This is a genomic window from Micromonospora sp. NPDC005163 (assembly GCF_053599835.1).
The window spans coordinates 1-56284 of the sequence record NZ_JBSFYP010000039.1 but is presented as its reverse complement, the minus strand read 5'-3'; the positions used below and the strand labels follow the sequence as shown (position 1 = coordinate 56284).

The following is a 56284-nucleotide window of genomic DNA, read 5'->3' as shown; positions in this document are numbered from 1 at the left end:
GCCAGCACCCGATCAGCGATCATGTTCATCGCCGTGTCGAGGTCGAGATCCTCCCACTCGGTGCCGTACGGCCGGCGGTAGCGGATCGTCGTCTGGCGCAACGGGCTGGTCACCAGGCTCTTGCTGGCTGAACCCTTCGGACAGAGCCGACCCTGGGAGATCGGGCTGTCCGGGTCGCCTTCGATCTGGGTGACCTGCCCGTCCTTGACGTACACCCGCTGCGCGCAGCCGACGGCGCAGTAGGGACAGACGGACTTGGCCACCGAGTCGGCGGTGTCGGTGCGGGCGGTGAGCGACAGGGAGCGGGCGGACTTGGCCGCGGCGCCCCGGCCCAGCGGGTCGGTGCCGGTGAGCTGACGGTAGAGCGGCCAGCTTTCGACCCAGCGGCGCACTCCCATCACTGCACCTTTCCGACGAAAGCGATAAAAAGTGAACAGACTGACAATAGATGAGCGGCCGACCGGCGCGCAGGGGATCCCGCAGCTGGGTCAGGGGCGGTGGATCGGGGTCTCAAGGTCGGTGAGCGGGCGACCCGAGCCACCCCAGGCCTGAGCGATGATCTCGGCGGCGATCGCCACGGCCGTCTCCTCCGGCGTGCGCGCGCCGAGGTCCAGCCCGATCGGCGAGGAGAGCCGGGCCAGGGCGGCGTCGCTCACGCTCGCCTCGCGCAGCCGTCGCAGCCGGTCCGAGTGCGTACGGCGGCTGCCCATCGCACCGATGTAGCGGGCTGGGGTGTGCAGGGCGACCTCGAGCAGCGGCACGTCGAACTTCGGGTCGTGGGTCAGGACGCAGAGCACCGTGCGGTCGTCGACCGTCGTCGACTCCAGGTACTTGTGCGGCCACTGGACGACGAGGTCGTCGACGTCCGGGAAGCGTGTGCGAGTGGCGAACACCGGGCGGGCGTCGCAGACCGTGACGTGGTAGCCGAGGAACCCGCCGATCCGGGCCATCGCGGCGGCGAAGTCGATCGCGCCGAAAATGATCATCCGGGGTGGGGGCACGTACGACTGGACGAACACGGACACGTCGTCGAGCCGCTCCTCCCCCCGCCGGCCCAGGTGGACCATGCCCGTTGCGCCCAGGGCAAGCATGCCGGCGGCGTGGCGGGCCGCCGCGTCGTCCAGCTCGGACGCGCCGAGGCTGCCCGCGACCCGGTCGGGCCAGACCACCAGCTGCGCGTTCTCGACCGATGCCGTGGCGACCGGCCGGCCGTCCCGGACCGCCGCGAACACCTCGTCGGGCTCGGTCATCGCGACATCCGGCTGGACCAGGATCTCGATCGTGCCGCCGCAGGTCAGGCCGACGTCGAACGCGTCGTCGTCGCTGACGCCATAGGTCTGGGTGCGGGCCTTGCCGGTCTCGACCGCAGCCCGGCAGAGCTCGTAGACGGCGCCCTCGACACACCCGCCCGAGATGCTGCCCAGGACCTCGCCGCCGGCGGAGACGGCCATGGCCGCGCCGGGCTGCCGGGGCGCCGACTGCCAGGTTCGGACGACGGTCGCGACGGCGAACGGAACACCAGCGGCGCGCCAGCCGGTCAGTCCGTCGACGATGTCCCTCATGACCGCACGATCCGCGAGCGTCGGCGGCACCGTCAACGGCGACCTAAGCAACTGCTTAGGTCGCCGTTGACTTCGGCCGGCGCCGGGATGAGATTCTCCGCAACCACGGAGGTGCGACATGCAGGTGCCGGCACCGTTCGAGTACGAGCGAGCCACCAGTGTGGACCATGCCATCGGCCTGCTGGAGCGGCTGGGCAGCACCGCACGGCTGATCGCCGGAGGGCACAGCCTGCTGCCGATGATGAAGCTCCGGCTGGCCAACTTCGACTATCTCATCGACATCAACGACCTGCACCCCGAGCTCGGCTACATCGAAACGGGCCCGAACGAGGTACGGATCGGCGCGCTCACCCGACATCGGGAGCTGCTCGAGTCCGCCCAACTGGCCGCGGCGTTCCCCATCTTCGCCGACGCCGAACGGGTGATCGCGGACCCGGTGGTGCGCAACCGGGGCACGCTGGGCGGCTCGCTCTGCCAGGCCGACCCGTCCGAGGACCTCTCGGCGGTCTGCACGACCCTGGACGCGCGGTGCGTGATCCGCGGCCCGGGTGGCGCAGAACGGGTCGTGTCCATGGAGGAGTTCCACGTCGGGCCGTACGAGACAGCAGTCGGGGACGACGAGATGCTGGTCGAGGTGCGGCTGCCGGTGCGGCCCGGATGCGGCAGCGCGTACCAGAAGGTTGAGCGCCGGGCCGGCGACTGGGCTGTCGTGTCGGCCGGCGCGGCGGTGTGGCTCGACGGCGGCGCGATCGTGGACGCCCGGGTCGGGCTCGCGGCGGTCGGCCCGAACACGACGGGCATCCCGGAGATCTCGGCGGCGCTGCGTGGGCGGGAGCCCTCCGAGAGCCTGTACGAGCAGGCCGGGGCGATCGCCGCGGCCAGCTGCGAGCCGGCGACCGACCAGCGCGGCAGCGCCGACTACAAGCGGCATCTGGCCGCCGAGCTGACCAGACGGACCCTGCGCCGGGCCGTCGAACGGGCGAGGAGTTGAGCATGCAGGTCACGATGACCGTCAACGACGTCGAGGTCACCCGGGAGATCGAGGCCCGGCTGCTGCTGGTGCACTTCCTGCGGGACGTGCTGGGCCTGACCGGCACGCACTGGGGCTGCGACACCAGCAACTGCGGCACCTGCGTGGTCTGGTTGGACGGCGAGCCGGTGAAGTCGTGCACGGTGCTCGCCGCGATGGCCGGCGGCCACCAGGTGCGTACCGTCGAGGGCCTCGCCAAGGGCGCCCAGCTCGACCCGATCCAAGAGGGTTTCATGCAGTGCCACGGCCTGCAGTGCGGCTTCTGCACACCAGGGATGATGATGACCGCCCGAGCGCTGCTCGACCGCAACCCCGACCCGAGCGAGTCGGAGATCCGGGAGGCGATCTCGGGTCAGATCTGCCGGTGCACGGGTTACGCGACCATCGTCCGCTCGGTCCGCTGGGCCGCCGTGGCCGAGGCGCAGGCCGCCGCCCAGGTCGCCGAGACCACCGAATCGAGTGCGGCCGGCGAGATCGCCGACGCCGGCCAGACCGCGGAGGCCGCCGCATGACCACCGTGCACGAGCGCGTGGACACGTTCCACGACAACGACCAGAAACCCGTCGGGTACGGCCGGATGCTGCGCAAGGAGGACCCCCGGTTCCTCCGCGGTCGCGGCCGGTACGTCGACGACGTCCAACTGCCCGGCATGCTGCACCTGGCGATTCTCCGGTCGCCGGTGGCGCACGCCCGGATCCTCAGCATCGACACGAGCGCCGCCGAGGCGTCGCCCGGGGTGATGGCGGTGGTGACCGGGGCGATGCTGGCACAGCAGGGCCTGGCCTGGATGCCGACCCTCTCCAACGACGTGCAGGCCGTGCTCGCCACCGACAAGGTGCGCTTCCAGGGCCAGGAGGTCGCGTTCGTCGTCGCCGAGGACCGCTACGCGGCGCGCGACGCTTTGGAGTTGATCGACGTCGAGTACGACGTCCTCGACCCGGTGATCGACGCCCGCCGGGCGTTGGAGCCGGACGCCCCGCTGATCCGCGACGACCTGGAAGGCAAGACGAACAACCACTGCTTCGACTGGGAGACCGGCGACGCGGCGGCCACCGAGGCGGTGTTCGCACGCGCGGACGTCGTGGTCAGCCAGGATCTCGTCTACCCCCGGGTGCACCCGGCGCCGATGGAGACGTGTGGGGCGGTCGCCGACTTCGACGCCGTCGAGGGCAAGCTGCGGCTCTGGTCCACCACCCAGGCGCCGCACGCGCACCGCACCCTCTACGCCATCGTCGCGGGCCTGCCCGAGCACAAGATCCAGGTGATCGCGCCGGACATCGGCGGCGGATTCGGCAACAAGGTCCCCATCTACCCCGGGTACGTCTGCGCGATCGTCGCCTCGATCGTCACGGGCAAACCGGTGAAGTGGATGGAGGACCGGTCGGAGAACCTGATCAGTACCGGCTTCGCCCGCGACTACATCATGCGCGGTGAGATCGCGGCGACCCGGGACGGCCGGATCCTCGGCATCCGGACCAACGTGCTGGCCGACCACGGCGCGTTCAACGGCACCGCCGCGCCGGTGAAGTACCCGGCCGGCTTCTTCGGAGTCTTCACCGGCAGCTACGACATCGAGGCCGCCTACTGCAGCATGACGGCGGTCTACACCAACAAGGCGCCCGGCGGCGTCGCGTACGCCTGCTCGTTCCGGATCACCGAGGCGGTCTACCTGGTCGAGCGGATCGTCGACTGTCTCGCCGACGAACTGGGCATGGACCCGGCCGAACTGCGGCTGAAGAACTTCATCCAGCCGGAGCAGTTCCCGTACACGACGAAGACCGGCTGGGTGTACGACTCCGGCAACTACGAGCCGACCATGCGGCTCGCGATGGACATGGCCGGCTACGCCGAGCTGCGCCGTGAGCAGGAGGAGAAGCGCGCCCGGGGCGAGCTGATGGGCATCGGCATCGCGTTCTTCACCGAGGCGGTCGGCGCCGGCCCCCGCAAGAACATGGACATTCTCGGGCTGGGCATGGCCGACGGCTGCGAGCTGCGCGTCCACCCGACCGGCAAGGCCGTGGTACGCCTGAGCGTGCAGTCCCAGGGCCAGGGGCACGAGACCACGTTCGCGCAGATCGTCGCCGAGGAGATCGGGATCCCGCCGGCCGACATCGAGGTGCTGCACGGCGACACCGACAACACCCCGTTCGGCCTCGGCACGTACGGCAGCCGCTCGACGCCCGTGTCCGGCGCGGCGGCCGCCCTGGTGGCGCGCAAGGTCCGCGACAAGGCCCGGATCATCGCCTCGGGCATGCTCGAGGTCTCGGTGGCGGACCTGGAGTGGGAGAAGGGCGCGTTCCACGTCAAGGGCGACCCGGGCACGTCCGTCACAATCCAGGACATCGCCATGCGCGCGCACGGCGCGGGTGACCTGCCCGAGGGCATCGAGGGCGGGCTGGAGGCGCAGATCTGCTACAACCCGTCGAACCTGACGTACCCGCACGGCGCGTACATCTGCGTGGTGGACATCGATCCCGGCACCGCGCAGGTGAAGGTGCGACGGTTCATCGCGGTGGACGACTGTGGCACCCGGATCAACCCGATGATCACCGAGGGGCAGGTGCACGGCGGGCTGACCGACGGGGTCGGCATGGCGCTGATGGAGATGATCGCGTTCGACGAGGACGGCAACTGCCTCGGCGCGTCGCTGATGGACTACCTGATCCCGACGTCACTGGAGGTGCCCGACTGGGAGACCGGCTTCACCGTCACCCCGTCGCCGCACCACCCGATCGGCGCGAAGGGCGTCGGCGAGTCGGCGACGGTCGGTTCTCCCCCGGCGATCGTCAACGCGGTCGTGGACGCCCTCAAGCCCTTCGGCGTACGGCACGCCGACATGCCGCTGACGCCGTCGCGGGTCTGGGACGCGATGCGCGGCCAGGCCCGGCCGCCGGTCTGAGGGGCCAGGATGACCACGATCGGGGACCGCGCCCGGGAGCTGACCACCTCCCGCGAGCCGTTCGTGCACGCCACCGTGGTCCGCGCGCAGGAGCCGACGTCGGCCCGGCCGGGCGACGCCGCGGTGATCCGGGCGGACGGCTCGATCGAGGGCTTCGTGGGCGGGGTGTGCGCCGAGAGTTCGGTGCGGGCCGCCGCGCTCGACGCCCTGCGCGACGGCGACGCCCTGCTGCTGCGGGTGCTGCCGGACGGCGCGGCCCCGTTCCCCGAGGCGCCGGGAGCGCGGGTGGTGGTGAACCCGTGCCACTCCGGTGGCGCCGTCGAGATCTTCCTTCGGCCGATGCTGCCGGCCCCAACGCTGCGGGTGGTCGGTGACACGCCGATCGCCGCCGCGGTGGCGACGTTGGCGGCGTTCCTGGACTTCGACGTCGTCACCTCCGACGACCACGCCGGCTGCACCGCCGTCGTGGTTGCCGGGCTGGGCAGGGGCGAGCAGGACGCGATCCGGGCCGCGCTGGACGCCGGCGTGCGGTTCATCGCGCTGGTCGCCAGCCACACACGCGGCGAGGTCGTGCTCGACGAGCTGGGGTTGACCGACCCCGAGCGGGCCCGCGTCCACTCGCCGGCCGGGCTGGACATCGGCGCGCGTACGCCGCCGGAGATCGCGCTGGCCATCATGTCCGAGGTGGTCCGGGCGATCCGGGTGCAGGGTCTGAGCCCGTCCTCCGGTACGCCGGCGGCGAGGCCACAGCAGGCCGTCGACCCGGTGTGCGGGATGACCGTGCTGGTCGGGCCGGAAACGCCGTACGCGCGAGTCGACGGGCAGGACGTCTGGTTCTGCTGCCCCGGCTGCCTCGCGCGTTACACGGCGGCGTAGCCCGTGTTCACGACCGGCCTGGTGCTCGCCGCCGGGGCGTCGGTCCGCCTGGGCGAGGCGAAGCAACTGCTCCCGTACCGGGGGCGAACGCTGCTCGACGCGACCCTTGACCTGGCCCGCTCGTGCGGCTTCGACCAACTGCTCGTGACCCTCGGCGGCGCGGCGAGCGGAATCCGCGACCGGGTGGACCTCACCGGGTGCCAGGTCGTCGAGAACCCGGCGTTCGGCAGCGGCTGCGGGTCGTCGGTCAGCACGGCCGCCCGCGCGGTGGACCCGCGCGCCGACGCGCTCGTGCTGCTCCTCGGCGACCAGCCCGGGGTACGCGCCGCCGACGTCCGTCGGGTCGCCGCGGCGGCCACCCCGCTAGCCGTGAGCCGGTACGCCGACGGGCTGGGCCATCCGTTCCGCTTCGACCGCGAGGTCCTTCCCGAGCTGTACGACCTGCACGGCGACCGGGCCGTGTGGAAGCTGCTGCAGTCCGGTCGCCACCCGGTGACCGAGGTACCCGTCGACGGGCCGGTGCCGATCGACGTGGACACCCGCGCGGACTACGAGCGGCTGCTGGCGGGAGAGCCGTGAAGGACGCGCTGACCGTCCGGCACCGCCTCGACGCCGTCGACTACCTGGTCGACGACGGCATGGCGATGGCCCTGTTCCTGGCGTTGCGGCTCGGCCGGCCGCTGCTGCTGGAGGGCGAACCCGGTGTCGGCAAGACCGCCGCCGCGAAGGCGCTGGCCCGGGCGCTGGAGACACCACTGATCCGGCTGCAGTGCTACGAGGGGCTGACCGCCGGCGAGGCGCTCTACGAGTGGAACTACCAGCGGCAACTGCTGGCGATCCGGCTCGCCGAGGCGCAGCACGCCCGGCTCACCGACGCGGACCTGTTCAGCGCCGAGTTCCTCCAGGAACGGCCGATCCTGCGGGCCGTACGCCATCAGGGACCGGTCCCGCCGGTCCTGCTGATCGACGAGATCGATCGCGCCGACGACGAGTTCGAGGCGCTGCTGTTCGAGTTCCTCGGCGAGGCCGGGGTGACGATCCCCGAACTCGGCACGTTCACCGCTCGTACGCCGCCCGTCGTGGTGCTCACCTCCAACCGCAGCCGGGAACTGCACGACGCGCTGCGTCGCCGCTGCCTGTACCACTGGATCGACTTCCCCGAACCGGACCGGGCCGTGGAGATCGTCCGCCGGGCCGTGCCGGGCGCGACCGAACCGCTGATCCGTACAGCGGTGCAGTTCATCGGCGACGTGCGGGGCCTGGGGTTGGAGAAGGCGCCAGGGATGGCGGAGACCATCGACTGGGTGTCCGCGCTGTCCGTGCTGGGCGCCGCCGACCTGGCCACCGCCGAGGTTTCCCGGACCATCGGCGCCATCGCCAAGACCGCTGACGACCGTGCCGTCGTCGCCGCCGCGCTCGGCCCCCACCAGGAGAGTCAGGTATGAAGATCACCAATGAGTTCGCGGTCGCCGTTCCAATCGAGCGGGCCTGGGCCGTGCTCACCGACCTCGAAGGGATCGCGCCGTGCCTGCCGGGCGCCCAACTGACCGGCGTCGACGGTGACATCTACCGCGGCAGGGTGAAGGTCAAGGTCGGGCCGGTCGTCTCGGAGTTCGCGGGCACCGCGCGGTTCGTCGAGAAGGACGAGGCGGCGTACCGCGGGGTGATCGACGCGAAGGGCCGCGACGCCCGGTCGACGGGGAACGCCTCAGCTCTGGTCACCGCCCACCTCCGGCCGGAGGGCGACCGGACGCTGGTCAGCGTGGACACCGACCTGAAGATCTCGGGGAAGCTGGCCCAGTTCGGCAGCGGCATGATCAAGGAGGTGTCCGGCAAGCTACTGGCCCAGTTCGTCAGCAACCTGGAAGCCACGCTGGCGGCCGAGGAGACGCCGACGGCCGCCGACGGCGCAGCGACCGTGCCGGCACCCCGACCCGAGTCCGAGCACGCCACGTCGACCGCGCAGCCCGAACCCGGCCCCCTCCCGGCCGCGTCCGCCGCAGCGGTCGCGGCCACACCCGTCACCGCCGCCGTCGCGCCCTCGCCGGTCGAGCCGTCGCCGGTCGAGCCGCCACCGCTGGAGCCGTCGGCTGCCGAGCCTTCGACCGGCACCCTGCGCGCCACGCCGGCCGCCGAACCGGAGGCACTCGACCTGCTCAGCATCGCGGGCGGTTCGATCACCAAGCGGCTCGTACCGGTGCTCGTCGGTCTCGTCGCGGTCGGCGCGGTGATCGCCTGGCTGGTCGCGCGCCGGTGAGTCCGGCCCTGCTGCGCGGGATCGACCGGGCCGCGTTCGCGGTGGCGTTCGCCGGCCGGCTGCGGCACGCCGGCGTCCCCGCCGGGCTCACCGACATCGACGACTTCGTCCGGGCGCTCGACGCCAGCCCACCCGACTCGATGTCCACGCTCTACTGGACCGCCCGAATCAGCCTGGTCCGGCGGCACGCCGACCTGGCCGCGTTCGACAGCGTCTTCGCAGCCGTCTTCGCGGACGCGCCACCGCTGCCACCACCGAACCGATCCGCCACGCCGGCGGGCGACCGCGACGACGTACACGTGCCGGTGCCCACCGGCGCTGCCGACGATGGTCCGGGCGGCGGACTGCCGTGGGCGACGCTGCCGCCGGCCGTCGCCGAGTCGGCGGAATGCGACACCGCGCTGCGGCTGCCCGAGCGACGCCCCAGCGCCCTCGCCGGGCTCGCCGACCGGCCGTTCGACGAACTCGACGCCGCGCAGGTCACGCAGCTCGGTGACGCCCTCCGCGCGGCCGTCGACGGCTGGCCGACCCGCCGCGCCCGGCGGCACGCCGTCAGCCCGACCGGACGGCGGATCGCGCTGCGGCCCACGATCACCCGGGCCCGCCGCACCGGGTGGGAACCCGTCCAGGTCGTCCGCGAGCGGCCGGTCCGGCGACCACGCCGGGTCGTGCTGCTCTGCGACGTCAGCGAGTCGATGCGGGCGCAGGCGACCGCGTACCTGCACCTGATGCGGGCGTTCGCGGTCGTCGCCGAGGCGGAGACGTTCGCGTTCGCGACGACGCTGACCCGGCTCACGGTGGTGCTGCGACACACCTCGGCCGCCGAGGCGGTCGCGCGAGCCAGCGCGGCCGTGACCGACCGGTACGGCGGCACCCGGATCGCCACGAACCTGCGCGCCCTGCTCAGCTCCCGGCACGCGGACGCCGTCCGCGGGGCCGTGCTGGTGATCGGCTCGGATGGCTGGGACAGCGACCCGCCCGACGAACTCGCCGCCGTGATGGCCCGACTGCGCCGCCGCGCATACCGGATCGTCTGGTTGAATCCGCGCGCCGGCGCCCCCGGCTTCGCTCCCCGGGCCGGCGGCATGGCCGCCGCGCTCCCCTACTGCGACCGGCTGCTGCCGGCCGGCACGTTCGGGGACCTGCTGCTCGCCGCCCGTCAGCTCCAGAGCGTCACGTGCACCGACGGCTTGAAGTGACCGATGCTGACGCCCGCGCCGCGCATCATCGCCTGAATCGCCCGAGGAGTCGACGAGAACCGCGACAGCTCGGCGGCCGCCGACAGGGGGCCCGGACCGGCCAGCACCTGCGAATGCCACACCGCCTCGACGGTGGCGTGTGGCCCCACCACCTGCTGGAGCTGGCCCTCGCGCACGTCCGGCGCGACGGTGAACGAGAGCGCCGGCGAGACGCCCCTGCCCCGCTTGGCCTCCCCCAGTGCCGCGGCGTGGCTCTGGAAGATCTGCTGCCGGTCGTCGGGCACGGCCAGCCGGCGCAGCATCATGGGGACCGCGCCCAGGTCGGCGGCCGCCGACGGGCCGAGCAGCCAGGTCTGCTCCCGCAACTGCCCCGGGGACGCCGGCACACCGGCCAGCGGATGATCCGGGCCGACCACAAGCACGAGCCGGTAGTTCATCATCGGCCGGCAGGCGATCGCCCCGTCGACGACCGGCGGCTGCGGCCCGACCGCGATGTCCGCGGCCCGGGTCAGCAACAGCGACTCGAACGAGCCCGGGTTGCGCACGCTCAGCTCCACATCGAGGTCGGCGGCCCGCTTCGCGAACAGCTCGATCAGCCCCGGCGCGGCGAACTCGGCGAACAGGCTGGACGCGGCCACCCGCAGCAACCGTCGACCGCGTTTCGCGGCGCTCACCTCGAGCATCGTCCGATCCTGCAGACCCAACAGCTCCGCCGCCCGACTGGCCAGCCGGAGCCCACCCGGGGTGAACGCGAGGCCCGCCGCCGTCTTGCTGAACAGCTTGTCCCCGAACTCCCTGCGCAACTGTGCGACGTGGAGCGACACGGCCGACTCGGACACCTCAAGCTCGGCGGCGGCCTGCTTGACGGACCCCAACCGGACCACGGCGACGTACGCGCGCAGCTGCGTCGGGGTCATCGGCGCCCCACCTCCCCGCCCGATCGCGTGGTTCGGCTCTCCGTCGAGACGAACCACGATCATCCCCCGCCGATGCACCTCGCCACCAGCTCCAGTTCACTTGGCCGCAGCCACGCCCGTGCCGGAGATGCATCAAACGAGACGCTGGATGCGCGCCTTCGGCCGCTCGTTTCTCCGGTGGGCGTGCTTGTGCTGGCGGACCTGCTCGTTCCAGACCTCCTGGTCGTAGTCCGGGTCGGGCGGGATCCACTTGTGCGACCCGTCGCTGTAGTGGAACTTCTCATCGCCTGCCCGCAGGATGCTCACCGCACCCATCCAAGAAACAGCCGGTGCAGCGCGCCGGCCGGTACCCAGGTCAGGTCCGCCGACGCGCGGACCAGTTGAGCACCCAGGTAGAGGGCAAGCGACACCGGCGCCTCCTCGAACTCCGCGCTCAGCTCCCGCCGTCGGATCCGGCACGGCCACGGCGCGTCGCACCCGCCACAGCTCCAGATCGGCAACACCGGGCCGTGCCTGGTCACCGCGAGCCTCCGAGCAGCGACGCTGTGAGCGACCGCGCCTGCCGCCTGATCGCCCACTCCACCTGCCAGAACGGGGACGGAGCCAACAGCGAGCACCACGTCCGGCATCTCGTGCACATCCCGTCGAGCCCGCGAAGATGCACGCTCTTGATGCGCTGTACCCGGTCGTCGTTCACTGCTCCTCCTCTCCCGCCAATGCCCCCGCCTGATCGGGATCCGGTGCCGGACTCGGCAGGGAAGGTCTCCGCCGCACCGGCAGACCCAGCGCCACTTACGCCACGACCACCCGGGCCGGTGCCGCCGTGCCAGGGTCATCGCGACTGCGATCAGGTACTGGTCGTAGGAGACTCGTCGCCACGGCGGTGAGCTGTCCCCCATCGCTGTCTCCCTTCGGCGGGCAGCACGACATGGCCGACACCCTCGGACGGGACCGGTTACGGAACGTTCGGTAACTACGACGCTACGATCACGACGGCGGCCGTTGAACTCACCACCAGTACGAGTGACCAGGCCAGACCCTGCTCACCGACGGTCGGTCGGAGGCAGAACGTCGACCACCGGTCAACGTAGGGGTGTCGGATGGCCAGTCAGGGGCGCTCGCGCTGTCATCGAGGTGGCGTGACCGGGTACCTGCTGAAACTGCTCCGTGAGTTCATCCCGCTGACTCAGGAGCAACTTGCGATCGAGCTGGGCGTAGACCGGGCCACGGTCCAGAGTTGGGAATCGGGACGCCGGCCCTTCACTGCGGTCGCATTCGGCCAAGCGATCGCTACCCGACAGAAGCTGGCGATGCTCGGCGCGAATGCCCTTCTGCTGGCCGCTCTCGACGACGCCGCAGAGGCGGACGTCACCCTCGCTGCGGTACTTGACGCAAAGGTCGAACGGACCGATGTCACCGAGCAGCCGTTGGGCTGGTCAGTGCTCACCCATCGTCTGACCGACCTGATCCTCTGGGCCGTCCTCGGACAACCACCCACGTTCCTGAAAAGGCTCGCGATCTACGGCCCCCGCCGCGGACCCGTGTCCTCCGGCCCGCTGCTACTCGCCGACGAGCGGGCCGCGTTCTTCACACAACTCCACGTGCTCGCTGACCGCGCTGCCAGTCGACGGAACCCGGACGTCCTTCTGCACCGGCAAGCCTGCATCCTCGCCGGCACGGACCCCACCGGAGCATCCGCCCAATGGCTTGCACAGAACAGTGTCAGAAGCACCCATCGCGCAGCCGTCTTCCACACCTGGTCACCGCTGTGGACCGACGCCCGCTCCGTAGCGACCTCCCTCGCCAACCAGGGCGACCCGGAACCGCTCCGAGACTTCATCGCACGCGCCCACCCGGACGACGCCTGCGAGCGGGCCGCTCTCAACTACTCGGCCTACTGGGTCGGCGAAATCCCATACCGCCAGCGCGACGACTCCTTCATGCCCGCCGCCCACTCCGACTGGCGGGGCTCCCGCCTCCTCCGACACCCGTTCGAACGCCTCGACGGAGGGCATCCCTTCGTGGACCTCAACATCCACAACACGTGGGCCCTACTCACCGCACGACGCGGCCTCGCCCTCGACGACCCAACCATCGGAAACGCACTCGCCGACCGTAGCGCCAGTCTTCTCGACGGTGACGCGGTCTCAGAGCAGTCCCGGAGGAAACTGGCGTCTATCGTCTACAGCCTGCGCACCGACGGACTCACCGGCACAGGGACGGGCAGATGACTGACGACCACGACGCCGCAGGCGCGATGAGCTTCATCTTCGAAGCGGGCGTCCTCAAACGCGCCGCACGCACCGGATGGTGGTTCGCCGGCGTCAAGGACCCCGAGTCGATCGCCGACCACTCGTTCCGGACCGCTCTGATCGGGATCATGCTCGCTGCCATGGAAGGCGCCGACCCCGCCCGGGTGTCGATGATGTGCGTCCTGCATGACACCCAGGAGTCCCGGATCACCGACATCCCGCATATCGCCAAGCGCTACCTCACCGCCGTACCCAACACCGCCGTGACCGCCGACCAAGTCGCCGCCTGCCCACCAGCCGTCGCCGACGCCATCACCACTGCCGTCACCGAGTACGAGGCCGGCGAGAGCTTGGAAGCCGTCGTCGCCCGCGACGCCGACAAACTGGAATGCCTCGTGCAAGCCGTCGAGTACCGCCACCAAGGCATCGACAACGTCCAGCGCTGGATCGACAGTTCACGAGCGGCCCTCAAGACCGCCTCCGCGCACCGCCTCGCCGACGCCGCCCTCGCGGGACAGCCACTCGCCTGGCTCACCCCGCCGCCGTCGACAACTTAGGACATCGGCCGTACGGAATCGGCTTGCCTGCTCCGGGATGCTTGCCTACCGTCGTGGGGCACCTCCCGGTGCGCAGGCAACGGCTACTTCCTCTCTAAGAGGGGAGACGTGGGTTCGAATCCCACCGCCACTTTGGGTGGCGTCGACCAGCGGCCCAGGTCACCTTGGCCCGCAAGGGCCGGTCGCCGTCGCCGCTCCGATCTCGGGAGGTGCGCTCACGCCGCACGCCCGGTGCGACGGACACGGCTACTTCTGGTGAAGGCCCTGCAAGGGCCTCGCGGTTCGAACCCGCAAACGCCGTGTCCACTTATGATCTCAGGCGTGTGGCGTGACCACATCCCATCGCCTAAAGATCGCAAACTCCGTTGCCCGGCCAGCGCCGCCGCCGCTACGGTCGTGACCGCACTTCCCGGTGCATAGGCGACGGTTACATCTGGTGGGGGTTCACGCCCCGGCGAAGGACCGCCCGTCGTCGACCTCGATCTCGGGGGCGCGCGACCACGCCACACACCCGGTGCGCAGGCAACGGTTACTTCAGGGTTCCGCAGATGGGGGTTCGAGTCCCTCGCCGCCTTCGGGTGGATGGTTCAACGGACAGAACGGCGGACTAGTCCGTGGCCGATTCTGATCTCGGGTGTGCAGTGCGGTCGTGCCTTCCCGGCCGACCGACGTGGGGGACGTCATGGCCAAGTTCAACATCAAGCTGCGCAAGAGCCGACACCAGCCGACGACCGCCGAGGGCGCGCGGGGCTTCACCCGTGAGCCGCGCACCGAGCTGTTCCTGCTCGGTGTGTCGAACATGGTCGGCGAGGACACGTTCTACGAGGGCGCCACGGACCGGGACGCTCGCTTCCGGGACCTGGTCGCCGCCGTGGCCGTCGCCGATCCCGACTGGTTCTCCCGTTTCGTGCCGTGGCTCCGGTCCGGCGCGATGATGCGCTCGGCGTCCGTGGTGGCGGCTCTGGAGGGCGCTCGCGCCCAAGTTGCCGCAGAGATTCCGGGTTCGCGGGCGGTCGTGGACGCCGCGTTGCAGCGTGCGGACGAGCCGGGAGAGGCTCTAGCGTACTGGCTGGCTCGCCATGGCCGGGCTCTGCCGAAGCCGGTGAAGCGGGGCATCGCCGACGCGGCGGTCCGGCTGTACACCGAGCGGAGTCTGCTCAAGTACGACTCCGTCGGGAGCCAGGTGCGCTTCGGTGACGTCATCGACCTGACCCACCCCACCGCGAAGGACGAGCGGCAGGGTGACCTGTTCCGGCACGCGCTGGATCGACGTCACCGGCGTAACAACCCGCTGCCGGCGTCGCTGCGGATGCTGGCGGCGCGGGACGCGCTCATGGCGTTGCCGGTCGAGCAGCGCCGGGAGGTCACCGATCCAGCGGTGCTGGGCGCGGCCGGTATGACGTGGGAGGCCCTGGCCGGCTGGCGACAGGGCGCGATGGACGCCGCGGCGTGGGAGTCCGTCATCCCGACCATGGGCTACCTGGCGTTGCTGCGCAACCTGCGCAACTTCGACCAGGCCGGAGTCGGCGACGCCGTCGCGGAGACGGTGGCGGCCAAGCTCTCCGACCCGGGCGAGGTCGCCAGCTCGCAGGTGTTGCCGATGCGTTTCCTGTCGGCGTACAACGCGGCACCGAGCCTGCGGTGGGCGTACCCGCTGGAGAAGGCGTTGCAGCACGCCCTGGTGAACGTGCCGGCTCTGGACGGGCGGACCCTGATCCTCATCGACACGTCCGGTTCGATGCAGAGTTCGTTCAGCAAGGACGGCGCGCTGCGCTGCTGGGACGCCGCCACGGTGTTCGGCCTCGCGCTGGCCGCCCGGGGGCGGGCGGCGACGGTGGTGTCGTTCTCCAATGCCAGCCGGGTGTTCCCGGTGGTGGCGGGCGAGTCGGTACTGGCGGCGGTGCGCCGGTTCAAGGACGGCGGCTACTTCTACGGCATGGGAACGGACACCGAGAAGGCGGTACGCGGGCACTACGACGGGCACGACCGGGTGGTCATCCTCACCGACGAGCAGGCCCACTGGCACGGTGCGGCGGACGTCACCGCGGCGGTGCCCGCAGCGGTGCCGGTGTACACCTGGAACCTGGCTGGTTACCGGGTCGGGCACACGCCGACCGTTGGCAACCGACACACGTTCGGCGGTCTGTCCGACGCCGCGTTCGCGATGATCCCGCTCATCGAGGCCGGCTCCCGCAACCGGTGGCCCTTCTGATCCCCGCTGCGGGGCTGGAACTGCCCCGCGGCGGGGTCGGCCGCCGCTCGCCCCGTCGACCGTTCAGCGGCGGGATCGGCCTCGACGCACCGCCCAGATTCCAGCGACGATCGCCGCCGCCGTCGGCAGGAGGCAGCAGAGGGTCAGGATGGACAGGTGCCACGGCTTGATCGCTCCCACGGCTGTGAGGGTAGGCATCGTTGACCACCACCGCTGCCCCGGCAGGGCCGAGCATGCTGTCACCGGAGCCGGCAGGCCGCGAGCAGGGCTGCTCAGATGGTGTGCACCAGCCGGAAGCGCTGGGTCACCACCAGGGTGTCGTCGTCGACCGTGAAGCCCGGGTCGCCCAACTCCTCGCGCACCTCCGCGCTGTGCCAGAACGTCTCGTGCCCCGCTCGCCACTGCGCCACCGACTCGTCGCCCTCGCCCTCGTCCAAGGCGTGTTGCAGGTCGACGTCGGCGAGCCGGAGCACCCGCACCTCGGTCAGCTCGATCACCGCGACCCGTCGGTCGTCGGAGTCCACCACCGCAGATCGCTGGCCAGCCTCGGGCAGCGGCTCATTCGCGCGCTCGTATCCGACCAACAGGGCCGACGTCGAGGTCTTCGCGCCGGACAGGATCGCGGCCACCAGCTTGTCCCTCAGCGGCCCGGGGAACGCGAACTCGGCACGCGGCAGATCATCGACGACGCCCATGCGGGGAGGGTACGCGGAACAACGAGCCGCGAGTGACTCTCGCTTCATGCACACGCGCACGGCGGCGATCACCTACGATCTAGCCCCATGCGTCGAGTCGCGCCGATACTGGCATTTGTGCTTCTGCTGGCTCTGACCGCCTGCACCTCGGAGCCGGAGGAGATCGGACGCAGCACGTTGGCCGTCTTCCTGGACAACGACGTGACGGCAGCGAAGAAGGATGCTGTGGAGCAGCGTCTACGGTCGATGCCCAGTGTCGAGGACGTCGCCCTCGAAACCCGCGAGCAGGCGTACGAGAGCTTGAAGGAGTCGCTGAAGGACAGCCCTGACCTGCTGGCGGATCTGAGGCCGGAGATTTTGCCGGAGTCGTTTCGCGCCATCGTCACCGATGCCTCGCTCGCCGAGGCGGTCGAGCTGGTGATGGCTGAGGTTGACGGCGTCGAGGACGTGGCGCTCAGGATCGCAGAGACCGACGACCCTCTTCCGTCGCACATCGGGGTCATCGTCCGGCTGGAGTCGGGGGTGACCGGCGAGCAACGAGCCGCCGTGGAGAAAGCCGTCCGTGCGCTGCCGCACGCGGAGTCGGTTGCGTTCGAGGACCGCGACGCCGCGTACGAGCGCCTGCGCAAGCAATGCCGGGGCAAGGATGAGTTGGCCGCGCAGCTCGACCCACAGATGACGCGCGCGTCGTTACGCTTCCGGGCGCCCCTGGAACCGAAGGGACCGGGGCTGTCCGAGCTTCTGAAGCTCGACGGGGTCGATGTTGTGCGGCTGGTCCCGGTGACGATGGTGTAGGTGCGTTCTTCCCGCCGAATCGGGCCGGCCCTGCCGATCCTGTCGAGGGCTACCGCTGCCAGGTGTCGATGGTCTGGACGCTGTCGCGCACGACCCGGTTCATGATGGCGGGGTTGCCACTGGTGCCTTCCCAGCCCTGATCGTTGAGCACGGTCACGGTGCCGTCGACGCGTGCCACGGCGATCTGGCTGGACGCGGTGCCGCCGGTGCGTTCTCCGTTCATGCTCGTCTCGGCCCACGTTCTGGTCAGCAGCAACGCCTCGTCCCCGACGCCGGGCAGAGCTCGCCCCTCGACGTCGACGGCGTTTCCGGCCTCCTTGTAGGAGGGACACGCCTGCACGGCACTGCGGAGCCGTCGCATGTAGTCCGCGGAGCCGTCGCCGTCGAAGGTGAAGATCGTTTGATGGATCATGCCTTGCGGCACGTTACTGGCTGGTTCGTCGGGCGTCATGTAGGTGACGGTCATCGAGGCACTCGCGGTGACCTGTCGGCCTCCGGTGCCGAACTCGTTGCCGCACATCGTCGGCAGGGCGTCCGCGACGGGCGTCGCCCGTCGGGGGGACTTGCGCAGTTCGGGTGGCAGTTCGACGAAGGCCGACGTCGGGATCGTCACCCGGGTGCTCGCGCTCGGAGATGGTTGGTCGACCTGGTTCGTCGGTGCCGACGCGGTCGTCGGCGGTGCGGTCGACGAAGCCGGGTCGGGCTGGTCCTCGCGAACGGTGCAGGCGGTGGTGAGCGCGACGGCGCCGAGTATCGGCAGGGTCAGCGCGAGCATCCTTCGTGCTCGGGCGGTCGCCAGCGGTGTGTAGTGGCTCATTTTTCACCTCGTCGTCTCTGCTCGGGCATTCCCCGTGGTGAAGCCATCTTCAGGGGCAGCGCCCGACATGCCCGTCGTGCCACGCTGTTGCGGTGACCGCCTACTCGCGTGGGGCTGGGCGCGTCGCCGTGGCCGCGCTCGTCGCGGTGCTGCTCAGCTCCTGCGGAACAGGTCAGCGAGACGCTGGTGCCGTGCCGGCGCACGACGCGACCGCCGCAGCCGGGCCAGACGCCAGCGACGCACGGCAGGACGCGAACGACGCGCGCATCACCGTCAAGGCCTCCTACAAGGGGGCGGGGCAGAGGCTTCACAACGTCGGCCCGGACACCGTTCACGTTCTCAGCACCACAGGCAGCGCAGGGATCTGCCTCGACCGGCCGGGTCGAGTGACCATCAACGAGGTCGAGGCCGAGCCGTCCAAGGGCGAAATCCGGGTTGAAGCCTTCGCGCTCTCACCGTTGCGCAGTTCCGTCGACCGCAGTGCCACTCCTCTGTCTGGCGGTCCGGTTGTCCTCGACAGAGCCGCAGCTTGCGTCGCTGACGACCCGCAGGTCAGGAACGACCCCGAGGCCATGGCCGGGCTGTCGCTGCGGGTGCGAAAGGTCGGTCACCAGACGGCCATCGCCGACCAACTGGTCCTGCGCTACACGTCCGGGGGCCACCCCTACGAGTTCTCGCTGCGCTACAGCATCGCGCTCTGCGCACCGGATGACCCGACGACCCGCGAGTGCCAGCCCGTCGGCTGAATAGGCCGAGTGGTTCGCTGACCCGCCGACAAGGTCAGCTCGCGTCGGGCATCCACGGTCCGAGCACCGCGGGGTCGGCGACGGCCTTGTCCACCAGCGCACGCTCCTCGGTGGTCAGCGACAGCGCCCGGAGCCGGGTCCCCCAGTCCGGCACGCGCTCCGGCTCCCCCAGCGCCACCGACAGTTCGATCAGCCCAGCGAGCGCCAACCCCTGTTCGACGGCCGACGCGCTGTCGCCGTGCCGGCGCAGCCCCGAGTTGAGCGCCCGGTACGCCGCCCGGTCGTCGGACTTGAACTCGCGCAGGATCCGCGCGTTGTCGAGCACCCGGGACAACCCCTGCAACGTCTTCGACCCGCCGTACTCCAACTCCACGGGCTCGTCCCGCTGGATGAAGACGATGGTGTTGCCCGACGGGTCGACGATGCTGAACCGCGACGCGCCGGGCCGGTAGCGGGTCATCCGGGGCAGTCCCTTGGCGAGCACCTTGCCGTAGGTGCGGCGCATCGCCTCGGTGAACGACGCGTGGTACGGAGCGACCGCGTCGACCATCACCAGGCAGCCGCCGGTGTTCTCCGCCGACGGGTCCAACCCAAGTGGCGCGCGGCCGTAGTGCAGCTCGAACCCGCTCCACCGCAAGGCCAGGTAGACGTACGGCTTCGTCTGCTCGTAGGTCACCTCGAACCCCAGGGCACGCCAGAACGCCCGGGTCTCCTCGGGTGACACGCAGTGCAGCAGCGGCACCGTGGTCTCGTTCGGCTGGACACGGTCCTCGTTCGTCGTCATCGCCACTCCCGGTCCGGTCGACAGGCCGGCCATTCTGCCAGCGTCGGCGAAGGACCCCGACCAGGTTTCGTCTCCTACCCAGGGAGGAGGCGCCGCTCCGACCGGCGGCCGCAACCGGGGCTCGCGGTCGGACGCGATGGGCGGACGCGGTCGGAAGTATCTACAGGCATGACTACCGCGCTGCGCCGGGCGGCACACTGGCACCGCCCCCTGATGGTTTTCGTCTACGCGATGGCGGTGCTCACCGTCATCTCCGCGGTCGGCATCCTCGTCGACTCGCGCGTCCTCACCGGGTCGCCGATCTGGCTCAAGCCGTTCAAGTTCGCCGTGTCCTTCGTGGTGTACGGCACGACCCTCGCCTGGATGCTCTCCCTGCTGCCGCGCCGCAGCCGGGTCGCGGAGTGGGCGGGCACGGTCATCGTCTCGATGGCGGTGATCGAGATGGTGGTGATCGTCGGGCAGGTGCTCCGCGGCACGACCAGCCACTTCAACGGAACCAGCCCACTGAACGCCGCCCTCTTCACGGCGATGGGTGCGGCGATCATGGTCCTGTTCGCCGCACACTTCGTCATCGGGCTCGTGGTGCTGATCCGGCGGATCACCGATCGGGCCGCCGCCCGCGCCGTCGGGTGGGGGCTCGGCCTGTCGCTGCTGGGCATGCTCGCGGCGGTGCCGATGGTGCTGCCGATGCAGGATCCGGGGATCGACGGGGTCTCCGGGGCGCACGCGGTCGGCGTACTCGACGGCGGGCAGGGGCTGCCGCTGGTCGGGTGGAGCACCACCGGCGGGGATCTGCGGATAGGGCACTTCGTGGGGCTGCACGCGCTGCAGGCACTGCCGATCCTGGCGATCCTGCTGAGCCGGTTCCTCGGGACACGGTTGGACGAGCGCACCCGGGCACGGCTGGTGGTCGTGGCGGGCGCGGCGTACGGCGTACTCACGGTGTTGTTGACCTGGCAGGCCCTGCGCGGGCAGCCGCTGCTGCGCCCGGACGCGCTCACGCTGGCCGCCGTCGCGGCCCTGGTGGTCGCGACCGCGACCGCCACCGGCCTGGTGCTGGCTCGCCGGCGCAGCCCGGAACTGGCGCTGGCCGCATGACCGGGACCCTGTTCACCCTGACGTTCGCGGTGGCCGCGCCGTTCTGGGCGCTGATGATCCTGCTGCCCCGCTGGTCGTGGACCGTCCGGATCATCTCCTCGCCGCTGATCGTGCTGCCGGTCGTGGTGATCTACGCGCTGCTGGTGATCCCGGCGTTCGGTGACGTGCTGCCGGCCGTGGCGTCACCGACCCTGGACGGCGTGCGCGACCTGCTCGGCACCTCCGACGGCGCGGCGGCGGGGTGGGCGCACATGATCGCGTTTGATCTGTTCGTCGGGCGGTGGGCGTGGCTGGACAGCCGGGAACGGGGGGTACCGGCGCTGGTCATGGCTCCGGTGCTGGTGCTGACCATTCTGCTCGGACCGCTCGGCCTGGCCGCCTATCTCGCGGTTCGTACCCGGTGGGGGCGGACGGCGGACGTTCGTGCCCCCGAGCCGCAGCGCCTAGGCTGACCACCGTGAGGTGGGCGGGACGACTGTTTGGCACGCGCGACACGCTCGTGCGGATGGTGCTGCTCAACCTCAGCGGTGTGGGCTACCTGGTCGTCGGCACGCACGCCGCCCGGCCGCCGACGGCCACGCAGTGGGTCCTCGCGGTGGTCGCGTTCGCCCTCGGGCTGGTGTTCCACCGTCGGCCGCTGGTCAACCTGGTGGTGCAGGCCGGGCTGCTGGCGGTCGCGATCCCCCTGATCGACGACACCACGATCAACCAGGTGGGCGCCAGCTGGGCGTTGCTCGAGGTGACGATGCGGGCGCGTCGAGCGCGCCGCATCTGGCTCGCCGCCGTGCTGCTGGCCGTAGTCGATCTGACCGACTCGATCGGTGATCCGATCGGCCGGTTCGCCTCCGGTGTCTTCGGGCTGACTCTGGAGGTCGGCGTGCCGGTGCTGCTCGGCCTGGTCATCCGGACCAACCGGGAGCTCGGTCGGCAGGCCGTGGAGCGGGCGACGGCGGAGCAGCGCCGGCACGAGTCGGAGAGTCGCGCCGCGCGCGCCGACGAACGCAGCGCCATCGCCCGCGAGCTGCACGACGTCGTCGCGCATCACGTGGCGTCGATGGTCCTGCGGGTCGGTGTGGCCCGGCACGTGCTCACGGACCTGGATCCCCTGGTGGGCGAGGTGTTCGACGACGTGCACGGCACGGGGACCGCCGCGCTGGCCGAGATGCGCCGGCTGGTCACGGTCCTGCGCGACCCCGACGGGGTACGCGGTGACGCGGCGCTGACCGCGATCGAGCCGTCCGCGCTCCCGGCGGCACTCGGTGCTACGGTCGACCGGGCTCGCCAGGCGGGAATCACCGTGGAGGCCGACATCGACCCGGCGGTCGGCTCACTCGACGCGGTACGCGGCCTGGCCGTGCTGCGCCTGACCCAGGAGGCGCTGACCAACGTGGCCAGGCACGTCGGGACGTCCGCGTTGGCGCACCTCGTGGTCGCCGTCCGCGACGGGGCGGTGCACTGGGAGGTCTCGGACAACGGGCGCGGCGCGGTGCCGGTGGCGGTGCCGTCCGGAGGCGGGCACGGCATCACCGGCATGCGCGAGCGCGTCGAGGTCCTCGGCGGTCGGCTGGAGGCGGGCCGGACCGGCGCCGGATGGCGGGTGCGCACCGTCCTCCCGGCCGTGGCCTCCGCACCCGCCGCCGGGACGCCGGCCGTGTCGGTGCCCCGTGACCGCGAGGCACCCGCCGGGTCACCCGCGCCGGAGCCGGCGTGATCCGCGTCCTGCTGGTCGACGACCAGCACCTCATCCGGGCGGGTCTGCGCATGCTCTGCGACGCCCAACCCGACATCGAGGTGGTCGGCGAGGCCGACAACGGCCGCGACGCGATCCCGCTGGCCGCGCGGCTGATCCCCGACGTCGTCGTCATGGACCTGCGCATGCCCGGCGTCGACGGAATCACGGCGACCAGCCGCATCCTCGCCGAGCGCCCCGCCACCCGCGTCCTGGTGCTGACCACCTTCGGCGACGACGACCACCTCTATCCCGCCCTGACCGCCGGCGCCTGCGGATTCCTGCTCAAGGACGCACCACCCGCCGAGCTGGTGGACGGCATCCGCCGGGCCGCCGTGGGTGACAGCCCGTTCAGCCCCGAGGTGCTGCAACGCCTCGTCCAGCGCGCGGTGCACGCCCGCGCCGAGACGCCCCGGCCGGTGCAGGGCCTGACCGCCCGCGAGCAGGACGTGCTGAACCTGGTCGCCGAGGGTCTGTCCAACACCGAGATCGCCGACCGGCTGCACATCGGCGTGACCACGGTCAAGACGCACATCACCAACCTGATGACGAAGACCGACAGCCCCAACCGGGTACGCCTGGCCCTGTTCGCCCGCGGCGCCTGAGGGCGGGAAGAGACGCGACATCGGCGTGGTCGTGCCCCTTGACGTACCGCTGGGAGCGCTCCAAGATCGACTACAGCGGACCCGCGCGCACGGTGGGCCGCCCTAGTCGGGTCTGGTGGACAGTTGCTGAGCGCATTCGGTCTGACCGAGCTGGAGGAGACGGTCTACCTGGAGCTGGTTCGCGGCCGGGCGGGTACCGCGACCGAGCTGGCCCAACGCGTCGCGGTCACCGTGGCCGAGGCGGAGCAGGCGCTCGACGCGCTCGCCCGGGCCGGCCTGGTACGCCTGGTCGCCGGCCGCGCCGGCGCCGCTCCCCCCGATTTGGCCATCGAGTCGCTGCTCAATCAGCGGATGCGCGAACTTCAGGAGGCGCGCGTCGGCCTGTCGGAGTGGCTGCGGGAGCAACGCGCCGCGGACCCGATGGACCAGGGCGTCCAACTGGTGGTCGGCGTGCCCGCGATCATGCAGGCGTTCGACCAGTTCCTGCGCGGCGCCCAGGACGAGGTGCTCGGCTTCGACCGCCCGCCGTACGCAGCTGTGCTGCACGACAACCCGACCGAGGTGGAACTGCTCGACCGGGGCGTCCGCTTCCGCGTCGTCTACGACCGACACGGGCTGGAACGGCCGGGCGCCGCGGCCCACATCGGCCGGTTCGTCGCGGCCGGGGAGCAGGCACGGGTCGCCACGAACGTGCCGGCGAAGCTCGCCGTCGCCGACCGTCGGGTGGCGCTGCTCTCCTTCCCGACCCAGGACCAGAGCGTCGAACCCTGGGCGCTGGTGGTCCGCGGTGTCACCTGGGTCGAGGTGCTCGTGGCGCTGTTCACCGAGGTGTGGGACCGGGCCACGCCGCTGCGGCTCGCCCCCGCCACGGCCCTGATCGACGACGTCGACCGGCAGGGCGCACCCACCCCGACCGACCGGCAGATCCTGTCGTTGCTGATGACCGGCCTGCCCGACAAGGCGGTCGCCTCCCAGCTGGGCATCTCCCTGCGTACCGTGCAGCGGCGGCTGCGACAGTTGATGGACGCGACCGGCAGCGCCACCCGGATGCAGCTCGGGTGGTTCGTCGCCCGCAACGGCTGGCTCTGAGCCCGAGGCGGGGCCTGCCGACCCTGGAGGTGTCGGCAGGCCCCGGTCCTCACTTCGTGACCGTGACCGACACGGTGATCGGGGTCGCCGCCCCCTTCGCACCGTTGTTGGTCACCAGCAGCGTGGCGACGTGCGTACCCGGAGCCAGGCCGGTGGTGTCGACGGTGACGGTCAGGCCGACCTTCGCCCCCGGCTCCACCTGACCGGACCCGGCCGCGGACAGCCACGGCACGTCGCTGTACGCCGGAAGCGAACCGTCGACGTGGTAGACCTTGCTGCCGTACGGCCGGCCGGTCGCGTTACCGAGCACCCACAGGTCACCCCGCTCGTCCAGGTCGAGCCCGGCGCCGCTGAGCGGGTTCGGGTCCGGGTCGGGCAGCGAGGCGAGCGGCTGGCAGGTGGCCGGGTCGAGTGCCCAGATCGACTCCTTGGAATCCTGGTTGATGCCCCACAACACGTTGTGTTCCTCGTTGAGGGCCAGCCCGGTCATCCATGGGATGGGCGGGGTGCACTCGCCCAGCACCGACCCGGGCTGCGGGTGGGACAGGCCGGCGAGGTGCCGGATGACCCCGTCGCCGCTGAGGTAGAAGGTGTCGTCCGACGCGCGGTGGGCCAGCCCGTAGTAGAGCTTGCCGGCCCACGGCCCGGTGATGGTCTCCTTCACCTCCAAGGTGTCCGGGTCGAAGCACACGATCGGCAGGTCCCCGACGAACGACATCTTCGGCGCGCACATCAGGTCCCGGTTCGGCACGTACGCCATGTCCGACGGCCAGCCGCCGATCGGCAGCACGCCCTTGCCCAGCGAGCGGCCGTCGGTGGTGAAGCGCTGCAGCTGCCCGAACAGGTACGAGTTGGAGACGATCAACTCGCCGTTGCGGTACCCGACGCCGAACGCGTTGTAGAGCTCCTTCACCGGGAACGAGCTGAGCACTCGACCGGGGATGCCGGACGGCGGGGTGGGCGAGTTGATTTCCCGGGCCAACCAGGTGGCCGGCAGGTCACCCTGGTTGTTCAGGGTCACCGTCGCGGTCCGGGTCACCCCGGCCCGCGCGGTCAGCGCGACCGCGTTCCGGTTGGTCAGCAGCAGCGGCGTACGCAGTGCCAGGTCGCGCTTGACCACCTTGGCCTCCGCCACGGCGACCGACGTGCTCGGCAGGTCGTAGCCCGGTTGCAGGGCGGTCACGGTGACCGGTCCGACCGGCGCCTCCAACTGGTAGAAGCCGTCCGGGTCGGTGGTCGCGGTGATCGGCTGCGGCGCGTCCGGTGACTCGACCCGTACCGTCGCGCCGGCCAGCGGCTGGCGGTCGTTGGCGTCGCTCACCGTGCCCCGCAGCAGACCGCGGCCGGGAAGCCGGAAGGTGACCGCGCGTGCGGCGTCGAGCACCTGCTCGTCACGGGAGTACGTCAGCGCGTCCCGGCCGGTGGCGTCCTCGATGCCGACGGTCGCCGAACCGCCGGTCGCCGCCCCGGTGGCGCCGAGCTTGCGGTACTCGATGGTGACGTTGCCGTTCTCACCGAGACGCACCTGCACGTCGACCCGGGTCTTCGGCGCGCTCTTGAGCGCGGCCCGGGTCCAGCTGACCACGAACTGCCGGTTCATACCGGCCCCGGAGACCCGGGTGCGCACGGTCGAGGCGTGGTCCAGGACCAGGTCGTCCCAGAACGCGTAGACGGCCGGGGCGGAGACCGCCGGCGCGGGCAGCGGCCCGTTGTCGCCGACCGAGGTGGTCGCGTCCGCGCCGAAGGTCAGGTAGCCGTCGGTGTGCACGGTGATCCGGCGGTAGGTGCTGCCGTAGAACGTCATCGGGAACGGCAGGTCGAGGCCCCGGCTCGCGGTGTCGCCGGTGAGGGCGAGCACGCTGCCGCCATCGGTCCAACCGGCGGCGGCGGTCCCGGCCCGGTAACCGTGCCGGTCGGCCTTCGCGGCGAGCGCCACGTCCACCGTCTCCGGCCCGTCCACGGTCAACGCCACCGTCTTCGGTGCCAGCCACCGGCCGTACTCGACCAGCACGTCGTAGTCGGCCTCGGGCAGCAGCCCGCTGTAGCGGCCCTTGGCGTCGGTGACGAACGCCGGGAACGTCTCCCCGACGAGCGCCAGCCGGGCACCCACGACCGGCTCACCGGCCGGGTCGGTGACCCGGCCCTGGATGGGCTGCCAGGCGGCGGGCTCGGACAGGTCCAGCGTCGTGTTGGTCGTGCCGCTGGCCGGCACGGTGATCGTCTGCCGCACGGTCTTGCGCGCGAAGAACGACGCGGTCAGCGTGTACTCGCCGGCCGGGACACGACCCAGCTGGACGGTGCCGTGTGCGTCGGTGCGGGCGCCGCGGGTGACCAGCGCGGAGGTGAGGGTGATCCGCGCCCCGGACAGGGCGACCCCGCCCACCCTCGCGTGCACCACGACACCGCCGAGCTGCTCGGTCGAGGCCTGGGTCACCAGGTCGTACGCGTCGAGCCGGCCCTCGCCGTAGACGTTGTTGTCGGCGGGGGTTCCGCCGCACTGCAGGTCGTTGACGTCGTGTGCGGTGCGGTCCAGCAGCTCGCGGGTGGTCACCAGGTCACGGCGCAGGTTGGGCACCGCCGACCAGGCCAACGCGACCGCTCCCGCGACGTGCGGGGCGGCCATCGAGCTGCCGTCGCTCAGGCCCCAGTCGTTGCCCGGGATCGTGGAGAGGATGCCGACGCCGGGGGCGGTGATGTCGGGCCGGACCATGCCGTCCGGGCCCGGCCCACGGCTGGAGAACGGGGCGATCGTGCCGCCGGCGTCGGTCGCGCCGACCGCGTACGCCAAGGGGTTGATCGCCGGATGGCCGGCCGTGCCGCACGGCTCGGGCATCTCTTCGGCCTCGTTGCCGACCGCGAACACCGGGAAGATGCCGGCGGCGACCCAGGAGTCGATGATCGTGTCGTAGAAGCTGGGGTCACCGTCGTGGCCGCCCCAGGAGTTGTTGATGATGTCCGGCGCGAGGTCGGGGCGGGGGTTCTCGCCGTTGTGGTCGGTGGGCGCGAGCATCCACTGGCCGGCGGCGAGCAGCGAGCTGTTGCTGCAGTAGTTGGCCTCGCAGCCCTTGGCCGCGATCCAGGTGGCGCCCGGGGCCACCCCCGTGATCCGGCCCTCGCCGTCGTCGCCGAGCATCGACCCGACGGTGTGGGTGCCGTGCCCGTAGTTGTCGCAGGGCGTCGAGGGCAGGCAGATCCCGGTCGGATCGAACCAGTTGTAGTCGGAGGTGAAGGTGCCGTCGTCGTTGTTGCCGCGGTACTGCCGGACCAGCGCCGGGTGGTCGTACTGCACGCCGGAGTCGATGCTGCCGACGACGACGCCCTCGCCGCGCGTGCCGTACTCGCGCCAGACCTTGTCGGCGCCGACCGCGCCCAGGTTCCACGGCAGTTGGGTGGTGTCGGCGGACGCTCCGGCGGTGCGGACCGGCTCCTCCAGTCGGGTCCCGCCGATCGCGGTGATCCGCTCGACGTCCGCCCGGCGGGCCACCTCGGTCAGCAGGTTCAGGTCACCGCTGACCTCGATGACGTTCGCGATCCAGTACGGGGTGAAGTCGGCGTGCCGGTCCCGCAGCAGTGAGCGGAGCCCGCGTTGGGTCTTCTCGGCGTGCGCCACCTTGGTCTCGTAGACCCGCTTGGTGCGAGCGACACGTCCGGCGCGGCCGCCGACGGACCGCTCGACACGGTCCAGGTCGCCCTGGTCCAGTTTGGCCTCGTCGGTCAGCTCGACGAAGAAGCTGGTGCTGGCGCCGGTGCGGGCCGGCCCGAGCACGCGCGGGTCCACCTTGCGCAGCGGGTCGACCGCGCCACCGGTGGGCGCGGGCGTGGGTGCGGCCACGGCGACGCCGGTGGGCAGGGTCAGCACGACGGCCAGAGCGGCGCCGATGGCGCTCATGGCCCGGGGTGCCCGGTGTCTGGATCTGAGCATGAAGACGTTCCTCCCTCGGGCGGTCGCCCGGGAAGGCCGACACCGCCGTCGCCGATTCTCAGCCGCGGAGCGCCCGGTGTAGCGGCATGATCGCTGGCGAAGCACGGACATGGCGGGTCTCCGCCATCGGGCGTTGGCCCCACCGACACCGGCGCGCCACTGCGAAGGGGTGGACGTTCAGTCCCGCAGCCGCGTGGACACGACGATGACGAGCACGAGCGGCACGATCAGCAGCGCCGGCGCGACCACCGGCAGGTGCAGGGCGACCAGGGCTCCGACCGCCGCGCCGGTGATCAGGGCCAGCAGGACCTGGGCCTTGGGCCGCAGGCTGTCCCACGGGCTGCGCGCCGCCACGCCGGCGATCAGGCTCGTCAGGGTCCCGGTCAGGTACGTGGAGGACAGGCCCGGCACGCCGAAGCGCTGAATCGCACTGCTCTGCACGCCCAGCGCCGCTGCCGACAGCAACAGGAGCGCGAGGTCCACGTGGTCGTCGTGGTGCGGGAGGTTGACCTCCCAGACGATGAGGAACACGACGAACACCAGGAGTTCCAGGACGAGCGCCCAGGTGACCCGCCGTGGCCAGACGGGGTCGTCCGGCTGGGCCGAGCCGACGAGGCGGGCGCCCGCGAGGACACCGACGATGAAGGCGACGATGGCGCACCCCGAGGTCAGGGCGAGCTCGGCGTCACCTCTACCGGCCGAGAGTCCGAGCAGGACCATGTTGCCGGTCATGACGCTGGAGAAGGCTCCGCCCAGGGAGAGGAAGCCGATGGCGTCGGCACTCCCGGTGAGGAAGGTGAGGACGACGACGAGGGCCTGCCGTCGCCGCAGGAGGCGCTGCCGTCCGTACGGGGTGCTGGAGGGGCGGGTGACGTGGGGCGCTGTGCTCGACACTGTCGGCTACCTCCAAAGATTGTTCTTCGTATACACTTTGCCCCGGATGATTCACGGAGAGGCGATCCAGGTGGCTGAAGATCTGCGGGACAAGCTCGGCACTCAACACCTGCCGCTACGCGACCAGGTCCTCACCGCCCTGCGGACCGCCATCATCGACGGCGACTACCTGCCCGGGGAGCGGCTGACCGAGGACCGGCTGGCCGAGGACTTCGGCGTCTCCCGCAACCCGGTCCGCGAGGCGCTGCGCGTCGCGGAGGCGGAGGGCTTCGTCGTGATCCTCCCCCGCCGCGGCGCGGTCGTCGCCTCCCCGAGCAGCGGCACCATCTCGGACATGTTCGTCGTCCGCGAGCGCCTGGAGGCACTGGCCGCCCGGCTGGCGGCCGAGCGGGCGACCAAGGCGGACGTGGCCGCCCTGCGGCTGCTGCTGGAGCAGGGCCGGGAGGCGACGGAGCGCCAGGACCTGCGCCGGGTCGCCGAGTTGAACAGCGCCCTGCACCTGCGGATCCTCCAGATCAGCGGCAACCCCTGGCTGTCGTCGATCGCCAAGGCGCTGTACCTCCATGTCCAGTGGGTCTTTCGGCTGGGGGCCGCGGAACGCGCACCACACTCGTGGGCCGAGCACATCCAGTTGGTCGACGCCATCGAGTCAGGCGACGGCGACCGCGCCGAGCGGGCCGCCCTCGCCCATCTCGACGCGGCGTCCGCGGCCGCCTACGAGAACGCCGAGGGCGGCTACGGCACCGGCACCCGCTAACGCCCGCACGCGTAGCCCTGCATGCCCCGCGGGTTCGCGCCGGCAGCGAGCACGCCGGTGGCCGGGTCGCGGGTCACCGCGCAGAGCCGACCGAGGCTCCACGCGTCGGAGAGCCGCACCTCGTGCCCGTACGCCCGCAGCGCCGCCAGCACGTCCTCGTCGACGCGGTCCTCCACCACCAGGACACCGGGCTCCATCGCGCGCGGGTAGAACGACCCCGGCAGGCTGACGGTGTGCCACGCGGGCGCGTCGATGGCCTCCTGAAGGGACTGACCGCCGGCGAGGTGACGCAGCAGGAACGGCAACTGCCACTGGTCCTGCTGATCGCCGCCGGGTGTGCCACAGGCCAGCACCGGCTCCCCGTCGCGGTGCACCATCGTCGGGCTCAACGTGGTACGCGGGCGCCGGCCCGGAGCGAGCGAGGAGGCGAGACCCTCCTCAAGCCAGAACATCTGCAACCGGCTGCCCAGCGGGAAGCCGAGGTCCGGAATGGTGGGCGAACTCTGCAACCAGCCACCACTCGGGGTAGCGGAGATCATGTTGCCCCAGCGGTCGACCACGTCCACGTGGCAGGTGTCGCCGCGGGTCACCCCGTCCGCCTGCACCGTCGGCTCCCCCGTCGTCGGGTCCGTCGAGTCGGCCCGGCGGACGACACCGGGTCGGACGTGCGCCGGGAGGTGCGGTTCCGCCCCGTCCGGCCGCCCCGGTCGCAGCTCCGCCGACGCTCGGGCGCCGATCAGGGCTGCCCGCTCACGCGCGTACTCCCGGGAGAGCAGCGCCTTGGCGGGCACGTCGGCGTCGTCGCCGTACCAGGCCTCGCGGTCGGCGAAGGCGAGCTTGAGCGCTTCGACCTGGGCGTGGATGCCGGCCGCGGTCGACGGGTCGTACGCGCCGGGGTCGTCGAGCGCGTCGAGGACGGACAGCGTCTCCAGCAGCACCGGGCCCTGACCCCAGAACCCGGTCTTCGCCACCGAGTAGCCGTGCCAGTCCAGGGTGGCCGGTTCCTCCCAGGTCGCCGAGAAGGCGGCCAGGTCGGCGCCGGTGACGAGCCCGGCGTGCGGGCTCCCGCTGGAGTCCTGGAACGGCTCCCTGCTGAACCGGTCGATCGCCTCGGCGACGAAACCCGTACTCCAGGCCCGCCGTGCGGCCTCGATCTGCGCCTCCCGGTCCGCGCCGGCGGCCTGCCCGGCCTGAACCAGTTTCTGCAGGGTGCGCGCGTAGGCCGGGTTGGCGAACAGCTCCCCCGCCGCCGGAGGTCGGCCATCGCGCAGCCAGAGCTGGGCGGAGGTGGGCCAGTGCTCCTCGAACAGTGACCGGACGGTGGCCACGGTGTCCCCGACCCGACCCAGCAGTGGGTGGCCCGCCCCGGCGTAGCCGATCGCCGGCTCCAGCACCTCGTCGAGGGAGAGCGTGCCGTGGTCGCGCAGCAGGAGGAGCCAGGCGTCCACGGCGCCGGGCACGGCCGCCGCGAGCGGGCCGGATCCGGGGATGAGGTCCATCCCGAGGTTCCGGAAGTGCGCGATGGTGGCCCCGGCCGGCGCCGGACCCTGCCCGCACAGCACCTTCGGGGTCGGGTCCTGGGCGGTCGCCACGATGGCCGGCACCTCGCCACCCGGCCCGTTGAGGTGTGGTTCGACGACGTGCAGGACGAACCCGGCGGTGACCGCGGCGTCGAAGGCGTTCCCGCCGCGTTCGAGGATCCCCATGGCCGCCTGGCTGGCGAGCCAGTGCGTCGAGGACACCATGCCGAAGGTTCCCTGCAGCGTCGGTCTGGTGGTGAACGTCATGACAACACCTCACTCGTATCTGCGGCCCGGACGTCGGGCCCACTGCCGTCCGGTTGGACCAGGTGGCACGCGGCCATGCCGTCGCCGATCCCCACCTGCGCCGGCACCTCCGTCGCGCACCGGTCGAACGCGAGCGGGCACCGGGTGCGGAACCGGCAGCCGGACGGCGGATCCAGGGCGGACGGAAGGTCGTCGCCGAGCAGCACCGGCTGGCGCTGCCGTTGACGGACCGGGTCGGCCACCGGCGCGGCCGACAGCAGCGCCTGCGTGTAGGGGTGGGCGGGCCGAGCGAAGATCCGCTCGCGCGAACCCTTCTCGACAAGCTGGCCCAGGTACATGACGGCGATGTCGTCCGCCAGGTACTCGACGGCGGACAGGTCGTGGGTGATGAAGAGGCAGGCGAACCCGATGTCGCGTTGCAGGTCGGCGAGGAGGTTGAGCACCGACGCCTGCACGGACACGTCGAGCGCGCTCGTCGGTTCGTCCGCGATGAGCAACCGGGGCTCGGAGATCAGGGCCCGCGCGATGCTGACCCGCTGGCGCTGCCCGCCGGAGAGCTCATGCGGATAGCGGCGCGCGACCTCGGCACGCAGACCCACCCGCTCGAGCTCCGTGGCGACCCGGGCCTCCCGGTCACGCCGCGGGATCCGCTTCCCGGACAGTCGCAACGGCTCCGCCACGACCTCGCCCACCAGCATGCGCGGGTCCAGTGAGGCGGCGGGGTCCTGGAAGACGATCGACACCTCACTGCGGTGCGGGCGTAGCTGTCCCCGGGACAGGTGCGTGACGTCCGTACCGGCGATCCGGACCACACCCGCGGTCGGTTCCACGAGCCGCACCACGCAGCGACCCACCGTCGATTTTCCGGAGCCGCTCTCCCCCACCAGGGCCGTGACCCGGCCCCTCGGAATCGTGAGGGACACGCCGTCCACGGCGCGTACCGGGCCGAAGTGCATCACCAGGTCCTCGATGACCAGGGCGTCCGGCTGGGCCGTCATCGGTTCGCCTCCTCGCGCTCGCGGGGCGTCGGGCAGGGGTGCCAGCAGGCCGCGAGGTGGTCCGTGCCGCCGGCCCCCGCCACCTCCAGGGGCGGCGCGGATTCGCGGCACCGCTCGTCGGCGGCGGGGCACCGGTCCGCGAAGGTACACGCGTCCGGCTGGACCGACAGGACGGGCACCAGACCGGGGATCTCCTGCAACCGGTCGGTGCCCGCGTGCCTCCCCGGCGTCGGTGACGCCGACAGGAGCCCGGCGGTGTACCGGTGGTACGGGTGCGCGAACAGGTCGGTGACCGGTGCCCGCTCCACCACCCGCCCGGCGTACATGACGACGACGCGGTCCGCGATGTCGGCGATCACGCCGAGGTCGTGCGTGATGACCAGGATGCTCGTGCCGAGCCGGTCGCGCAGGTCCCGGAGCACCTGCAGGATGCCGGCCTGGACCGTGACGTCCAGCGCGGTGGTCGGTTCGTCGGCCACCAGCACCTTGGGGCCGCAGGCCACCGCCATCGCGATCATCACGCGCTGGCGCATGCCTCCCGAGAGCTGATGCGGATAGTTGTCGACGCGTTTCGCGGCGGACGGGATCCCGACGAGCGTCAACAGCTCGACCGCGCGAGCCCGGGCGGCTCGTCGGGACATCCGTTCGTGGATCTGGAGCACCTCGCCGATCTGCCGCCCGACGGTGAGCACGGGATTGAGCGACGTCATGGGCTCCTGGAAGATGTAGGCGATCTCCTTGCCGCGTACGCGGCGGAGCGCCGACTCCCGGGTGCCGACGAGCTCGGTGCCGTTCAGCCGCACCGACCCGGAGATCCGGGCGCTGCCGGGGAGCAGTCCCGCGATGCTCATCGCGGTGACGCTCTTTCCGCATCCCGACTCGCCCACCATCCCGACGATCTCTCCGGGTGCGAGATCCAGGCTGACCCCGTCGACCGCCGAGACGGTCCCGGTCTCGGTGGGGAACGAGACCGAGAGGTCGCGTACCGCCAGGACGGGTGTGGCGACCGCGGCGGCGGGTCCCGCCCGTTCGGCTGTGGTCATCCCCGGTCTCCCTTCGGGTCGAGGGCGTCCCGGAGGGCGTCGCCGAAGACGTTGAACGCGAGCGCCAGCCCCATGATGACGACTCCGGGAAGGACCGCCGCCCACGGGGCTCGGGCGGCGAACTGCTGGGCGGTGGCCAGCATCGTGCCCAGGCTGGGGGCCGGGGGTTGGATGCCGAGGCCGAGGAACGAGAGCACCGCCTCGCCGAGGATCGCGGCCGGGATCGCGACCGTCGCCTGCACCAGGATCACCGATGTCGCGTTCGGCAGGATGTGCCGGGCCAGCACCCACAGGTCGCTCGCGCCGTCCACGACGGCGGCGGCGACGAAGTCCAGCGACTTGAGCCGCAACGTGTCCGAGCGCACCACCCGGATCACGCCGGGGATCTGGGCGATGCCGATGGCCACGGCGGCGTTGCCGAGGCTGGCGCCCCGGATGGCCGCCAACCCGACCGCCATGATCAGGAACGGGAACGCGAGCAGCAGGTCGGTGAAGCGCGAGATGACGGCGTCCCAGGCCCGGAAGTAGCCGGCCGCTAGCCCGAGCGGAACACCGATGACCAGGGAGGTGGCCACCGCCAGGAGCCCCACCTGGAGCGACGCCCGCGCCCCGAGCATGATCCGGGACAGCACGTCCCGCCCGAGGTCGTCGGTGCCGAGCAGGTGGCCGGGGCTGCCGGGGGGTGCGAACGTGCGGGCGAAGTCGGTCTGGTCGACGGAGTACGGCGCGATCCAGGGCGAGAGCAGCGCGATGACGGCTGCCAGCGCGAGCACGACGAAACTCACGACGGCGAGCGGGTTGCGTCGCAACCGCCGCAGAACGCGCGTACGTCGGCTGATGCTGACGGAACCGGTCTCCGCCATGGGAACGGTGAGGACGGTCATGCCGGATCTCCCGTCACCCTGATTCGTGGGTCGATGACCGAGTACAGCAGGTCAACGAAGAAGTTGATCACGATGTACGCCGTCGCGGTCAGCAGGACGACGGCCTGGATCACCGGGTAGTCCCGCTGGAACACCGCGTCGATGGTCATCTTGCCGAAGCCCGGCAGCCCGAAGATCTGTTCGGTGACCACCGCGCCCGAGATCAGGCCCCCGAGTTGGAGGCCCACCACGGTCACCACCACGATGAGGCTGTTCCGCAGGGCGTGCTGGGTGATGACGGCTCGCGGCCGCAGGCCCTTCGCCTTCGCTGTCCGTACGTAGTCGGAGGAGAGCGAGTCCAGCATCGCCGACCGGGTCTGCCGCATGATGATGGCGGCGAGGCCGGTCCCGAGGATCACCGCCGGCAGGACGATGTGGTGCAGGTTGTCCAGCGGGTCCTCCAGGATCGGCACGAAGCCGGAGGCGGGGAACAGCCCCGTCGCCACGGAGAGGTACAGGATCGCGAGCAGCCCGAGCCAGAAGTGCGGCACCGACAGGCCGATCAGGGCCATGCCGTTGGCCACCCACTCCGCCGGGCGCCCGCGGCGTACCGCCGCGAGCACCCCGGCGCCGACGCCGAGCGCCGTGGCGAGAAGAATCGCCAGGACGGAGAGTTCAACGGTCACCGGCAGGGCGGTCGTGAGCATCGACGAGACCGGCGTACCGGTCCGGATCGACACCCCGAAGTCGCCCTGCACCATGCGTTCCACGTACTGCGCGAACTGCAGTGGCAGCGGCTGATCGAGCCCGTAGTGCCGACGGATGGCCTCCAGCGCCTCCGGCGAACGGTCCTCCCCGGCCAACGCGAGGGCCGGATCACCGGGGAGCGCCCGTACGCCGAAGAACACCACGATCGTCGACAACAGCAGGGTCAGCGCCGACTGCCAGGCGCGGGTGAGGAGATACCGGGCCACGGAGACCTACTTGGCGAAACCGGCGAAGGCCGCGCGGATCACGCCGTCCGGGAAGACCTGCAGGCCCTGGATCTGCTTGCTGACGGCGGTGAGGTTCCGCTGCCGGTAGAGGTAGATCAGCGCGTCGTCCTGCTGGAGCAGCGTGACCACCTGCCCGTACAGCTTCTTGCGCTCCTCGATGTCACCGGACTGGCGGGCCTGGGTCAGCAGGGCGTCGAGCTGGGGGTTGCTGTAGCCGGCGACGTTCTGGCTCGCGCCGGTGCCGACGAAGTTCGTGATGTTGGCGTCCGGGTCGATCCGCCCGCTCCAGCCGAGCTGCAGCAGCTCGAAGTTGCCGCGGTCCTGCTCGTCGAGGAGCGAGGAGTACTCCACCGGGTTGATCTTCAGATCGAACCCGCCGTCCTTGAGCATGGACTGGAGCGCCTGCGCGAGCCGCAGCGTGTCGGGCGTGTTCGACGCGAGGAGCGTGACGGTGTACGGGGTCTGCACGCCCGCCTCGGCGAGGAGCTGCTTGGCCTTGGCGGGGTCGTGCGCCGGGCAGGTCTGCGCCTCGGGCGACGAGAACGGGCTGGCGGGAGAGATGGGTGAGCAGGCGGCGGTGTGGATGCCGTTGAAGACCGCGTCGACCAGGGCCTTGCGGTCGATCGCGTGCTCGAAGGCCTGCCGGACCTTGGCGTTCTGGGCGATAGGACGGTTGATCGGCTTGGGCGGGGTGCGGACCCCGTCGACGTTGCCGATGTTGATGGTGAGGCCCTGGTAGCCGAGGGACTGCGACTGCAGGACGGAGACCGCCGAGTCCTGCCGCAGGGAGGCGACGTCCTGGGTGGAGACGCTGTCGGCGACCTGGGCGTCGCCGGAGCGCAGGTTGGCCGCGCGGATGCTGGCGTCGCTGAGGATGCGCCACGAGATGGCGTCGAGGTGGACCTTGTCGGCCTCGTAGTAGTTCGGGTCCTTCACGACGTCGATGGAGTTCTGCGGCACCCGCTTGGCGAACTTGAACGGGCCGACGCAGACCGGCGCCGAGGCGAAGTCGTCTCCGAGGCCCTGCAACGCCTTGGCGCTCATGATCATGCCGGCGCGGTCGGCGAGGGCGCCGAGCAGGGGCGCGAACGGCTGCTTGAGCCGGAGGACGACGGTCTGCGCGTCGGGGGTGTCGACGCCGTCGATGGGACCGAGTTCGCTCTTGCGCGCCGACCGGTCGTGGGTCAGGTGTCGCTGGATGGTGGCCTTGACCGCGGCGGAGTCGAACGGCGTCCCGTCCGCGAAGCGGGCGCCCTGGCGCAGCGGGATGGTGACCGTCTTGCCGTCGCTGCTCGTGGTGGGCAGGGCGGTCGCGAGCTGCGGTACGACCTGCGCCTGTTCGTTCACGTCGTAGAGCTTCTGGCACATCGCCTGGAAGACGTAGCGGGAGTAGAGGCTGCGCGACAGTGTCGGGTCCAGCGCGTCGGGTTCTGCCGAGAGGGCGATGACCAGCTTGCCGCCCTGCTTCACGGCAGCGGGGTCTGCCGGCGTACCGAAGGAATCCTGGCCTGCCGACTGGTTGTCGCCGGACTGGTTGTCATCCCCGCCGTTCGACACCGGTGAGCAGGCAACGACCGCGCAGGCAACAGCGACCGCCGCCACCGCGGCGCGGAGTGAACGGCGCCGGGGCAGGCTTGTTTCGCTGAGGGAGAGGTTCGTCATGGGGAGCTCCTCGAGTGGACGATTCGGGGAGCGTATGTTGTATACGATGTTCCACGCAAGACCTCCGGGGATGCCTCTCGCCGGGGTTCACGGCTGGCGGGGTCGGCCATGCAGGGCGGCCCGCAGCGCCGGCCCGAAGACGCGCCGGACGTCGGCCGGGGACAGCACACCGATCGAACGGATCGGGTTCAGGTACCGCGTGAAGATCAGCCCACCCAGCACGCCGACCGCCGCGGTGGCGCGTCGCGTCGCGTCGGGCCCGCCGAGAAATTCAGCGACGCGGAGGCGCAGCTCACCGTCCAGGTAGTCGCGCAGGGCGCGCATCGTGTCGTCGTCCTGCACCGCCATCCGGTTCTCGTCGGGCGATGCGGCGTCCCACAGGCCGGTGACCGAGTCGAGCAGGCGGTCGGCCAGGCCGGCCCGGTCACCCCGCAGAGCCTGGTCGAGCGCGGTGGGATCGACGCACAGCAGGGTCAGCGACTGGCTGAAGAGGCCCTGCTTGGAGCCGAAGTGGTAGCTGATGAGCGCCGAGTCGACGCCCGCCGCGGCGGCGACCGCCCGGACCGTCGTACCCGGATAGCCGTGCTTCAGGAACAGCTCGCGGGCGACCTCGGCGATGCGGGCCTTGGTATCCGGGTTGCCGCGGGGTCGACCCCGGGTTTTATTCAACACAGTTGAATAATGCTCCTCCCCGCTGGCACGGTCAACGCCATCAACCCCGCAACGAGGAGCGAGCACATGCGCACCGTCGTCTTCGGCGCCACCGGACCCACCGGCCGCCACATCACCGAGCAGGCCCTGGCCGCGGGCCACGAGGTCGTCGCCGTCACCCGCCGCCCACACACCGTCCAGCCGCGCACCGGCCTCACCGTGGTCGGCGCCGACGTCGCGGACCCGGACGCCGTCCACCGGGCCGTCGCCGGCAGCGACGCGGTCCTGTCCAGCCTGGGTGTCCCGCTCACCCCGAAGCCGATCACCGTGTACTCGCGGGGCAACGCGAACATCCTGGCCGCGATGCACCGACACGGTGTGAAGCGCCTTGTCACGGTCAGCTCCAGCGTCATGGATCCAACCTGGCGGCCGACCGGCGAGTTCTTCTTCAACAACGTGCTGGATCCGCTGTTCAACCGCAGGGTGGGCCGCACCGCGCACGACGACATGCGCCGCATGGAGTCCCTCGTACGCGACAGCGACCTGGACTGGACCATCGCCCGGCCTTCCGGGCTGTTCGACCACCCGGCCGTCACGCGTTACCAGGTGGCGGAGAACGTCGCGGACGGCCTGTTCACGGCACGCGCCGATCTGGCGGCGAGCATGGTGGCGCAGTTGACCGACGACCGGTTCGTCCGCCGGGCGATGGCGGTGATCACCACCGAGACCCGGCCGAGTATCGCCGGTCTGATCTGGCGCGAGGCCGTGCTGAGGAAGAAGTGACGCGCCGGTCCGTTCGTCCGTGCGGTGGACGCGCGACGATCTCGCCAACGTGCGCTATACCGCACAGGTAGATCTATGCCTGTGCGGTATAGCGCCCACAACACCGACCGGGCTGGCCGCGGCCCGCTTTCAATGCGGCACGAGTCGGCCAAGTCGCGGTGGGAAGCGGGCCCCCGGGCCGCCTCCCACCGCGTACTCCTAGTGGCCGGCCGAGTTGTACGCCTGAGCCGTCACCTTGACCTGACGGGCGAGACCGGACCGCGCGGGCCAGGAGATCTGCACCTGACGGGTCTCTCCCGGCAGGAGCCAGAAGTAGTTGTCGTCGTAGCGGGCCGGAAGAACCCGCTTGCCGTGCTGGTCACGCACGGCGAGCCGGACCAGGGCGGCGACCGTGCGGCCCTGGTTGCGGACCGTCGTGGTGACGGTGGACCGGCCGTCGACGACGCGTACGACGCCGGTCGACGTCGACAGTCGGGCCGTGGGCAGATCGTTGAGCGCCCGCATCTGCTCGGCCTCGTCGTACCGCCAGTAGGTGTTCTCCGCGAGCAGCCGGTCGCGGCCGTCCCGCAGCTCCAGCCGGACCAGGTGCAGCCCGCCACCGTCCGGCGTGGCGAGCGGGAAGACCGCCGACGTGGACGACCGGGCGACGTCCACCCGTTGACGCTGGGGCGTGCCCAGTGACCGGCCGTTCAGGTCGTAGCGCCGGGCGGTGACGGTGGCATCGTTGACCGCGGTGGTGGTGTGGTTGACCACCCGCACCTGCCAGGTGCCGGGGTCGGCCTGGACGTGCAGCGGCTCGCAGCCCTTGCGGGCTCCGTAGTAGGCGCCGTTCACGTCGAGGTCGTAGTCGTAGGTCTGCCAGACCGTGCTGTGCCACGCCGGGTGCGACATCCACAGCAGCAGGCCGGTGGCGTCCTGCCAGAGGTTGGCGTTCCACGTCCGCGGCGTCCGGCGTGAGTGGGAGCGATCCCAACTCAGGGGCAGATGCCACGCCGGGAGGCTCGGTCCGCATGCCCAAGATCGTAGAGCGCGTGGGGGCGGCGGTCCACAAGGCCGAACGGGACGAGCCGCCGTGCGCAGGTGTCGGTCAGCTCGCTGATCCGCCCTCGCTGCGGCGCCGGCGATCCCGCCGGCGGTACTCGGGGCGAAGCTTGGCGCTCGCGAACGCCGCCTCCACCGCCGCGGAGAGCGCGGTGATGTCGTACGCGCCGTGGTGGCGCCGGCCGTTGATGAAGAAGGTCGGGGTGCCGGTGACGCCGCTGATGTCGGCGGACTCGATGTCGGCGGCAATTCGGTCGACGCTCTTCAACTTGACCATGTGCTCCCGGAACTGGTCGAGGTCCAGGCCGATCTGTTCGGCATAGCCGAGCACATCGGTGGGATTGAGGGCGTCCTGGTGCGCGAGAAGCAGGTCGTGCATCTCCCAGAACGCGCCCTGCTCACTCGCCGCCTCGGCGGTCTCGGCGGCGAGTTGGGCATGCGGGTGGACGTCGGTCAGCGGCAGGTGCCGCCAGACGTACCGGATGTTGGCGAAGTCGGCCAGCAGTTCCCGGACCACCGGCTCGGCCTGCCCGCAGTAGGGGCATTCAAAGTCGCCGTACTCCACGACCGTCACCGGTGCTTCGCGCGGCCCGCGCACGTGGTCGCGCTCCAGATCGACCGGAGGCATCAGGTCGACGATGGCCTCGGCGACGCCCAGCAGCGCGCGGGCACGCCGCGCCGGCGGGAGCCGGGCAGCAGAGCGGAACACCAGCCAGGTGATGACGGACGAGCCAACCGTCGCGACGAGGATGCCGAGCTTCGCCTCCTCCAGAGCCGGGCCGTGCAGCGCGTGGGTGGCAATCAGGAGAGCGACGGTGAACCCGATGCCGGACACCGTGCCGACCCCGGCGACGGCGACCCAGCCGACCGGTGGCCGGAACCGGTTGCCGCTCAGCCGCGCCACCAACCACGAGGTGACCACGATCCCGGCCGGCTTGCCGACGACGTACGCCGCCACGACGCCGAGCGTGACCGGGGAGGCCACGGCCCTGCCCAGCAGTTCGCCGTCGATCATGATCCCGACGTTCGCCAGCGCGAAGAGCGGCACGACCACGTAGCTCGCCCACGGGTGGTAGAGGATCTGCAGCCGCTCGTTCGGCGACAACGCAGAGGTGAGCCCGGCCCGGGCCGAACGGGCGAGCTGCGGGGTGGGCTGTTCCCGGAAGAGGCGGAACTGGTCGCTCGCCCGCTGCAGTTCGCTGCGACCGGGGGCGTAGGCGTAGGACAGCAGCCCCATCACCAGGCCCACCACGACCGGATCGACACCGGACTCCGAGACCGCGAGCCAGGCCGCCACCCCCAGCAGCGCGTAGACCGGCCCGAACCGCACGCCCGAGGCCTGGACGACCAGGACGAGGCCGAAGATCCCCGCCGCGGCGAGCAGCGCCGTCGCCGAAGGATGTTTCGGGTAGGCGACCGCCAGCACCGCGATCGCTACCAGGTCGTCGATGACGGAGACCGTCAGCAGGAAACCCCGCAACCGATCCGAGAAGCGCGGCCCGAAGACGGCCAGCGCGCCGAGTGCGAGCGCCGTGTCCGTGGCCATCACCGCGCCCCAGCCCGCGGCGGTGGTGCGCCCGGCATTGATCACGAGATAGATCACGATCGGCACGAGCATGCCGCCGAGCCCGGCCAGCAGCGGCAACGCCAGCCGGCGCCGCTCCCGCAGCTCGCCGATGTCGAACTCGCGGCGCAGCTCCAGCCCGGCGACCAGGAAGAAGAACGTCATGAGTCCGCTGTTGACCCAGGTACGCAGGTCGTGGGACACGTGCCAGTCGCCGAGCTGGACGGAGAGGGACGTGCTCCAGAGCGACTCGTAGGACGACATGTGGATGTTGGCCCACAGGAGCGCCACCACCGCAGCGACCAGCACCACTCGTGCGCCGCCGGTCTCGGTGTGCAGGAACGCGCGCAGTGGCGAGTTGAACCGGCCGACCCAGGCGGTCCGGGTGGACCATCGTCGGTGCCGGTCGTCGCTCGTCACGGGACAATCCTCGTCGACCTGATCGCCCCGTGGTTCGGATTCGGACACGCGGCGACCGCCGGTCAGGGTGACGTGACCGCCGCAGTAGCCTGCCGATCATGGCGGACTGGAAGATCCGGCCGGCTTCGGCGGCGGACGTCGACGCGGTGGCTGAGTTGCGGGCCGTGGTGCTGCGGGCGGATCTGGAGCGGCTCGGGCGGTACGACGAACAGCGGGTGCGGCAGCGACTGCGGGACGGGTTCACGCCGGCGCACACCTGGGTGATCGAGGTGGGCGGCGCGTTCGGCGGCTGCGTGTCGCTGCGACCGGCCGAGGACGCCCACTGGCTGGAGCACTTCTACCTGGCCCCGCACCTGCAGGGCAGCGGCATCGGTTCGGCGGTGCTGCGCGGGCTGCTGGAGCGGTGCGACCGCGATGGAACCCTGGTCCGGCTCAACGTGCTGCAGGGCAGTCCGGCGCGGCGGCTGTACGAGCGGCACGGATTCAGACTCGAGACCGAGGATCCGGTGGACGTGTTCATGGTGCGCGAGGTCGGTGGATAGGGAAACGCCCGATTCCCCACCCGGGAATCTGGCATAGCGTCGATCCGGTCCGCCACGAATGAACACTTGTTGCAGCAGCGGCATGATCGGAGAAGTCACGAATGAACAGGGTGCGGCTCCTCGCGTTGGCCTGCCTGTCGGCCATGACGCTCACCGCCTGCGGAGGCGGCACCGCCAGTACCACCGGCTCGTCGCCGTCCGGCCCGAGCGCCGAGCCGAGCGCCGCAGCGGCCGCGTCCGCCACCACCGGCACGGGCTCCGGGTCGGGTGGGGTCACGGCGAGCGCCCTCTGTGACTACCTGCGGGTTGAGCTGCCGGCGTTGCGCAAGGCACCCGGCGAGATCGAGGTGATGGGGCGGCTCGCCACGGGACTCAGCGGATGGTACGACGAGCGGGGCGGAGTACCCGACGGCAGCGAGATCGACAAGCTCAGCCGGGAGCAGTGCGCGGACGTCCGCACCGAGGTGCTCAAGCTGGCCGGGGTGCAGAGCTTCCTCCAGATCTAGCGACGTGGGCACCGACGTGAGAGCGGCGTTACAGCGGATCTGCCGGCACACCGGGAGCGCCCCGACGTAGCGTGAGATCGTGCCGACGAAAGACGTACTCACCAAGGCTGACCTCGCCGAACTTCGCCGCTCGGCGCTCGGGATGGCCGACCCGCTCGGTGTCGCCGCCGACCTGTCCGACGCGGTGCGACAGGACCGGCTGGAGGACCCGGACGACGCCGGCGACGCGCTGACCCTGGCCGCCGAGATCGCCGAGATCCGGGGGAAGTCAGATGCCGCGCTCCGGTACGCGGAGCGGGCCCTAAAGGTGTACCCGTCCGGGGACGACCCCCGGGCCGGGTTCGCCCGGGCGTTGCGGGCCCGGACCCTGTTCCAGGCCGCCGGCCGGGAGGACGAGGCGATGGCGGAGCTGACCGCCCTTCGCCCGCTCCTGCTCGTCCAGCCCGACGCCCCCGCCTACGTGAGCGCGGCGCTGGACTCCGGTGGTCGTTCGGCGATCGCCGAGACGTGGCTGAGCGAGGCGGTGGACACGCTGCTCGGCGAGCGCGCCACCGCCGCCGGAGGGGCGGCGCAGGCCATCACCGCCGTCGAGCCCCCGGTCGAGGTCGGCCCCCCGGAAGCGCCCGGTGTCCTCTTCTTCCTGCTGCAACAGCGACACCGGGTACGCCGGAATCTCAACCTGCCGCACGACCGGCACGACGATCTGGCGGACCGGCTGGAGACCCAGCTCGTCCGTCGGGCGGCGCAGCGCGAGGGCGGCCAGCAGGACCTGATCTTCTGGCCCCGCCCCGAGTTCGACCGCCTGCTGGCCGAACACCCCGACCTGACCGAGGCGTACGGGCCGGACTGGGACGCGCACCGGGCCCGACTGGAGAAGGAGCTGGTCCGGCTGGCGAACGCGGGCGGGACCGGTCTGGGCGTGCTCAGCGCGACGGTGGCCGGCCTGGACGCCCATGCCAGCCGACGGAACGGCGATCCGGCCGACCCGCAGATCCGGGCCGGCTACGCGGGCGAGCTCGCGGCTCGACCGAGTGTGCGGATTCCCTGGCCACCGGAGCGCAACGACGCGTGTTGGTGCGGCTCGGGTCTGAAGTACAAGAAGGACTGCCTGCCACGCTCCCGGAGCTGAACGGGGCAGCTATCGAGCCGGGGTGTGCCGCTGGTAGTGGCGGGCGACGCGGGCACGGTTGCCGCAGGAGGGCTTGCACCATTCCTGACGCGGGTGGTCCTTGACGAAGTAGCGTACGCAGCGTGGCGCGGGGCAGGCGCGCAACAGGTCGCGGGTCGGACCGGCGATGAACTCGATGGCGGCACGTGCCAGCCCCGCGGTGATCGCCAGCCGCGTGTCAGCCGCCTCGCCGTGCCAGGCGAGGGACGGCGTGTCCTCCTCCGCCCAGGTCAGCACCGGCCGGACCGGCAACGCCCCAGCGGCCTGGTTGAGCCGGGCGACCGCCTCCTGTGGAGAGAGCAGCGAGGCGGAGTCGGCCCGGCTCGGCGGGCCTGGGCGGACCGCCACCGCGAAGAGGGTTCGCGCGGCGCGGCGCACCGCGACCACGTCGAGCCGGGTCCGCTCGTCGACCACGCCGCCAGGAATCTCGAACCCGCCTACGTACTCCCGCAGTGGCTCGGCCTGCTCTCGGAGCCAGGCGGTCAAGCCGGCGAGGTCGGCGAGGTCATCGGCGACGCCGCCGTTGCCGTCATGTCGAATCGTGCTGACCAGGGCGAGCGCGAGCTGGGCTGACATCGGACCCCTCCTGTTCCGGCTTGTGTGGCCGACGCCGGCCAGTGTAGCTTCCCTAATGCCTTTTCCGTAGATAACCATTAGGGGCCGTCGTGTTGGTCATCGCGCACCTCAGTGACACTCACATCGACAGCCACCCCCGATCGGCCGAGCGGACCGCCCGGGTGATGGACCACCTGCACGCCCTGCCACGACCGGTCGACGCGATCCTGATCACCGGGGACATCGCCGACCATGGCGAGGTGGCCGAATACGAGACCGCCGCCAAGCTCTTCGACTCCCCGCTGCCGGTCATGATCTGTCCCGGCAACCACGATGTGCGCGACGCGTACCGCAAGGGTCTACTCGGCGACGACCGTGGCGGCACCGGCCCGATCAACACCCGGTACGACGTGGCCGGTGCGGTCTTCCTCCTTGCCGACTCCTCCGTGCCCGGCGAGGACGACGGCCACCTGGACGAGGAGACCGTGACGTGGCTCGCCGACGAACTGGGTTCGGTGCCGGCCGAGACGCCGACGTTCATCGCCCTCCATCACCCGCCGGTCGTGCTGCACCACCCGGTCATCGACCCCATGCGACTGCTGCCCGCCGACCCCCTGGCCGACCTGGTCACCGCCCACCCGCAGGTCGTCGCCGTGCTGACCGGGCATTTCCACACCGCCGCCGCGAGCACCTTCGCCGGCCGCCCACTGCGAATCGCGCCGGGGGTGGTCTCCACCCTTCGGATGCCCTGGGAGGGCGAGGGACGGTTGACCACCCAGGCCCAGCCACCCGGCGTCGCATTCCACGTGTACGACGACACCGGCCTGCTCACGACCCACTACCGGGTCGTGGTATGAGCACGCATGGGGTCGCCGTGCTCGGCTTTCTGGTCGCCGTCGCGCCGATCACCACCACGCCGGGAGCGAGCCTGACGCTGGTCGTCTCGCGCGTGGCCACCGGCGGGCGGTGGCAGGGGTGGTGGGTGATCCTCGGTACGGTCACCGGGCTGTACGTGCACGCCACCCTGGCCGCCGTCGGCCTGGCCGCGCTGGTGCTTCGCTCGTCGCAGGCGTTCTGGGTCGTCAAGCTGGTGGGTGCCGCCTACCTGGTCGGGCTCGGGCTCTGGCTTCTCTGGTCCGCGACCTACCGCCGCACAGCGGCCAGGTCAGGGGCGTCGGGCGTGGCCGCGGCGGAGGAGACGCCGACGACCACGGGCCGGCCCGCTCCGGTCCGCATCCGGAGGCTTCCGTGGCGCGTCCACCACCCCTACCTCCAGGGGCTGCTGAGCAACGTCCTGAATCCCAAGGCGGCCGCCATCTACCTCACCCTCGCGCCGCAGTTCCTCGAACCGGGCCGACCGGTGCTGGTGCCGATGTTGCTTCTCGCCACGGCGCACGCCGCGCTGCACAGCTGCTGGCTCGCGGGATGGACCGCCGTCTCCGGTGCCGCCGCCCGGCTGCTCCGCACGGCCAGCGTTCGACGCATGCTCGATCGGCTGACCGGCGTGATCCTGCTCGGCCTCGGTGTGCGGTCCGTGGTGGCCTGAGCCCGAGTGCCCGCCCGGGTGCGCGCCGCCCGCGGCGGCCACGACGGTGGCTGGCCGGCCGGGCCGTTATCGGAGGATCTCGGCCAGCTCGGACAGGTCGGCAATCTCGTACGCGACCGGGGCATCGCGCGGCGCGGTCTGCCCCCGGTGGTTGACCCAGACGGCCCGGATGCCCGCCGCGTGCGCCCCACCCACGTCGGCGGTGAGCGAGTCACCGACATGCAGCACCTCGTGCGCCTCCAACCCGAGGGCGGCGAGCGCCCAATCGAACATGGCCCGGTCCGGCTTGTACGCGCCGGTGGCCTCGCTGGTCACCACGGCCGTGGAGGCCAGGCCGTGGTGAGCCATCGCGGCACGCACGTCGTCCGTGTCCACATCGGACACCAGGCAGATCGGCACGGTGACGCGGGACAGGAACTCACGGGTGCCGGGCCGCAGCGGTGGCGAGCGCCAGTACCTGAACTGCGCCGCGCACAGGGCGGCCGGGTCAGCCGCGCGGCCGGCGTCGGCCATCACCGAAGCCAGACTCGTCATCGCGCTGTCCCGCAACGAGCGGAACCGCGCTCGCACATTGGGGGCTGACACACCCCGCGCGTACCGATAGCGTCCTTCCCTGGACGATCACGGTCCGCCCGCCACCGCCGGAGGAGACGCCGATGTTCGAGGAGTTCATGGGCATCCCCGCCCACCCTCTCGTGTTGCACGCCGCGGTCGTGTTCGTGCCGCTGCTGGCCCTCCTGACCGTGGCGTATGCGCTCGTCGCGCCTGTCCGGCCACACACCCGCTGGGTGCTGGGGCTGCTCGCGCTGGGCGCGCCGCTCGCCGCGCTGCTCGCGAAGCTCTCCGGTGACGCCTTCTTCGCCCGCATGCGGTCCGCCAACCGGGTCACCCCCGAGTTCGTGCCGAAGATCGAGGCCCACCAGCAGTTCGGCGACATCACGCTCTGGGCCACCATCGGGCTGGCGATCATTGCGCTGGCACTGGTTCGGTTCGTCCCGCCCCGAGCCGAGGCGAGCGAGACCGGAGGCGGTGGCACGGGTCGGGCGCTGACCCTGGCGTTGCAGGTGCTGTCGCTGGTGGCCGCGGGCGTCGCCCTGTACTACGTGATCCGCACCGGCGACTCCGGCGCGAAGGTGGTATGGACGGGTCAATGACCTGACCAGGCGGTGCGGGGTCAGCGTCGGCTGGCCCGGTCGATGCCCTGGTGCACCCGCGCGGTGCGGTCGATCAGCTCGCGCAGCGCGCTCTCGTCGACGGTGTCGAGCCGTTTCAGGTAGAGGCAGCCCTTTCCGGTGCGGTGGGGGCCGAGGCGTTCGAGGATCGGGCCGTACCGATCCTCGAAACCGCCCACGAGGTAGACGACGAGGTGCTGCTTGCGCGGTGAGAAACCCACCAGCGGCGCGTCGCCCGTACGCCCGCTGTCGTAGGTGTAGTGGTAGCTGCCGAAGCCGACGATGCTCGGACCCCACAGCACCGCCGGCTCGCCGGTCACCTCGCCCATGAGCGCGCGGAGCCGCCCCGCGTCGGCCCGCCTACGCTCGTCGGGAACCGCCGCCAGGAAATCATCGACGCTGACCTCGGTCGGAGCTGTCACCGGCTCTTTCGATGCCGCCATGACGGGATGCTCTCACGCCCGTACGACGAGGCGCCGACGCACAGGTCAGGCCACATCCTGGCGCGCTCGCCAGGAGAGAGCGACGAGCCACCCCGAAATGATCACCGCTCCAACGGCGAAGCGGATGCTCGCGCTCTCCTCGCTCCACGGCAGGGCGGTGAGCACGAACGCGACGACCCCGCTGGCGGCGCTGTGGACCGCCCAACCCCGCCGCCCCTGGCCGGCGAACCGCCGGGCGAACAGCAGACCCGCCGCGATCAGCGACAGGAACGCCGCGGCGCCACAGACCGTGTGCAGGACGCTGCCCGTGCTGGCGTGGGCGGCAAGCCCCGCCGGGGCGCCCGGCGGCCAGCCGAGCGCTGGGTCGGGCACGAAGATGCCGCCACCGACCATCGCCGCCCCGTAGACGCCGACCAGCACCGGCCCCACCGTGCCGGCCCGGCCCGGACGCAGCACCCACCACAGGCCCACCGCGAAGGCGAGAGCCAGCAGGCCGGTGCCCACGAACGCGACGAACTGCAACCAACCGAGGTCACCGAGGGTGAGCGAGCTCAACGCGTGGCGGCGCAGGTCGAACCCGGATCTGGTGAAGGCCTGCCCGAACGACAGGGCCGGGAAGAGGACACCGGCGACCGTGCCGCAGCTCAGGAGGAGTCGGGTGCGGCGTTGGACGGACACGACCCGCTCGGGGGCAGGGGTCAAGGACGTCATGTGGATACCTCTCGTGTCGGCGTCACGTGTTCTACCGTCACGACGAACGAGACCCGGCCGGATCGACACCACCGGCGAAGGAAGTCGGCATGCTGGTGCGGCCCGGCTCAGGGCCGGGCCGCACCAGCTCCGCGGACGATCAGCCGGCGATGTACGCCCGGATGATGGTCTGGTCGATACCGCTACCGCCGTTGGCGTCGGCCTTCACCCGCAGCGAGACGGGCTTCCCGGCGGCCGCCTTCGGCAGCTCGACCCGATAGCTGTCCCCGTCGCGGGCGACCCGGGCCGTCTTCCAGGTGGCACCGTCATCGGTCGAGGTCCACACCTGGAACGCGGTCACCTTCTGCGCCTTGACGCCGCGCGCCTGCCGGACGGCCAGTTCGGCCGTTCCGCCGGTGGCGTGGTTGTTGGTGTCCATCGGCAGGGCGTAGTCGACCGCGAGCAGCGGCAGCGGCACGCTTCCGGTGCCGTCCGGCCCGGCGGACCGGAACGTCCACGAGGTGGTGACCTTGGTCGAGATCGGCAGGATCAGACTCGTGTCGACGTCGAGGGTCAGCCGGTAGTCCGCCGTCTGTTGCGGCACGGTGAAGTCAGCGAGTGGGCGGTCCCGCTCCTCGACGAGCTTGCCGTTGCGGTACAGCGACAGCTTGCGGTTCACCCCGATCGAGTTGCCCTGCAGGCAGTCGGCCCGCTGGTGCTGGTCCACCAGCGACGCCAGGTCGATGTGCAGGTTGCCCCGGGTCCGCGACGGCGGGGTCGCGCAGCTCCAGCCGGCACCGGCCGGGTCGTCGTACCAGCCGGAGTGCAGCGGCTGCCGCGCCCAGACCTTGCTCTGCCGACTGCCCGGCTGGTAACTGCGGGGTGCCTCCTGGGCCGACAGTCCGCCGTAGACGCCCTCGTCGGCCCAGAGGATGCCGGGCGAGAGGTAGTCGGTGCGGTACGGCGGCAGGTTCCCCTCGTGGGTCTGGGTCACACCCAGCCCGTCCGGGGTGAGGCCGGTGCGGACCAACTGGGTGACCATCCCCGGCGAGTCCATCTGGTGGAACCGCTCGTCGATCCGGGCCAGCTTCGCCTGTTCCGCAGCGGTCACCCGGTACGCGGGATCGGCCGGCACGCCGCTCGCGTACTCGTGAACAAGGTTGTAGCGGTACGGCTTGGCCGTGCCGGCCGGCGAGTCCAGGTTGACGGCCGCCCAGGTGCGCCGTGATCCGATGCCGGGCTTCGGCAGTGGGGAGGTGCGGATGGTCGTCGCGCTCCCGTACCCATTGATCTGGTTCCACCAGGACTGGCCGTTCGGCGCGGTCTGGAGGCTGGTGAGGTCGACCCGGGTGGGCGTGGTGGCGACGCCGTCGACCATCGCCGTCACCGGCCTGGCCAGCGCCGGGTCGAGCGTCAGGCTCCGGTTGCCGGTGACGTTCAGGTCGGTCTCACCGTTGAGCGTCGTCTCCAGCACGTCACTGTCGACGTAGTAGGCGACCGAGGAGCCGAGGATCGCGTACCGGCCGGCCGGCACCCGCGTGGTGAAGGTTTCTCCGGGCGTACCGCTGGGCCCGCCGTAGTAGATGACGGGGTCGGCGAGGTTGGTGACCAGGATGTTGATCCAGCTCTCCGCGCCCTCCTTGAGGCCGGGCATCGGCTTCGTGTGGATCGTCAGGTCGTAGCTGGGCTGCTCGACGTGGAAGCTCACCGGGGTGGTCGCGACCAGCTTCCGTCCGGCGGTGCGGGCGGTGACGGTGGCCAGGTAGAAGCCCGGCCGGGCTGCCAGCGCCGCACGGTTGATCCGGACGGTAACGCCGGCGGTGGCGCCGCGCTTGAGCGTCAACCGGCTCGTCGACAGTGACGCCGTGCCGCGCGGCACCGGCTGGCCGTCGTGGTTGACGACCGCCACGTCCAGGTCGAGGACCGCCGTCGCCGAGGTCGGCGCACCGGTCCAGCTCAGCTTCGCCTCGCTGGTCCCGGACTGCGGGTACGCGAAGGTGCCGAGGTTGACCACCGGCTGGTTGCTGACCGGGCCGCCGAGCGCCCTGGCCGCGTTGAGCCGACCGGCCCCGACGGCGTAAGGGTCGACGCCGGCCAGCGGATCGGCGGCACCGACGAGCGCGGACTTGATCTGCTCCCCCGTCCAGTCCGGGTGCCGCTGGGCGAGCAGCGCGGCCGCGCCCGCCACGTGCGGGCTGGCCATCGAGGTGCCGGAGATGCCCTCGTAGTACCTGTCGATCGGGTCCTGCAGGTTGGTGCCGTCGGCCCGGGCGGCGACGATGTCGACGCCGGGCGCGACCAGTTCCGGCTTGGCCACGTTGCTGCTGACCAGCGGTCCGCGGCTGGAGAAGTCGGCGAGCTTGTCGTTGCGGTCGACAGCGCCGACAGTCAGCGCGCTGGCGGCGGAGCCGGGCGAGGAGATGGCACCGCCGCTGTTGCCGGCGGCGATGACGAAGAGCGCCCCGGTCTGCCTGCTCAGGCCGTCGACGGCGAGCGAGAGCGGGTCGTTGCCGTCGTCCGGGTCGCTGCCGCCGAGGCTCATGTTGATGACATCGGCCCGGCTGGCGGCCCACTCCATGCCGGCGATGATCCCGGAGTCCGCACCGGAGCCGTGGTCGTCGAGGACCTTGCCGATCACCAGTTTGGCGTCCGGCGCCACGCCGCGACGCTGGCCGTGGGCGGCCGCGCCGGTGCCGGCGATGGTCGACGCGACATGCGTACCGTGGCCATTGTGGTCGACGGCGTCGCCACCCTCGACGGTGAAGTCAGCGCGGTCGGCGACGCGGCCGACCAGGTCCGGGTGGGTGAAGTCAGCACCGGTGTCGAGCACCGCGACCCGGACCCCCTTGCCGGTGTACCCGGCCTTCCAGGCATCGGGCGCGGAGACCTGGCCCAGGTTGCGGTCGAGGTCACCATGCTGGCTCCCGCCGGTCAGCGCGGTGGCGCGGACCTTACGGTCGAGCCAGACCTTCTTGGCCCCGGCGAGCAGCGAGTTCGTCGCCAGCTTCGCGGTGGCCGGGCTCTTCTTGGGTACGTGGCCGGCCACCGCGCCGATGCTGGGCAGCGACAGCACGTCACCGAGCGCGGCCACCCGGGCGGACGCGGTGGAGGGCTGCACGATGACCGGCAGCTGCGAGGTGCTCTCATCGTCGTAGCCGTCCGCGATCAGCGCGGTGACGTCGAAGAGGTCGGGGTCGAGGGTCGAGCCGATCTGGGACGCGACGCGCGCGGGGATGACGTGCAGGTGGCCGTCCGGCCCGCAGGTCTGTCGGAGCACCGCGTTCGGGTCGGCCGGTCGCACCGTGGCCCGCGGGCATCCCGCTCCGGTGCTCCGTACGGTCACCACGTCCCCGGTGAGCAGGGTGACGGTGTGCGTCTTCCCGTCGCCAGCGGCATCGGGTGTGCCCGTCAGACCAATGCCGCTGGGCCCGGCTGTGGCAGCGCCGCCCGGTACGGCGCTCAGCGCCGTGGCCGTGACGGCGACGGCCAGCAGCCATCGCGTTTTCCTGAGCATCTTACTCCCTGTCTTATGTAGACAAACGCACCCTCTCGGGCGACTTCTCGCAAGATCATAGGATCGACGGAACGTCGACGCGGTCCTAGCATGGGCTGAATGGATCTTTCGGATCCAACTCGGCCGATCCCCGGCGACCAGCCCGACCGAAGGGAAACGCGCGTGCGTCGAACCCCCTTGGCACTACTCGGCGTCGGTGTCTCCGGCGCACTGCTGTTGAGCGCAGCCCCGGCAGCGGCGGCGACCCCGCCCGCGGCGCCCGCACCGACCGGCATCGTCGTCAGTGACGGCATGACGCAGCCGGTGTTCTCGCTCGCCGACGCGATCGAGGAGCGGGTGTTCGTCCAGACCCCGGTCGACACCGACCACGACGGCCGCCTCGACCGGGTGGCGATCGACATCTCCCGGCCCCGGGAGACCGCCACCCAGGGCTTCAAGGTGCCGGTCATCTTCGAGCACAGCCCGTACCGCAAGGGCACCTGGGGCGACGTGCCCTACCCGAGCGTGCTGGTGGACGACCTGCCGCAGAACGGCTTGACCGACCGTTCCGGGCGCCGGGCTCTCGACGCGGGAGCCCAGCGGGCGCAGGCGAAGGCCAACCTGCCCGGTTCGCTCGACGACTACTACGTGCCGCGGGGGTACGCGGTGGTGCTCGGTCAGAGCGTCGGCACCGGCGACTCCGACGGCTGCCCGACCAGCGGCGACCAGGCCGAGACGCTCGGCACCAAGGCGGTCATCGACTGGCTGAACGGCCGGGCGAAGGGGTACGACGCGAACGGCGCCCCGATCACCGCCGGCTGGACCACCGGCGCGGTCGGCATGACCGGCGTCTCCTACAACGGGACGCTCCCCAACCAGGTGGCCACCACCGGCGTCCGGGGCCTCAAGACCATCGTCCCGGTCTCCGCGATCAGCAGCTGGTACGACTACTACCGCGCCAACGGTCTGGTCGTCGCCCCCGGGACGTTCCAGGGCGAGGACACCGACATCCTGGCCCAGTACACCGCCGGGCAGGCACGGGCCGAGGGGCCCTGCGCCGACGAGATCGCGAAGATCACCGAGGAGCAGGACCGGGTCACCGGCGACTACTCGAAGTTCTGGAAGGACCGTGACTACCTTGACGCCCGGGACGTGGAGGCGAGCGTCTTCGTCGTGCACGGCCTCAACGACTGGAACGTGAAGACCGAGCACTTCGCCGGCTGGTGGGACGAGCTCGCCAAGCGCCACGTACCGCGCAAGATCTGGCTGCACCAGGGCGGGCACGGCGGCCCGGGCAGCAACGCGTCGGTGACCCTGCCGGACGGGCGGACGTGGACGTACAAGCAGACCGAGAACCGCTGGTTCGACTTCTGGCTGTGGAACGTGCGCAACGGGATCATGGACGAGCCGACCGCGGTGCTGCAGCGGGAGGACCGGGCCTACACCACGTACGCCAACTGGCCCGACCCGGCAGCGCGTGAGGTCGGGTTGCGGTTCGCCGCCACCGACGCCACCGCCCCGGGCACGCTCACCACGGGCAAGCCGCCGAAGGCCAGGGTCGAGCAGAGCTTCGTCGACGAGGGTCGGACCATCCACCCGGACACCCTGGTGTCCAACCCGGACACGGCGAGTGAGAACCGGCTCGCGTACCGCTCCCCCGCGCTGACGCAGAACGTGCGCATCTCCGGACGCCCGGAGATGCGGCTGCGGATGGCGATCGACAACAAGCCGGACGCGAACCTCACCGCGTACCTGGTCGACTACGGCCCGGCCGGCTCGACCGCCGCGCCGACCGTGGTGACCCGGGGTTGGATGGACCCGCAGAACCGCAAGGGCCCGGCCCGCACCGAGCCGGTGAAGCAGGGCAAGCTGTACGACTACCGGTGGACCATGGAGCCGAAGGACTACATCTTCCCGGCGGGGCACCGGATCGGCGTTGTCGTCTTCTCCAGCGACCAGGAGTACACCCTGCTGCCGCTGGGTGGCACCGAGCTGCGGGTCGCGCCGAACGACAGCGAACTGCGGCTGCCGGTGGTCGGCGGGCGGGCCGTACTCGGGTTCTGAGCCAGTTTTTCCGAACGGGTGGGGCAGTCCGACACGTCGGGCTGCCCCACCCGTGTTTGGCGTGCGGACGCACGGGAAGACCTCGCCGATCGGGCCCGGCCGTTGTCCGGCGGTGCCGGCGAGATCAGAGGAGGAGTGAGGATGGCCGCAGGCAGCACCCGCAAGGCAACCGGTGCGAAGACGAAGACGATGCCGCCGAGCCGGAAGGTGGCGGCGAAGAAGGTCGCCGCCGCGACGAAGCGGGCCACCGGCGCGAGCGCGGCCAAGACGCCCGGCGAGAAGCCCACGCCGACCACGACCCGGGTGGCGCGAAAGAAGGACACCTCCGCCACCACGGCCACGCCCACCCGCAGGCCGACAGCGAAGGCGGCCGCCGCCAAGAACGCCCCACCGAAGAAGGCACCCGCGACGAAGGCCGCGGCGAAGAAGTCGCCCGCGAAGAAGGCCGCGGCGGCCCGGGCCCGCACCACGTCAGCGACCAGGGCGCCGGCCAAGAAGGCGACCACCATGGAGTCGTTCGGCAACCGGCGTACGCCCCGGAAGGCTTGATTCCCAACGGCGCGGGGCATTGGGAGCCGGCCCCGGTTGGTCAGGCGTGCGGGTCGGGGCAGCAGACCGTGAGCGCACCGGGCACCGAGCGCACCTTGAGCTTCGCGACCGCGGTACGCGCGCCGCCATCGAGCTCGTACGTCCGCGGCGCGGCGAAGCGGACCCGAACGCGGCGGCCGCGGGTGATCCGGACGAAGGGCGAGTCGGTCGAGCGCCCTGCGGCCATCCGGCCGAGGGTGCGGGCCCAGTCGATCGCCCCGTTCGCGGTTGACACGCCCACCTCCAGGCACCCGTCGTCCGGCTGGGCGTCGTCGAAGGCGGGGATGCCACCGGTGATCGTGCCGACGTTGCCGAAGAGCACGCAGCTCGCCTCGCCGTCGAACCAGGTCACCCCGTCCACCTGGATCCGCGTGTGCACCAGCTCGCCCCGAACGTGCCGCAGCCCCGTCCAGACGTACGCCAGCCGACCGAGCCGGCTCTTGAGGTGCCGGTCCGCCTCCCGAATCAGGTCGCCGTCGAACCCGGCACCGGCCATCACCGCGAAATGCTCGCCGTTGAGGCGGCCCAGGTCCAGCCGGCGCCGCCGGCCGTGCAGGCCGATGCGTACCGCCTCCGCCAGGTCCTCCGGGATGCCGAGGTTGGCGGCGAAGAGGTTCGCGGTGCCGGCGGGCAGGATGGCCATCGGGGTCCGCGAGCGGGCCAGCGTGTCCGCGCAGCGTTGCACCATGCCGTCCCCACCCCACACGAAGACCAGACCGGCGCCCTTCTTCAGCGCCTTGCGGACCTTCTTCGGCGCCTTGCGGCTCTTCGGCACCTCGTACCAGAGCAGGTCGTCGACGCCGGCGCCGACGAGGGTCGCCCGCAGCTCGTCAAGCCCGCCACCGAGGGTCTTGCGACGGTGCGCGACCACCGCGACCGCGCCCAGCCGGCCGGCGGTCACACACGTGGCGGGGGCTGCGGCGCTCGTGCTCATGGCCGCCGGTGTTACCCAGCCGGCTGACTGACTACGCCTCGGCACCGCACGGGTGTCGGCCTTGGTCGCGGCACTGTCGCGCGGGCCGTAGCCGGATGGGCCCGATGTCCGGTCCGGGAATCACGCGGATGCTGCCGCACCTGCCATTGCTGGCCGCCGCCTGAAAGGTCTGTGATGGGCCGGTCACGGCGGCATCCGCACCAAGGCGCGTTATACCTCAGAGTCATATTTATGCCTCACAGGTATAGCGCTCCATGCCGACTGTCCCGCCCGTTCGGAACGCGGTCCTGCAATCCGCGCGACTTGGGGAGGTCGTGGCCTCGGCGCATTGGCAGGCAGCAGTGTCCCGGAGATTGCGCGGATCGTGGATCCGGCGGGTTGAGGACCTTGACGGCGCCAATGTCCGGTTCGTGATCGGCGCGGCTGGGGGTGGGTGTCCGGTTTCGCCGTGGGCGTCCCGTGGTCGGGGGCACCCGCAGGGTGGAATCGGGGGCCGGCCGGGGTGGTTATACCTGGCAGATCACCGCGGCCCCCGGGCCCGGTAGCCGCAGGCCGCCGGGAACACCCGCCAGGCCGCCACGGTTACATCCCCCGTAGCCGCCGACCGCCGGGAACACCCGCCAGGCCGCCACGGTTACATCCCCCGTAGCCGCCGGACGCCGGGAACACCCGCCAGGCCGCCACGGTTACATCCCCCGTAGCCGCCGACCGCCGGGAACACCCGCCGGGCCGCCACGGTTACATCCCCCGGACACCCGAGCAGGTCCCCCCCGATCGCCGGGCCGTCCCCCCGTGAACTTTCTCGTGCGGCGCACGCCCCCCGTTGTGTGTCGCATGCACCCCCCGATGCAGAGGAGCACGCCATCATGCGTACCGATCTGATTCGTAAGACCGCTCTGACCGCTGCTGGACTCGCGTTCACCGGCGGCGCCATCGCCGGACCGGTGACCGCCGCGTACGCCGCGTCGGACGCCAAGCCCACCACCCAAACGCAGACCGACCGTAAGCCCGCCGGTGAGCGTCAGCTCGGCGTGCGGTACGAGGCGCAGCCGAACTTCTACTACTGCGGCCCCGCCGCCACGCG

The 56284-nt window shown here is 71.4% G+C and carries 53 protein-coding genes and 1 pseudogene (1 of these 54 cut by a window edge); 29 read left to right on the top strand and 25 right to left on the bottom strand.

Features of this window, described 5'->3' with window-relative positions:
• Both fdh and ACWD6N_RS24535 read right to left on the bottom strand, forming a co-directional pair.
• On the bottom strand, positions 1–398 hold the 5' portion of the coding sequence (gene fdh, locus ACWD6N_RS24540) for a formate dehydrogenase (protein ID WP_354962526.1). The gene continues 2878 nt to the left of window position 1, outside the view; only the first 398 of its 3276 coding nucleotides appear in the window; it begins with the start codon at positions 396–398; its stop codon lies off the left edge, out of view.
• 90 nt (positions 399–488) lie between these two features.
• On the bottom strand, positions 489–1562 hold the full coding sequence (locus ACWD6N_RS24535) for an XdhC family protein (protein ID WP_450005183.1): 1074 nt from the start codon (positions 1560–1562) through the stop codon (positions 489–491).
• A gap of 118 nt (positions 1563–1680) precedes the next feature.
• On the opposite strand from ACWD6N_RS24535, the gene ACWD6N_RS24530 reads away from it, so the two are divergent.
• From ACWD6N_RS24530 to ACWD6N_RS24495, 8 genes are read left to right on the top strand one after another with little or no spacing between them, the layout of a single operon-like run.
• Positions 1681–2553 (top strand): FAD binding domain-containing protein, encoded by an 873-nt coding sequence (locus ACWD6N_RS24530; RefSeq protein ID WP_354962528.1) that lies wholly within the window; start codon positions 1681–1683, stop codon positions 2551–2553.
• Positions 2554–2555: 2 nt separating this feature from the next.
• On the top strand, positions 2556–3104 hold the full coding sequence (locus ACWD6N_RS24525) for a (2Fe-2S)-binding protein (RefSeq protein ID WP_354962529.1): 549 nt from the start codon (positions 2556–2558) through the stop codon (positions 3102–3104).
• Positions 3101–5491 carry an aerobic carbon-monoxide dehydrogenase large subunit gene (locus tag ACWD6N_RS24520; protein WP_450005182.1) on the top strand — a complete coding sequence of 797 codons (2391 nt, stop codon included), beginning with the start codon at positions 3101–3103 and terminating at the stop codon, positions 5489–5491. Before ACWD6N_RS24525 ends, ACWD6N_RS24520 begins: the two co-directional genes overlap by 4 nt.
• A 9-nt stretch (positions 5492–5500) precedes the next feature.
• On the top strand, positions 5501–6367 hold the full coding sequence (locus ACWD6N_RS24515; RefSeq protein ID WP_354962531.1) for an XdhC family protein: 867 nt from the start codon (positions 5501–5503) through the stop codon (positions 6365–6367).
• 3 nt (positions 6368–6370) lie between these two features.
• Positions 6371–6946 (top strand): nucleotidyltransferase family protein, encoded by a 576-nt coding sequence (locus tag ACWD6N_RS24510; RefSeq protein WP_354962532.1) that lies wholly within the window; start codon positions 6371–6373, stop codon positions 6944–6946.
• Entirely contained in the window at positions 6943–7812 is an 870-nt protein-coding gene (locus tag ACWD6N_RS24505; RefSeq protein WP_354962533.1) for an AAA family ATPase, read from the top strand. The genes ACWD6N_RS24510 and ACWD6N_RS24505 overlap by 4 nt, the downstream gene beginning before the upstream one ends.
• Positions 7809–8624: an SRPBCC family protein gene (locus ACWD6N_RS24500; protein ID WP_354962534.1), complete on the top strand. Its 816-nt coding sequence runs from the start codon at positions 7809–7811 to the stop codon at positions 8622–8624. The genes ACWD6N_RS24505 and ACWD6N_RS24500 overlap by 4 nt, the downstream gene beginning before the upstream one ends.
• On the top strand, positions 8621–9823 hold the full coding sequence (locus ACWD6N_RS24495) for a vWA domain-containing protein (protein ID WP_354962535.1): 1203 nt from the start codon (positions 8621–8623) through the stop codon (positions 9821–9823). Before ACWD6N_RS24500 ends, ACWD6N_RS24495 begins: the two co-directional genes overlap by 4 nt.
• Here the strand turns inward: ACWD6N_RS24495 and ACWD6N_RS24490 are convergent.
• The 3 genes from ACWD6N_RS24490 to ACWD6N_RS24480 all read right to left on the bottom strand — a co-directional run bounded on the left by ACWD6N_RS24490 (position 9784) and on the right by ACWD6N_RS24480 (position 11261).
• A complete protein-coding gene (locus ACWD6N_RS24490) occupies positions 9784–10740 on the bottom strand; it encodes a LysR family transcriptional regulator (RefSeq protein ID WP_354962536.1) in 957 nt (318 codons plus the stop codon). The genes ACWD6N_RS24495 and ACWD6N_RS24490 overlap by 40 nt on opposite strands.
• Positions 10741–10872: 132 nt before the next feature.
• Complete coding sequence (locus ACWD6N_RS24485) at positions 10873–11046, bottom strand: hypothetical protein (RefSeq protein ID WP_354962537.1); 174 nt, start codon at positions 11044–11046, stop codon at positions 10873–10875.
• Positions 11043–11261: a hypothetical protein gene (locus ACWD6N_RS24480; RefSeq protein ID WP_354962538.1), complete on the bottom strand. Its 219-nt coding sequence runs from the start codon at positions 11259–11261 to the stop codon at positions 11043–11045. The genes ACWD6N_RS24485 and ACWD6N_RS24480 overlap by 4 nt, the downstream gene beginning before the upstream one ends.
• A 579-nt stretch (positions 11262–11840) precedes the next feature.
• Here ACWD6N_RS24480 and ACWD6N_RS24475 point away from each other — a divergent pair.
• From ACWD6N_RS24475 to ACWD6N_RS24465, 3 genes are all read left to right on the top strand, one after another.
• A complete protein-coding gene (locus ACWD6N_RS24475) occupies positions 11841–12971 on the top strand; it encodes a helix-turn-helix transcriptional regulator (RefSeq protein ID WP_387322142.1) in 1131 nt (376 codons plus the stop codon).
• Positions 12968–13549, top strand: coding sequence for an HD domain-containing protein (locus ACWD6N_RS24470; protein ID WP_354962540.1), 582 nt, complete (start codon positions 12968–12970; stop codon positions 13547–13549). The genes ACWD6N_RS24475 and ACWD6N_RS24470 overlap by 4 nt, the downstream gene beginning before the upstream one ends.
• A gap of 649 nt (positions 13550–14198) precedes the next feature.
• A complete protein-coding gene (locus ACWD6N_RS24465) occupies positions 14199–15761 on the top strand; it encodes a TROVE domain-containing protein (RefSeq protein ID WP_387322139.1) in 1563 nt (520 codons plus the stop codon).
• A 272-nt stretch (positions 15762–16033) separates the two neighbouring features.
• Here the strand turns inward: ACWD6N_RS24465 and ACWD6N_RS24460 are convergent, their stop codons facing one another.
• Positions 16034–16456, bottom strand: a complete 423-nt coding sequence (locus ACWD6N_RS24460; RefSeq protein WP_354962542.1) for an ASCH domain-containing protein — start codon at positions 16454–16456, stop codon at positions 16034–16036.
• An 87-nt stretch (positions 16457–16543) separates the two neighbouring features.
• On the opposite strand from ACWD6N_RS24460, the gene ACWD6N_RS24455 reads away from it, so the two are divergent.
• Positions 16544–17251: a permease-like cell division protein FtsX gene (locus ACWD6N_RS24455; protein WP_354962543.1), complete on the top strand. Its 708-nt coding sequence runs from the start codon at positions 16544–16546 to the stop codon at positions 17249–17251.
• Positions 17252–17300: 49 nt separating this feature from the next.
• Here ACWD6N_RS24455 and ACWD6N_RS24450 read toward each other — a convergent pair whose 3' ends face one another.
• Entirely contained in the window at positions 17301–18068 is a 768-nt protein-coding gene (locus ACWD6N_RS24450) for a hypothetical protein (RefSeq protein ID WP_354962544.1), read from the bottom strand.
• A gap of 92 nt (positions 18069–18160) precedes the next feature.
• Between ACWD6N_RS24450 and ACWD6N_RS24445 the strand changes: the two genes are divergently transcribed.
• Positions 18161–18814, top strand: coding sequence for a hypothetical protein (locus ACWD6N_RS24445; RefSeq protein WP_354962545.1), 654 nt, complete (start codon positions 18161–18163; stop codon positions 18812–18814).
• 34 nt (positions 18815–18848) lie between these two features.
• Here ACWD6N_RS24445 and ACWD6N_RS24440 read toward each other — a convergent pair whose 3' ends face one another.
• Positions 18849–19598 (bottom strand): glyoxalase, encoded by a 750-nt coding sequence (locus ACWD6N_RS24440; protein WP_450005181.1) that lies wholly within the window; start codon positions 19596–19598, stop codon positions 18849–18851.
• 168 nt (positions 19599–19766) lie between these two features.
• Between ACWD6N_RS24440 and ACWD6N_RS24435 the strand changes: the two genes are divergently transcribed.
• From ACWD6N_RS24435 to ACWD6N_RS24415, 5 genes are all read left to right on the top strand, one after another.
• Positions 19767–20696 (top strand): hypothetical protein, encoded by a 930-nt coding sequence (locus ACWD6N_RS24435; protein ID WP_354962547.1) that lies wholly within the window; start codon positions 19767–19769, stop codon positions 20694–20696.
• Positions 20693–21148 (top strand): ABA4-like family protein, encoded by a 456-nt coding sequence (locus tag ACWD6N_RS24430; RefSeq protein WP_354962548.1) that lies wholly within the window; start codon positions 20693–20695, stop codon positions 21146–21148. The genes ACWD6N_RS24435 and ACWD6N_RS24430 overlap by 4 nt, the downstream gene beginning before the upstream one ends.
• Before the next feature lie 53 nt (positions 21149–21201).
• Entirely contained in the window at positions 21202–22407 is a 1206-nt protein-coding gene (locus tag ACWD6N_RS24425) for a sensor histidine kinase (protein WP_450005184.1), read from the top strand.
• Complete coding sequence (locus tag ACWD6N_RS24420; RefSeq protein WP_354962550.1) at positions 22404–23030, top strand: response regulator transcription factor; 627 nt, start codon at positions 22404–22406, stop codon at positions 23028–23030. Before ACWD6N_RS24425 ends, ACWD6N_RS24420 begins: the two co-directional genes overlap by 4 nt.
• Before the next feature lie 123 nt (positions 23031–23153).
• The gene (locus tag ACWD6N_RS24415) at positions 23154–24119 is read left to right on the top strand and encodes a helix-turn-helix domain-containing protein (RefSeq protein ID WP_354962551.1); all 966 of its coding nucleotides are present in this window, start codon (positions 23154–23156) and stop codon (positions 24117–24119) included.
• Positions 24120–24168: 49 nt separating this feature from the next.
• Here ACWD6N_RS24415 and ACWD6N_RS24410 read toward each other — a convergent pair whose 3' ends face one another.
• The gene (locus ACWD6N_RS24410) at positions 24169–28041 is read right to left on the bottom strand and encodes a S8 family serine peptidase (protein WP_387322127.1); all 3873 of its coding nucleotides are present in this window, start codon (positions 28039–28041) and stop codon (positions 24169–24171) included.
• A 177-nt stretch (positions 28042–28218) separates the two neighbouring features.
• On the bottom strand, positions 28219–28935 hold the full coding sequence (locus tag ACWD6N_RS24405; protein WP_354962553.1) for a YoaK family protein: 717 nt from the start codon (positions 28933–28935) through the stop codon (positions 28219–28221).
• Between the two features lie 46 nt (positions 28936–28981).
• Between ACWD6N_RS24405 and ACWD6N_RS24400 the strand changes: the two genes are divergently transcribed.
• Positions 28982–29692, top strand: coding sequence for a GntR family transcriptional regulator (locus tag ACWD6N_RS24400; protein ID WP_354962554.1), 711 nt, complete (start codon positions 28982–28984; stop codon positions 29690–29692).
• On the opposite strand, the gene ACWD6N_RS24395 is transcribed toward ACWD6N_RS24400, so the two are convergent.
• The 7 genes from ACWD6N_RS24395 to ACWD6N_RS24365 form a co-directional block, all read right to left on the bottom strand.
• A complete protein-coding gene (locus ACWD6N_RS24395) occupies positions 29689–31479 on the bottom strand; it encodes a gamma-glutamyltransferase family protein (protein WP_354962555.1) in 1791 nt (596 codons plus the stop codon). The genes ACWD6N_RS24400 and ACWD6N_RS24395 overlap by 4 nt on opposite strands.
• Complete coding sequence (locus tag ACWD6N_RS24390) at positions 31476–32477, bottom strand: ABC transporter ATP-binding protein (RefSeq protein ID WP_354962556.1); 1002 nt, start codon at positions 32475–32477, stop codon at positions 31476–31478. The genes ACWD6N_RS24395 and ACWD6N_RS24390 overlap by 4 nt, the downstream gene beginning before the upstream one ends.
• Positions 32474–33520, bottom strand: coding sequence for an ABC transporter ATP-binding protein (locus ACWD6N_RS24385; protein WP_354962557.1), 1047 nt, complete (start codon positions 33518–33520; stop codon positions 32474–32476). Before ACWD6N_RS24385 ends, ACWD6N_RS24390 begins: the two co-directional genes overlap by 4 nt.
• Positions 33517–34404: an ABC transporter permease gene (locus ACWD6N_RS24380; protein WP_354962558.1), complete on the bottom strand. Its 888-nt coding sequence runs from the start codon at positions 34402–34404 to the stop codon at positions 33517–33519. Before ACWD6N_RS24380 ends, ACWD6N_RS24385 begins: the two co-directional genes overlap by 4 nt.
• Positions 34401–35357: an ABC transporter permease gene (locus tag ACWD6N_RS24375; RefSeq protein ID WP_354962559.1), complete on the bottom strand. Its 957-nt coding sequence runs from the start codon at positions 35355–35357 to the stop codon at positions 34401–34403. The genes ACWD6N_RS24380 and ACWD6N_RS24375 overlap by 4 nt, the downstream gene beginning before the upstream one ends.
• 6 nt (positions 35358–35363) lie before the next feature.
• Positions 35364–37040, bottom strand: coding sequence for an ABC transporter substrate-binding protein (locus tag ACWD6N_RS24370; RefSeq protein WP_354962560.1), 1677 nt, complete (start codon positions 37038–37040; stop codon positions 35364–35366).
• Between the two features lie 87 nt (positions 37041–37127).
• Positions 37128–37712, bottom strand: a complete 585-nt coding sequence (locus ACWD6N_RS24365) for a TetR family transcriptional regulator (RefSeq protein WP_354962561.1) — start codon at positions 37710–37712, stop codon at positions 37128–37130.
• A 9-nt stretch (positions 37713–37721) separates the two neighbouring features.
• Between ACWD6N_RS24365 and ACWD6N_RS24360 the strand changes: the two genes are divergently transcribed.
• The gene (locus ACWD6N_RS24360; RefSeq protein WP_354962562.1) at positions 37722–38474 is read left to right on the top strand and encodes an NAD(P)-dependent oxidoreductase; all 753 of its coding nucleotides are present in this window, start codon (positions 37722–37724) and stop codon (positions 38472–38474) included.
• 198 nt (positions 38475–38672) lie between these two features.
• Here ACWD6N_RS24360 and ACWD6N_RS24355 read toward each other — a convergent pair whose 3' ends face one another.
• Entirely contained in the window at positions 38673–39365 is a 693-nt protein-coding gene (locus ACWD6N_RS24355) for a glycoside hydrolase family 2 protein (protein WP_354962563.1), read from the bottom strand.
• 196 nt (positions 39366–39561) lie between these two features.
• Complete coding sequence (locus ACWD6N_RS24350) at positions 39562–41499, bottom strand: Na+/H+ antiporter NhaA (protein WP_387322120.1); 1938 nt, start codon at positions 41497–41499, stop codon at positions 39562–39564.
• A 98-nt stretch (positions 41500–41597) separates the two neighbouring features.
• On the opposite strand from ACWD6N_RS24350, the gene ACWD6N_RS24345 reads away from it, so the two are divergent.
• The 3 genes from ACWD6N_RS24345 (at position 41598) to ACWD6N_RS24335 (ending at position 43676) form a co-directional block, all read left to right on the top strand.
• Positions 41598–42041 carry a GNAT family N-acetyltransferase gene (locus tag ACWD6N_RS24345; protein ID WP_354962564.1) on the top strand — a complete coding sequence of 148 codons (444 nt, stop codon included), beginning with the start codon at positions 41598–41600 and terminating at the stop codon, positions 42039–42041.
• A gap of 101 nt (positions 42042–42142) precedes the next feature.
• On the top strand, positions 42143–42547 hold the full coding sequence (locus ACWD6N_RS24340) for a hypothetical protein (RefSeq protein WP_354962565.1): 405 nt from the start codon (positions 42143–42145) through the stop codon (positions 42545–42547).
• A gap of 79 nt (positions 42548–42626) precedes the next feature.
• Positions 42627–43676 carry an SEC-C domain-containing protein gene (locus ACWD6N_RS24335; protein WP_354962566.1) on the top strand — a complete coding sequence of 350 codons (1050 nt, stop codon included), beginning with the start codon at positions 42627–42629 and terminating at the stop codon, positions 43674–43676.
• A gap of 9 nt (positions 43677–43685) precedes the next feature.
• Here ACWD6N_RS24335 and ACWD6N_RS24330 read toward each other — a convergent pair whose 3' ends face one another.
• Positions 43686–44291 carry a CGNR zinc finger domain-containing protein gene (locus tag ACWD6N_RS24330; protein WP_354962567.1) on the bottom strand — a complete coding sequence of 202 codons (606 nt, stop codon included), beginning with the start codon at positions 44289–44291 and terminating at the stop codon, positions 43686–43688.
• An 89-nt stretch (positions 44292–44380) separates the two neighbouring features.
• On the opposite strand from ACWD6N_RS24330, the gene ACWD6N_RS24325 reads away from it, so the two are divergent.
• Together ACWD6N_RS24325 and ACWD6N_RS24320 are read left to right on the top strand one after the other, a co-directional pair.
• The gene (locus ACWD6N_RS24325; protein ID WP_354962568.1) at positions 44381–45127 is read left to right on the top strand and encodes a metallophosphoesterase; all 747 of its coding nucleotides are present in this window, start codon (positions 44381–44383) and stop codon (positions 45125–45127) included.
• The gene (locus ACWD6N_RS24320) at positions 45124–45816 is read left to right on the top strand and encodes a LysE family translocator (protein ID WP_354962569.1); all 693 of its coding nucleotides are present in this window, start codon (positions 45124–45126) and stop codon (positions 45814–45816) included. The genes ACWD6N_RS24325 and ACWD6N_RS24320 overlap by 4 nt, the downstream gene beginning before the upstream one ends.
• A 66-nt stretch (positions 45817–45882) precedes the next feature.
• Here the strand turns inward: ACWD6N_RS24320 and ACWD6N_RS24315 are convergent, their stop codons facing one another.
• Complete coding sequence (locus tag ACWD6N_RS24315; RefSeq protein WP_387322115.1) at positions 45883–46350, bottom strand: HAD family hydrolase; 468 nt, start codon at positions 46348–46350, stop codon at positions 45883–45885.
• 122 nt (positions 46351–46472) lie between these two features.
• Between ACWD6N_RS24315 and ACWD6N_RS24310 the strand changes: the two genes are divergently transcribed.
• Positions 46473–46970 carry a DUF2231 domain-containing protein gene (locus tag ACWD6N_RS24310; RefSeq protein WP_354962571.1) on the top strand — a complete coding sequence of 166 codons (498 nt, stop codon included), beginning with the start codon at positions 46473–46475 and terminating at the stop codon, positions 46968–46970.
• 20 nt (positions 46971–46990) lie between these two features.
• On the opposite strand, the gene ACWD6N_RS24305 is transcribed toward ACWD6N_RS24310, so the two are convergent.
• The 3 genes from ACWD6N_RS24305 to ACWD6N_RS24295 all read right to left on the bottom strand — a co-directional run bounded on the left by ACWD6N_RS24305 (position 46991) and on the right by ACWD6N_RS24295 (position 51635).
• The gene (locus tag ACWD6N_RS24305) at positions 46991–47431 is read right to left on the bottom strand and encodes a DUF1801 domain-containing protein (RefSeq protein WP_354962572.1); all 441 of its coding nucleotides are present in this window, start codon (positions 47429–47431) and stop codon (positions 46991–46993) included.
• 45 nt (positions 47432–47476) lie between these two features.
• Positions 47477–48142, bottom strand: a complete 666-nt coding sequence (locus ACWD6N_RS24300) for a DUF998 domain-containing protein (RefSeq protein WP_354962573.1) — start codon at positions 48140–48142, stop codon at positions 47477–47479.
• 139 nt (positions 48143–48281) lie between these two features.
• Positions 48282–51635, bottom strand: coding sequence for a S8 family peptidase (locus ACWD6N_RS24295; RefSeq protein WP_387322110.1), 3354 nt, complete (start codon positions 51633–51635; stop codon positions 48282–48284).
• A 162-nt stretch (positions 51636–51797) separates the two neighbouring features.
• Between ACWD6N_RS24295 and ACWD6N_RS24290 the strand changes: the two genes are divergently transcribed.
• Together ACWD6N_RS24290 and ACWD6N_RS24285 are read left to right on the top strand one after the other, a co-directional pair.
• Positions 51798–53678 (top strand): Xaa-Pro dipeptidyl-peptidase, encoded by a 1881-nt coding sequence (locus tag ACWD6N_RS24290; RefSeq protein ID WP_387322108.1) that lies wholly within the window; start codon positions 51798–51800, stop codon positions 53676–53678.
• Between the two features lie 141 nt (positions 53679–53819).
• Complete coding sequence (locus ACWD6N_RS24285; RefSeq protein WP_387322106.1) at positions 53820–54227, top strand: hypothetical protein; 408 nt, start codon at positions 53820–53822, stop codon at positions 54225–54227.
• Positions 54228–54267: 40 nt separating this feature from the next.
• Here the strand turns inward: ACWD6N_RS24285 and ACWD6N_RS24280 are convergent, their stop codons facing one another.
• Positions 54268–55200, bottom strand: coding sequence for a diacylglycerol/lipid kinase family protein (locus tag ACWD6N_RS24280; RefSeq protein ID WP_387322104.1), 933 nt, complete (start codon positions 55198–55200; stop codon positions 54268–54270).
• A gap of 866 nt (positions 55201–56066) precedes the next feature.
• On the opposite strand from ACWD6N_RS24280, the pseudogene ACWD6N_RS24275 reads away from it, so the two are divergent.
• Positions 56067–56284, top strand: a pseudogene (locus ACWD6N_RS24275) (C39 family peptidase); the annotation flags it as partial.

What these genes read in the sequence shown, in the direction of transcription:
- ACWD6N_RS24285 (WP_387322106.1), top strand. Translation starts at nt 53,820, where the DNA reads ATGGCCGCAGGCAGCACCCGCAAGGCAACCGGTGCGAAGACGAAGACG.
- ACWD6N_RS24355 (WP_354962563.1), bottom strand. Translation starts at nt 39,365, where the DNA reads ATGTCGCACCCGGCGTGGCACAGCACGGTCTGGCAGACCTACGACTAC.
- ACWD6N_RS24435 (WP_354962547.1), top strand. Translation starts at nt 19,767, where the DNA reads ATGACTACCGCGCTGCGCCGGGCGGCACACTGGCACCGCCCCCTGATG.
- ACWD6N_RS24455 (WP_354962543.1), top strand. Translation starts at nt 16,544, where the DNA reads ATGCGTCGAGTCGCGCCGATACTGGCATTTGTGCTTCTGCTGGCTCTG.
- ACWD6N_RS24525 (WP_354962529.1), top strand. Translation starts at nt 2,556, where the DNA reads ATGCAGGTCACGATGACCGTCAACGACGTCGAGGTCACCCGGGAGATC.
- ACWD6N_RS24430 (WP_354962548.1), top strand. Translation starts at nt 20,693, where the DNA reads ATGACCGGGACCCTGTTCACCCTGACGTTCGCGGTGGCCGCGCCGTTC.
- ACWD6N_RS24490 (WP_354962536.1), bottom strand. Translation starts at nt 10,740, where the DNA reads ATGACCCCGACGCAGCTGCGCGCGTACGTCGCCGTGGTCCGGTTGGGG.
- ACWD6N_RS24315 (WP_387322115.1), bottom strand. Translation starts at nt 46,350, where the DNA reads ATGACGAGTCTGGCTTCGGTGATGGCCGACGCCGGCCGCGCGGCTGAC.
- ACWD6N_RS24520 (WP_450005182.1), top strand. Translation starts at nt 3,101, where the DNA reads ATGACCACCGTGCACGAGCGCGTGGACACGTTCCACGACAACGACCAG.
- ACWD6N_RS24475 (WP_387322142.1), top strand. Translation starts at nt 11,841, where the DNA reads ATGGCCAGTCAGGGGCGCTCGCGCTGTCATCGAGGTGGCGTGACCGGG.
- ACWD6N_RS24305 (WP_354962572.1), bottom strand. Translation starts at nt 47,431, where the DNA reads ATGGCGGCATCGAAAGAGCCGGTGACAGCTCCGACCGAGGTCAGCGTC.
- ACWD6N_RS24425 (WP_450005184.1), top strand. Translation starts at nt 21,202, where the DNA reads ATGGTGCTGCTCAACCTCAGCGGTGTGGGCTACCTGGTCGTCGGCACG.
- ACWD6N_RS24450 (WP_354962544.1), bottom strand. Translation starts at nt 18,068, where the DNA reads ATGAGCCACTACACACCGCTGGCGACCGCCCGAGCACGAAGGATGCTC.
- ACWD6N_RS24340 (WP_354962565.1), top strand. Translation starts at nt 42,143, where the DNA reads ATGAACAGGGTGCGGCTCCTCGCGTTGGCCTGCCTGTCGGCCATGACG.
- ACWD6N_RS24440 (WP_450005181.1), bottom strand. Translation starts at nt 19,598, where the DNA reads ATGACGACGAACGAGGACCGTGTCCAGCCGAACGAGACCACGGTGCCG.
- ACWD6N_RS24330 (WP_354962567.1), bottom strand. Translation starts at nt 44,291, where the DNA reads ATGTCAGCCCAGCTCGCGCTCGCCCTGGTCAGCACGATTCGACATGAC.
- ACWD6N_RS24370 (WP_354962560.1), bottom strand. Translation starts at nt 37,040, where the DNA reads ATGACGAACCTCTCCCTCAGCGAAACAAGCCTGCCCCGGCGCCGTTCA.
- ACWD6N_RS24385 (WP_354962557.1), bottom strand. Translation starts at nt 33,520, where the DNA reads ATGACCACAGCCGAACGGGCGGGACCCGCCGCCGCGGTCGCCACACCC.
- ACWD6N_RS24295 (WP_387322110.1), bottom strand. Translation starts at nt 51,635, where the DNA reads ATGCTCAGGAAAACGCGATGGCTGCTGGCCGTCGCCGTCACGGCCACG.
- ACWD6N_RS24380 (WP_354962558.1), bottom strand. Translation starts at nt 34,404, where the DNA reads ATGACCGTCCTCACCGTTCCCATGGCGGAGACCGGTTCCGTCAGCATC.
- ACWD6N_RS24390 (WP_354962556.1), bottom strand. Translation starts at nt 32,477, where the DNA reads ATGACGGCCCAGCCGGACGCCCTGGTCATCGAGGACCTGGTGATGCAC.
- ACWD6N_RS24470 (WP_354962540.1), top strand. Translation starts at nt 12,968, where the DNA reads ATGACTGACGACCACGACGCCGCAGGCGCGATGAGCTTCATCTTCGAA.
- ACWD6N_RS24530 (WP_354962528.1), top strand. Translation starts at nt 1,681, where the DNA reads ATGCAGGTGCCGGCACCGTTCGAGTACGAGCGAGCCACCAGTGTGGAC.
- ACWD6N_RS24515 (WP_354962531.1), top strand. Translation starts at nt 5,501, where the DNA reads ATGACCACGATCGGGGACCGCGCCCGGGAGCTGACCACCTCCCGCGAG.
- ACWD6N_RS24360 (WP_354962562.1), top strand. Translation starts at nt 37,722, where the DNA reads ATGCTCCTCCCCGCTGGCACGGTCAACGCCATCAACCCCGCAACGAGG.
- ACWD6N_RS24310 (WP_354962571.1), top strand. Translation starts at nt 46,473, where the DNA reads ATGTTCGAGGAGTTCATGGGCATCCCCGCCCACCCTCTCGTGTTGCAC.
- ACWD6N_RS24345 (WP_354962564.1), top strand. Translation starts at nt 41,598, where the DNA reads ATGGCGGACTGGAAGATCCGGCCGGCTTCGGCGGCGGACGTCGACGCG.
- ACWD6N_RS24535 (WP_450005183.1), bottom strand. Translation starts at nt 1,562, where the DNA reads ATGAGGGACATCGTCGACGGACTGACCGGCTGGCGCGCCGCTGGTGTT.
- ACWD6N_RS24280 (WP_387322104.1), bottom strand. Translation starts at nt 55,200, where the DNA reads ATGAGCACGAGCGCCGCAGCCCCCGCCACGTGTGTGACCGCCGGCCGG.
- ACWD6N_RS24400 (WP_354962554.1), top strand. Translation starts at nt 28,982, where the DNA reads ATGATTCACGGAGAGGCGATCCAGGTGGCTGAAGATCTGCGGGACAAG.
- ACWD6N_RS24500 (WP_354962534.1), top strand. Translation starts at nt 7,809, where the DNA reads ATGAAGATCACCAATGAGTTCGCGGTCGCCGTTCCAATCGAGCGGGCC.
- ACWD6N_RS24320 (WP_354962569.1), top strand. Translation starts at nt 45,124, where the DNA reads ATGAGCACGCATGGGGTCGCCGTGCTCGGCTTTCTGGTCGCCGTCGCG.
- ACWD6N_RS24300 (WP_354962573.1), bottom strand. Translation starts at nt 48,142, where the DNA reads ATGACGTCCTTGACCCCTGCCCCCGAGCGGGTCGTGTCCGTCCAACGC.
- ACWD6N_RS24410 (WP_387322127.1), bottom strand. Translation starts at nt 28,041, where the DNA reads ATGCTCAGATCCAGACACCGGGCACCCCGGGCCATGAGCGCCATCGGC.
- ACWD6N_RS24395 (WP_354962555.1), bottom strand. Translation starts at nt 31,479, where the DNA reads ATGACGTTCACCACCAGACCGACGCTGCAGGGAACCTTCGGCATGGTG.
- ACWD6N_RS24460 (WP_354962542.1), bottom strand. Translation starts at nt 16,456, where the DNA reads ATGGGCGTCGTCGATGATCTGCCGCGTGCCGAGTTCGCGTTCCCCGGG.